The 56,033-nt window shown below is 61.3% G+C and carries 54 protein-coding genes and 1 pseudogene (2 of these 55 cut by a window edge); 32 read left to right on the forward strand and 23 right to left on the reverse strand.

The window, feature by feature from the left end; genetic code table 11:
• The 6 genes from MHY08_RS01580 to MHY08_RS01605 form a co-directional block, all read left to right on the forward strand.
• Positions 1-1,289: the 3' portion of a fructose-specific PTS transporter subunit EIIC gene (locus MHY08_RS01580; RefSeq protein ID WP_239234928.1), read on the forward strand. The gene continues 610 nt to the left of window position 1, outside the view; 1,289 of the gene's 1,899 nt are visible here — the last part of the coding sequence; the start codon falls outside the window, past its left edge; the stop codon is at positions 1,287-1,289.
• Between the two features lie 531 nt (positions 1,290-1,820).
• The gene (locus MHY08_RS01585) at positions 1,821-2,393 is read left to right on the forward strand and encodes a CAP domain-containing protein (RefSeq protein ID WP_204609981.1); all 573 of its coding nucleotides are present in this window, start codon (positions 1,821-1,823) and stop codon (positions 2,391-2,393) included.
• A gap of 212 nt (positions 2,394-2,605) precedes the next feature.
• Positions 2,606-3,367 (forward strand): LamB/YcsF family protein, encoded by a 762-nt coding sequence (locus MHY08_RS01590; RefSeq protein WP_239234953.1) that lies wholly within the window; start codon positions 2,606-2,608, stop codon positions 3,365-3,367.
• Complete coding sequence (locus MHY08_RS01595) at positions 3,367-4,941, forward strand: 5-oxoprolinase/urea amidolyase family protein (RefSeq protein WP_239234956.1); 1,575 nt, start codon at positions 3,367-3,369, stop codon at positions 4,939-4,941. The genes MHY08_RS01590 and MHY08_RS01595 overlap by 1 nt, the downstream gene beginning before the upstream one ends.
• Positions 4,931-6,712 carry a biotin carboxylase N-terminal domain-containing protein gene (locus tag MHY08_RS01600; protein ID WP_239234959.1) on the forward strand — a complete coding sequence of 594 codons (1,782 nt, stop codon included), beginning with the start codon at positions 4,931-4,933 and terminating at the stop codon, positions 6,710-6,712. The genes MHY08_RS01595 and MHY08_RS01600 overlap by 11 nt, the downstream gene beginning before the upstream one ends.
• Before the next feature lie 67 nt (positions 6,713-6,779).
• Positions 6,780-7,400, forward strand: coding sequence for a GntR family transcriptional regulator (locus MHY08_RS01605; protein ID WP_239234962.1), 621 nt, complete (start codon positions 6,780-6,782; stop codon positions 7,398-7,400).
• Here MHY08_RS01605 and MHY08_RS01610 read toward each other — a convergent pair.
• From MHY08_RS01610 to MHY08_RS01620, 3 genes are all read right to left on the reverse strand, one after another.
• Positions 7,397-8,167: a putative hydro-lyase gene (locus MHY08_RS01610; protein ID WP_239234965.1), complete on the reverse strand. Its 771-nt coding sequence runs from the start codon at positions 8,165-8,167 to the stop codon at positions 7,397-7,399. The two genes, MHY08_RS01605 and MHY08_RS01610, sit on opposite strands and share 4 nt — an antisense overlap.
• Positions 8,167-9,330, reverse strand: a complete 1,164-nt coding sequence (locus MHY08_RS01615) for an NRAMP family divalent metal transporter (RefSeq protein WP_204611468.1) — start codon at positions 9,328-9,330, stop codon at positions 8,167-8,169. Before MHY08_RS01615 ends, MHY08_RS01610 begins: the two co-directional genes overlap by 1 nt.
• 187 nt (positions 9,331-9,517) lie before the next feature.
• Entirely contained in the window at positions 9,518-10,282 is a 765-nt protein-coding gene (locus MHY08_RS01620) for an endonuclease domain-containing protein (RefSeq protein ID WP_239234966.1), read from the reverse strand.
• A 390-nt stretch (positions 10,283-10,672) separates the two neighbouring features.
• Here MHY08_RS01620 and MHY08_RS01625 point away from each other — a divergent pair, with 390 nt between their 5' ends.
• Positions 10,673-11,716, forward strand: a complete 1,044-nt coding sequence (locus MHY08_RS01625; protein ID WP_239234968.1) for an RNase H family protein — start codon at positions 10,673-10,675, stop codon at positions 11,714-11,716.
• A 158-nt stretch (positions 11,717-11,874) separates the two neighbouring features.
• On the opposite strand, the gene galK is transcribed toward MHY08_RS01625, so the two are convergent.
• The 6 genes from galK to MHY08_RS01655 form a co-directional block, all read right to left on the reverse strand.
• A complete protein-coding gene (galK, locus tag MHY08_RS01630) occupies positions 11,875-13,074 on the reverse strand; it encodes a galactokinase (protein ID WP_239234970.1) in 1,200 nt (399 codons plus the stop codon).
• A complete protein-coding gene (galT, locus tag MHY08_RS01635) occupies positions 13,067-14,161 on the reverse strand; it encodes a galactose-1-phosphate uridylyltransferase (protein ID WP_239234972.1) in 1,095 nt (364 codons plus the stop codon). Before galT ends, galK begins: the two co-directional genes overlap by 8 nt.
• Positions 14,161-14,403, reverse strand: a complete 243-nt coding sequence (locus MHY08_RS01640; RefSeq protein ID WP_005322508.1) for a hypothetical protein — start codon at positions 14,401-14,403, stop codon at positions 14,161-14,163. Before MHY08_RS01640 ends, galT begins: the two co-directional genes overlap by 1 nt.
• Before the next feature lie 10 nt (positions 14,404-14,413).
• Entirely contained in the window at positions 14,414-16,063 is a 1,650-nt protein-coding gene (locus MHY08_RS01645) for a sodium:solute symporter family protein (RefSeq protein WP_239234974.1), read from the reverse strand.
• A gap of 11 nt (positions 16,064-16,074) precedes the next feature.
• Complete coding sequence (locus MHY08_RS01650; RefSeq protein ID WP_239234977.1) at positions 16,075-16,974, reverse strand: aldose epimerase; 900 nt, start codon at positions 16,972-16,974, stop codon at positions 16,075-16,077.
• Between the two features lie 195 nt (positions 16,975-17,169).
• Positions 17,170-17,613: a YdcF family protein gene (locus MHY08_RS01655; RefSeq protein ID WP_204610001.1), complete on the reverse strand. Its 444-nt coding sequence runs from the start codon at positions 17,611-17,613 to the stop codon at positions 17,170-17,172.
• 129 nt (positions 17,614-17,742) lie between these two features.
• Between MHY08_RS01655 and MHY08_RS01660 the strand changes: the two genes are divergently transcribed.
• The 6 genes from MHY08_RS01660 to rbsD are packed head-to-tail and all read left to right on the forward strand — an operon-like array spanning position 17,743 to position 23,410.
• Positions 17,743-18,732 (forward strand): LacI family DNA-binding transcriptional regulator, encoded by a 990-nt coding sequence (locus tag MHY08_RS01660; RefSeq protein WP_239234980.1) that lies wholly within the window; start codon positions 17,743-17,745, stop codon positions 18,730-18,732.
• Complete coding sequence (locus MHY08_RS01665) at positions 18,729-20,273, forward strand: sugar ABC transporter ATP-binding protein (RefSeq protein WP_239234983.1); 1,545 nt, start codon at positions 18,729-18,731, stop codon at positions 20,271-20,273. Before MHY08_RS01660 ends, MHY08_RS01665 begins: the two co-directional genes overlap by 4 nt.
• The gene (locus MHY08_RS01670) at positions 20,270-21,211 is read left to right on the forward strand and encodes an ABC transporter permease (RefSeq protein WP_239234986.1); all 942 of its coding nucleotides are present in this window, start codon (positions 20,270-20,272) and stop codon (positions 21,209-21,211) included. Before MHY08_RS01665 ends, MHY08_RS01670 begins: the two co-directional genes overlap by 4 nt.
• A 12-nt stretch (positions 21,212-21,223) precedes the next feature.
• Entirely contained in the window at positions 21,224-22,138 is a 915-nt protein-coding gene (locus tag MHY08_RS01675; RefSeq protein WP_239234988.1) for a substrate-binding domain-containing protein, read from the forward strand.
• A complete protein-coding gene (locus MHY08_RS01680; protein ID WP_239234990.1) occupies positions 22,135-23,043 on the forward strand; it encodes a ribokinase in 909 nt (302 codons plus the stop codon). The genes MHY08_RS01675 and MHY08_RS01680 overlap by 4 nt, the downstream gene beginning before the upstream one ends.
• On the forward strand, positions 23,036-23,410 hold the full coding sequence (gene rbsD / locus MHY08_RS01685; RefSeq protein ID WP_239234992.1) for a D-ribose pyranase: 375 nt from the start codon (positions 23,036-23,038) through the stop codon (positions 23,408-23,410). The genes MHY08_RS01680 and rbsD overlap by 8 nt, the downstream gene beginning before the upstream one ends.
• Positions 23,411-23,565: 155 nt before the next feature.
• Here the strand turns inward: rbsD and MHY08_RS01690 are convergent, their stop codons facing one another.
• From MHY08_RS01690 to MHY08_RS01700, 3 genes are all read right to left on the reverse strand, one after another.
• Entirely contained in the window at positions 23,566-24,429 is an 864-nt protein-coding gene (locus MHY08_RS01690) for a DUF559 domain-containing protein (RefSeq protein WP_239234994.1), read from the reverse strand.
• Positions 24,430-24,607: 178 nt separating this feature from the next.
• Entirely contained in the window at positions 24,608-25,108 is a 501-nt protein-coding gene (purE, locus tag MHY08_RS01695; RefSeq protein ID WP_239228989.1) for a 5-(carboxyamino)imidazole ribonucleotide mutase, read from the reverse strand.
• 24 nt (positions 25,109-25,132) lie between these two features.
• Positions 25,133-26,248 (reverse strand): 5-(carboxyamino)imidazole ribonucleotide synthase, encoded by a 1,116-nt coding sequence (locus MHY08_RS01700; protein ID WP_239235178.1) that lies wholly within the window; start codon positions 26,246-26,248, stop codon positions 25,133-25,135.
• 79 nt (positions 26,249-26,327) lie between these two features.
• Between MHY08_RS01700 and budA the strand changes: the two genes are divergently transcribed.
• Positions 26,328-27,059 carry an acetolactate decarboxylase gene (gene budA / locus MHY08_RS01705; RefSeq protein ID WP_239234996.1) on the forward strand — a complete coding sequence of 244 codons (732 nt, stop codon included), beginning with the start codon at positions 26,328-26,330 and terminating at the stop codon, positions 27,057-27,059.
• Here budA and MHY08_RS01710 read toward each other — a convergent pair.
• Together MHY08_RS01710 and MHY08_RS01715 are read right to left on the reverse strand one after the other, a co-directional pair.
• Positions 27,037-27,477, reverse strand: coding sequence for a hypothetical protein (locus MHY08_RS01710; RefSeq protein ID WP_005326709.1), 441 nt, complete (start codon positions 27,475-27,477; stop codon positions 27,037-27,039). The genes budA and MHY08_RS01710 overlap by 23 nt on opposite strands.
• 24 nt (positions 27,478-27,501) lie before the next feature.
• Positions 27,502-28,386, reverse strand: coding sequence for a biotin--[acetyl-CoA-carboxylase] ligase (locus MHY08_RS01715; RefSeq protein WP_239234998.1), 885 nt, complete (start codon positions 28,384-28,386; stop codon positions 27,502-27,504).
• 44 nt (positions 28,387-28,430) lie between these two features.
• Here MHY08_RS01715 and MHY08_RS01720 point away from each other — a divergent pair, with 44 nt between their 5' ends.
• On the forward strand, positions 28,431-29,423 hold the full coding sequence (locus MHY08_RS01720) for an ABC transporter ATP-binding protein (RefSeq protein WP_204610025.1): 993 nt from the start codon (positions 28,431-28,433) through the stop codon (positions 29,421-29,423).
• 5 nt (positions 29,424-29,428) lie between these two features.
• Here MHY08_RS01720 and MHY08_RS01725 read toward each other — a convergent pair.
• The 3 genes and pseudogenes from MHY08_RS01725 to MHY08_RS01735 form a co-directional block, all read right to left on the reverse strand.
• A pseudogene (locus MHY08_RS01725) lies at positions 29,429-29,895 on the reverse strand (integrase core domain-containing protein).
• Entirely contained in the window at positions 29,895-31,139 is a 1,245-nt protein-coding gene (locus tag MHY08_RS01730; protein ID WP_204610026.1) for an MFS transporter, read from the reverse strand. Before MHY08_RS01730 ends, MHY08_RS01725 begins: the two are co-directional and overlap by 1 nt.
• Positions 31,136-32,788: an ABC-F family ATP-binding cassette domain-containing protein gene (locus tag MHY08_RS01735; protein ID WP_204610027.1), complete on the reverse strand. Its 1,653-nt coding sequence runs from the start codon at positions 32,786-32,788 to the stop codon at positions 31,136-31,138. The genes MHY08_RS01730 and MHY08_RS01735 overlap by 4 nt, the downstream gene beginning before the upstream one ends.
• A 400-nt stretch (positions 32,789-33,188) precedes the next feature.
• On the opposite strand from MHY08_RS01735, the gene MHY08_RS01740 reads away from it, so the two are divergent.
• From MHY08_RS01740 to MHY08_RS01760, 5 genes are all read left to right on the forward strand, one after another.
• Positions 33,189-34,439: an ABC transporter substrate-binding protein gene (locus tag MHY08_RS01740; protein ID WP_204610029.1), complete on the forward strand. Its 1,251-nt coding sequence runs from the start codon at positions 33,189-33,191 to the stop codon at positions 34,437-34,439.
• Positions 34,440-34,561: 122 nt separating this feature from the next.
• A complete protein-coding gene (locus MHY08_RS01745) occupies positions 34,562-35,566 on the forward strand; it encodes a carbohydrate ABC transporter permease (RefSeq protein ID WP_370658779.1) in 1,005 nt (334 codons plus the stop codon).
• Complete coding sequence (locus tag MHY08_RS01750) at positions 35,566-36,387, forward strand: carbohydrate ABC transporter permease (RefSeq protein ID WP_086587903.1); 822 nt, start codon at positions 35,566-35,568, stop codon at positions 36,385-36,387. The genes MHY08_RS01745 and MHY08_RS01750 overlap by 1 nt, the downstream gene beginning before the upstream one ends.
• The gene (locus MHY08_RS01755) at positions 36,387-36,572 is read left to right on the forward strand and encodes a hypothetical protein (protein ID WP_198492605.1); all 186 of its coding nucleotides are present in this window, start codon (positions 36,387-36,389) and stop codon (positions 36,570-36,572) included. The genes MHY08_RS01750 and MHY08_RS01755 overlap by 1 nt, the downstream gene beginning before the upstream one ends.
• Positions 36,569-38,059 (forward strand): alpha-amylase family protein, encoded by a 1,491-nt coding sequence (locus MHY08_RS01760; RefSeq protein WP_239235003.1) that lies wholly within the window; start codon positions 36,569-36,571, stop codon positions 38,057-38,059. Before MHY08_RS01755 ends, MHY08_RS01760 begins: the two co-directional genes overlap by 4 nt.
• Before the next feature lie 112 nt (positions 38,060-38,171).
• Here the strand turns inward: MHY08_RS01760 and MHY08_RS01765 are convergent, their stop codons facing one another.
• The 3 genes from MHY08_RS01765 to MHY08_RS01775 are packed head-to-tail and all read right to left on the reverse strand — an operon-like array spanning position 38,172 to position 40,627.
• The gene (locus MHY08_RS01765; RefSeq protein WP_239235006.1) at positions 38,172-38,750 is read right to left on the reverse strand and encodes a hypothetical protein; all 579 of its coding nucleotides are present in this window, start codon (positions 38,748-38,750) and stop codon (positions 38,172-38,174) included.
• Positions 38,751-38,752: 2 nt separating this feature from the next.
• Positions 38,753-39,325 carry a hypothetical protein gene (locus MHY08_RS01770; RefSeq protein ID WP_198492602.1) on the reverse strand — a complete coding sequence of 191 codons (573 nt, stop codon included), beginning with the start codon at positions 39,323-39,325 and terminating at the stop codon, positions 38,753-38,755.
• 33 nt (positions 39,326-39,358) lie between these two features.
• A complete protein-coding gene (locus tag MHY08_RS01775) occupies positions 39,359-40,627 on the reverse strand; it encodes a hypothetical protein (RefSeq protein ID WP_239235009.1) in 1,269 nt (422 codons plus the stop codon).
• 350 nt (positions 40,628-40,977) lie between these two features.
• Here MHY08_RS01775 and MHY08_RS01780 point away from each other — a divergent pair, with 350 nt between their 5' ends.
• From MHY08_RS01780 to MHY08_RS01800, 5 genes are read left to right on the forward strand one after another with little or no spacing between them, the layout of a single operon-like run.
• Positions 40,978-42,438 carry an acyl-CoA carboxylase subunit beta gene (locus MHY08_RS01780; protein WP_204610038.1) on the forward strand — a complete coding sequence of 487 codons (1,461 nt, stop codon included), beginning with the start codon at positions 40,978-40,980 and terminating at the stop codon, positions 42,436-42,438.
• A gap of 8 nt (positions 42,439-42,446) precedes the next feature.
• A complete protein-coding gene (locus MHY08_RS01785) occupies positions 42,447-42,656 on the forward strand; it encodes an acyl-CoA carboxylase subunit epsilon (RefSeq protein ID WP_005322545.1) in 210 nt (69 codons plus the stop codon).
• On the forward strand, positions 42,656-43,243 hold the full coding sequence (locus MHY08_RS01790) for a nucleoside triphosphate pyrophosphatase (protein WP_239193359.1): 588 nt from the start codon (positions 42,656-42,658) through the stop codon (positions 43,241-43,243). The genes MHY08_RS01785 and MHY08_RS01790 overlap by 1 nt, the downstream gene beginning before the upstream one ends.
• 31 nt (positions 43,244-43,274) lie before the next feature.
• Positions 43,275-43,691: a DUF3151 domain-containing protein gene (locus tag MHY08_RS01795; RefSeq protein ID WP_239193357.1), complete on the forward strand. Its 417-nt coding sequence runs from the start codon at positions 43,275-43,277 to the stop codon at positions 43,689-43,691.
• 15 nt (positions 43,692-43,706) lie between these two features.
• Positions 43,707-44,447: a hypothetical protein gene (locus MHY08_RS01800; protein WP_239228937.1), complete on the forward strand. Its 741-nt coding sequence runs from the start codon at positions 43,707-43,709 to the stop codon at positions 44,445-44,447.
• Positions 44,448-44,558: 111 nt separating this feature from the next.
• Here the strand turns inward: MHY08_RS01800 and MHY08_RS01805 are convergent, their stop codons facing one another.
• Both MHY08_RS01805 and MHY08_RS01810 read right to left on the reverse strand, forming a co-directional pair.
• On the reverse strand, positions 44,559-45,452 hold the full coding sequence (locus tag MHY08_RS01805; protein ID WP_239193353.1) for a DUF4282 domain-containing protein: 894 nt from the start codon (positions 45,450-45,452) through the stop codon (positions 44,559-44,561).
• Positions 45,453-45,540: 88 nt separating this feature from the next.
• A complete protein-coding gene (locus MHY08_RS01810) occupies positions 45,541-46,602 on the reverse strand; it encodes a Cj0069 family protein (protein WP_005326737.1) in 1,062 nt (353 codons plus the stop codon).
• A 248-nt stretch (positions 46,603-46,850) separates the two neighbouring features.
• On the opposite strand from MHY08_RS01810, the gene MHY08_RS01815 reads away from it, so the two are divergent.
• From MHY08_RS01815 to MHY08_RS01845, 7 genes are all read left to right on the forward strand, one after another.
• Positions 46,851-47,714 (forward strand): sulfurtransferase, encoded by an 864-nt coding sequence (locus tag MHY08_RS01815; RefSeq protein ID WP_150850515.1) that lies wholly within the window; start codon positions 46,851-46,853, stop codon positions 47,712-47,714.
• A 156-nt stretch (positions 47,715-47,870) separates the two neighbouring features.
• Positions 47,871-49,634 carry an acetyl/propionyl/methylcrotonyl-CoA carboxylase subunit alpha gene (locus tag MHY08_RS01820; protein WP_239228934.1) on the forward strand — a complete coding sequence of 588 codons (1,764 nt, stop codon included), beginning with the start codon at positions 47,871-47,873 and terminating at the stop codon, positions 49,632-49,634.
• A gap of 23 nt (positions 49,635-49,657) precedes the next feature.
• The gene (locus MHY08_RS01825) at positions 49,658-50,101 is read left to right on the forward strand and encodes a hypothetical protein (protein ID WP_239228922.1); all 444 of its coding nucleotides are present in this window, start codon (positions 49,658-49,660) and stop codon (positions 50,099-50,101) included.
• Positions 50,102-50,143: 42 nt separating this feature from the next.
• Positions 50,144-50,725 (forward strand): ATP-binding cassette domain-containing protein, encoded by a 582-nt coding sequence (locus tag MHY08_RS01830; RefSeq protein ID WP_239235012.1) that lies wholly within the window; start codon positions 50,144-50,146, stop codon positions 50,723-50,725.
• A complete protein-coding gene (locus tag MHY08_RS01835; RefSeq protein ID WP_239235014.1) occupies positions 50,722-51,744 on the forward strand; it encodes an ABC transporter permease in 1,023 nt (340 codons plus the stop codon). The genes MHY08_RS01830 and MHY08_RS01835 overlap by 4 nt, the downstream gene beginning before the upstream one ends.
• A 141-nt stretch (positions 51,745-51,885) precedes the next feature.
• Positions 51,886-52,263: a GntR family transcriptional regulator gene (locus tag MHY08_RS01840; RefSeq protein WP_204610055.1), complete on the forward strand. Its 378-nt coding sequence runs from the start codon at positions 51,886-51,888 to the stop codon at positions 52,261-52,263.
• On the forward strand, positions 52,260-53,384 hold the full coding sequence (locus MHY08_RS01845; protein WP_239235016.1) for a DUF1648 domain-containing protein: 1,125 nt from the start codon (positions 52,260-52,262) through the stop codon (positions 53,382-53,384). The genes MHY08_RS01840 and MHY08_RS01845 overlap by 4 nt, the downstream gene beginning before the upstream one ends.
• Before the next feature lie 172 nt (positions 53,385-53,556).
• On the opposite strand, the gene MHY08_RS01850 is transcribed toward MHY08_RS01845, so the two are convergent.
• On the reverse strand, positions 53,557-56,033 hold the 3' portion of the coding sequence (locus MHY08_RS01850; protein WP_239235018.1) for a pyruvate carboxylase. Its footprint extends 955 nt past the window's final position; 2,477 of the gene's 3,432 nt are visible here — the last part of the coding sequence; its start codon lies beyond the right edge, outside the window; the stop codon is at positions 53,557-53,559.

The raw sequence follows: 56,033 nt of genomic DNA on the forward strand, positions 1-56,033 counted from the left end.
GCCCGGGCCTTGCCCCTGGCCTTATTACCGGACTCATCGCCACCACCGGCTCGCTTTACGGTTCTGAGGCAGGTGCCGGATTCTTGGGCGGCATTGTCACCGGTATTTTGTCCGGCTATGTGGCTCTTGCCATTAAGAAGATTCCGGTGCACAAGTTCATCGCACCGATTTGGCCCATCATCGTTATCCCGATTTTCACCACGCTCATCGTGGGGCTCATCTTCATCTTGCTCATTGGTGCGCCGGTCTCGGCCGCGTTCGAGGCAATGACCAACTATCTCGCTGGAATGCAGGGCTCCTCCGTCATCGTGCTGGGCCTTATCCTGGGCGCCATGATCGCCTTCGATATGGGTGGCCCCTTCAATAAAACGGCCTTCCTCTTCGGCGGCGGTATGATCGCGGCCGGCAATGCGGCGCCGATGGGCATGGCGGCATGTGCGATTGCCGTACCTCCCCTCGCCGTGGGCGTAGCTACGCTCCTGCGCCGCCGCTGGTTTACCAAGGCTGAAAAGGATGCGGGTATCGCCGCGTTGTTCATGGGATTCTTCGGCATCACCGAAGGCGCCATCCCGCTTGCGGCTGCACGCCCGCTACAGGTCATCCCCGCCAATGTTGCCGGTGGTGCCGTAGCCGGTGCGCTCGCCGGTCTTTTCGGTGCACAAGACCACGTCATGCACGGCGGCCCGATCGTGGCGGTGCTCGGCGCGGTAGATAACGTCGTTGGCTTCTTTATCGCCATGCTTGCCGGCATCGCTGTCTGTGCTTGCCTTATTCTCCTGCTGGTGGGATTGACGCAGCGCAAGGATAAGCCGCTTGTTGCTGTCGATACGATTAGCCTTGATAAAGATCTGGGTTCATCTAGCGAAGAGGTCATTCGCTCCATGGTGAAGCTTACTTCCTCCCGCATGTCCGATATGGAGGCGGTAGCTGGGGCTGCCTTAAAGCGCGAGTCAACCCGCTCTACCGGGGTAGGCCACGGCGTGGCCATTCCACACGCACGCTCGGCCGGCGTGAAAGTGCCCACCCTTGCCTTTGCCCGCCTACCCGAAGGTATTACATGGGGAGAAGGCGAAGAACCGACTAACCTTGCCTTCCTTATCGCTGTGCCTGATAATGCCGGCAAGCAACACCTCAAGCTACTCTCCAAGCTGGCGCGCAGCATCATGAAAGAAGACTTCCGCAACCAGCTTTATGGCGCACAAACCCGCAAGGAAGCAGCCGAGATCATTTCCTCGGCTCTTTCTCCTGCCCCAGCTTCTCAAGGGACAGAAGCGCCCGCAAAGGCATAATACTTCGTTCAATGTGTCGCTCGGCGATTCATCGCCGAGCGCTTTTCTTATTCCTTTCTAAACCCCGTTCACCGATCGCACAAGGACGCCGAGAGACAACTGCCGGGCAACACCCATAGAAGCAAAGGACAGGTAGAGGTTAAGCAACCTAGTAAATCTCACGATCTTTATAGGTTCTACCAAGAAACGGACGCGTTTGCCTATGCCTGACTTAAAACTCCACCCTCATGACTCAAGCACTTACTGCTTCTCCGAGAATCTAAGACACTGACTAGAAACCACCCCCGTTGGGGAGGAGAAATACGCAACCGACTGAGGGATTTCAGGAGTTTCCTAGCTCAATTCGAGAAATAACTAAGAAGCAATTAGTTATACGGAACATCAACTTCAAATATTCTAATAATTGCTGTTCAAGTCGATTTTATCTGCTGGAATTGATTAACTTTTAAACAAAGGGGAACGGATTTTTCTGTTGATTCTCCCAGTTTCCCGCCTGATTCTCCGCCAGGTTACAGAAGAAAGGTTCCGCTCATGTTCACCCCTACTATTCGCTTCTCCACCAAAAAATTTATAGCCCCTGCCCTTGCAGCAGCCATCGCATTGGGAATGTGCGTTGCACCCGCTGAAGCCTCCAGCTCCCTAAGTTCCTCGGGCAACTTTAATGGCGCGAACCTTCCGGTGCCGACGCTAAACCTTCCCGCCGCGCCGGCTACAGCAGCAAAGCCCGCCGCTCCGGCTTCCAATCGCGTGCAGAGCATCATCAACCACACCAACGAATACCGCCAGGCACACGGCCTGCGCCCGGTTCGCGCTAATGCCGCACTCAATGGGCTGGCTCAAGATTGGGCCGACCAGCTGGTGCGCGCTGATAAGCTCAGCCACCGCCCGCAGCACTGGAACTACTACCCTTCCAATATCCCGGCCGGCGGCGAGAATGTCTTGCAGGCGTGGAGCGACTATTCCGATGCCCTTCTGGTCAAGCTTTGGTACGAATCCCCGGGGCACCGCAAGATTATGCTGGACCCACGCGCCAAGACCATCGGAGTCGGCGTTGCCATTAACTCTGAAGGCAAGCTTTACGCTGTCCAAAACTACGGCCGCTAAAGATTTCACAAGCTAGAACCTTCGGACCCTTGGGCTCTAGCAGGCCATGCCGCCTCCTCCCGGACCTCTTACCCGGGACGGGGCGGTTTTCTCGCGCCTAGGTGGGGGTGCGCACGCGGGTAAACGAAACGTAACCGTCTTCACAAATGACAGTGGCGAGGGTTACACTTAATGACATTCGAATTGTTCAACAATCTTAAGGACGGTGTTGAATGTCCTCGCTCCATATCGATCTCAATGCGGATTTGGGAGAAACCACTGCGGGCAATCCGGTCGCAGATGACGCGGCAATGCTGGAGATGGTGTCCTCCGCAAACGTGGCCACCGGCTTCCATGCGGGCGACCCACACTCGATTGCCGGCACGCTCAAGGCGGCAGCAGAAGCAGGCGTGACCGTAGGCGCACACGTAGGTTATAACGACGCCGCAGGTTTCGGCCGCCGTTTTATCGATTACAACCCGGACGAGCTAGCAGACGAGGTGACCTACCAAATTGGCGCGCTCGACGCTTTGGCCCGCGCCAATGGCACCAAGGTCTCCTATGTGAAGCCGCACGGTGCGATGTATAACGCAATCGTGAAAGATGAGGCACAGGCAGAAGCCGTCATCAAGGGCATTAAGGCCTTTGGAGACTTGCCGGTGATGTTGCTGCCAGGGGGTGTAGCGGTGGACGTCGCCAAGCGCAGCGGGCTTACCGTCATCCGTGAGGCCTTTGCGGACCGCAACTACAACCCCGATGGCACGCTGGTCTCGCGCAAGGAGGCCAATGCGGTGCTGGGCAGCGCCGATGAGGTGGTGCAGCGAGTACTTGAGGTGGCGCAGACCGGCTCGATTACGGCCGTGGATGGCACGAAGCTCGAGGTGGATGCGCAATCCGTATGCACCCACGGCGATTCGCCCGGCGCGGTGAAGCTGCTGCGCGGCGTGGTTGAGCGCCTGCGGGAAGAAGGCATCGAGATTCGGAGCTTTATCTAATGCATATCAATTTTGTGGGCACGCGTGCGTTGCTCATTGACCTGGATGGATTGAACCAGGTCATGGATTGGCACGCGGCGCTTTCTGCCAAGCCTTTGAAGAATCAGGTGGACTGCATCGCGGCCGCCACCACCCTGCTGCTGACGTTTGAAGCGCCGGATTCGGCGCGCGATGCGGCCGAATTCCTGCAGGACTTCTCCCCTGCCACCGCGACGGCTGCGGAGGCCCGCATGGTTGAAATCGATGTGCTCTATGACGGCGAGGATGTGGACGAGGCCGCGGACCTGCTGGGTCTTTCGCGCGAAGCGCTCATTAACTGGCATACCTCTACCGAGTGGACCGCGGCATTCGGTGGCTTTGCCCCGGGCTTTACCTACTGTGCGCCGTCGGACCCCTCCCAGGCGCGTGCGGTGCCACGCCGCTCCAGTCCCCGTACCGCGGTGCCGGCCGGTGCCGTAGGCATTGCGGGCGAATTTTCCGCGGTGTACCCGCGCGTTTCCCCGGGCGGCTGGCAGTTGCTGGGTACCACCAATACGCCGATGTGGGATTCCAATGCTAACCCGCCGGCTTTGGTGCAGCCCGGTGACCGCGTGCGCTATCGCAGCGTGGATAAGCTGCCGGAGCTTGTTGATCACTCTGCCCGCTCGAAGCGCGCCCCTGCCCGCTTGCCGCGCATGGAGGTTATCGATGCCGGCCTGCTCACCCTCTACCAGGACTTGGGCCGCCCGGGTGTGGGCGATCTCGGCGTGACCCCCTCCGGTGCTGCCGACCGCGCCGCCGCCGCGACCGCCAACGTGGCCGTGGGCAACCCGCGCGGGGCAACAGTGCTGGAAAATATCGGCGGCATTAAGCTCCACGCGCTCACCGATACCGTCATTTGCGTCACCGGCGCGACCGCGCGTGTGCGCCTCGGCGAGATGCCGGTTCACCTTGCTCGCCCCGTGCTGGTCACGGCCGGGCAAACCGTCACGGTGGACCCTGCAACGGTAGGCATGCGCAATTACGTGGCCATCCGCGGCGGCATCATCGCCGAATCCGAGCTCGGCTCGGCGGCCACCGACGTCCTTTCTGGCCTGGGCCCGGACCCGGTCACCACCGGCGATGTCATCGGCGTGCTGCCGCGCTCTACCGGCATGACCGACGCCCAGCTGGTTAACCCACTGCGCGTGCGTGAAAGCTCCGACGGCAAAACCCGCGCCACCCTGCGCTGCGTACTTGGACCGCGCGATGACTGGTTTGGCGATAATGTCTCCGCCTTCCTAGATACCGAGTGGACCGTCACCTCGGATTCCAACCGCGTGGGTCTGCGTCTCGATGGCGAAGAACCGATTGAACGCGTCAAGGACGGCGAGCTTCCCTCCGAGGGCATGGTCGCCGGCTCCATCCAAATCCCACCCAATGGCAAGCCCGTGGTCTTCCTCCGCGATCACGCCGTGACCGGCGGTTACCCGGTCATCGCCACCGTATTGGAAGAAGATATCGATATTGCCGCGCAGCTGCCGCCCGGCGCGCGCGTGAAATTTGAACTCGTAGCACCCCAAGCCTTAAACACTGGAGAACAGAATGCAGATTAAGACCGTCCTCATTGCTAACCGCGGCGAGATTGCCGTGCGTATCGCCCGCGTCGCCCGCGACCTGGGCATTAAGTCCATCGCCATTTATTCCGAAGCAGACGCTGGTGCCTTGCATACCCAGGTAGCGGATGAAGCTTATGCGCTGCCGGGCAATACCGCGGCCGATACCTACATGAACGTGCCCGCGCTGCTCGATATCGCGGTGCGTGCCGGTGCCGATGCCATCCACCCGGGCTACGGCTTCTTGTCCGAAAACGCCGACTTTGCCCGCACGGTTACCGAGGCCGGCATGATCTGGATTGGCCCTTCCCCGGAGTCCATCGAGTTGCTCGGTGACAAGATCGCTGCGCGCCGCGTGGCCGAGGAGGTCGGCGCGCCGCTGGCACCGGGTACCTCCGATCCCATCGATGACTGGCAGGAGGCCCGCGCCTTTGCCGAAGAGCACGGCCTGCCCATTGCCATCAAGGCTGCTTATGGCGGCGGCGGACGCGGCTTGAAGGTCGTGGACAATATGGAAGAAATTGAGGGCGCATTCAACTCCGCCGGCCGCGAGGCCATGGAGGCTTTCGGCCGCGCCGAGTGCTACGTGGAGAAGTTCCTCACCCACCCGCGCCACGTCGAGGCCCAGGTGCTGGCCGATGCGCACGGCAATGTGCGCGTGCTCGGCACCCGCGATTGCTCCACCCAGCGCCGCTTCCAGAAGCTCATTGAGGAGGCTCCGGCGCCCGCGCTTTCCGACGCCCAACGCAACGGCATCATCGAAGGCGCGCGCTCCATTTGCTCCAAGGTGGGCTACACCGGTGCCGGCACCGTGGAATACATTGTCTCCGAGGACGGCACCATTTCCTTCCTCGAGGTCAATACCCGTGTGCAGGTCGAACACCCAGTTACCGAGGTAGTCACCGGCACCGATATCATCGCCGAGCAATTCCGCATCGCGGCCGGCGAGCCGCTGTCCTTCGATGAGGATCCGCAGTCCCACGGCCATGCTTTTGAGTTCCGTATCAATGCCGAGGACATCCTCAATGGCTTTGCGCCGTGCCCCGGCACCATCGTCTCCTTCGAGCCACCGACCGGCCCGGGCATCCGCGTGGATTCCGCGGTGCGCTCTGGCTCTATCATCCCGCCGTACTATGACTCCCTGATTGCCAAGCTGGTGGTGTGGGGACCGACCCGCGAGATCGCCCTGGCCCGCGCCCGCTTTGCCCTGCGCGAGTTCACCGTTACCGGCGTGCGCACCGTGCTGCCGTTCCACCGCGACATGATGGATGAGCCGGCACTCATCGGCACTGCCGCGCCGGCCGAGGATACCGCTGCCGCTGGTGCCTCCGAGATTGGCGTGTTTACGGACTGGGTGGATCACAACTACCGCCCGTCTGCCGCCAACCAGGTGGAAAAGGTCGAGGCCATTTACACCCAACGCCGCACTGTGGCCGTAGAAATCGACGGCAAGCTGGTCAACGTCGGCGTGCCCGTGGACTTCCTCGCCGCGCCGGGCGCCGCCTCGGCCGGTGGTTCTGCCTCCACCGCGCCGTCTTCGGCCGGCGCGCAGTCCACCGATGACAATGCGGTCACCTCCCCGTTCGAGGCAAACCTCGTGGCCTGGAACGTTGCGGACGGCGATACCGTGGCCGAGGGCGATGCCATCGCCACCGTCGAGGCCATGAAGATGGAATCGGCCATCAAGGCTCCGCGCGGCGGTACCATCAAGCTCCTGGCTGCAGAAGGTGACCGTCTGGATTCCTCCAAGGTCATCGCGACCATCGATTAGCGCTCGCACCATCGTTATGCACCTCATTTCAATGTGAGGTGCATAACTTTTTAGTACAGTTGTGGTCATGCTTTCCCAGTCTGTCGCCTCCGAGCTGCGCGAGGCCATCTCCGCCGGCGAGTTTCAGCCGGGCGAGCAGCTCAGCGAGGTCAAGGCAGCCGAACGCTTTAACTGCTCGCGCAATACCCTCCGCGAGTCTTTCACTAGGCTTGCCGCAGAGCGCATTGTCGAGCGCATCCCCAATCGCGGCGTCTTCCTCGCGACGCCGGATACTGACTATATCCGTGACCTCTTTGCCGCCCGCGCGGCCATCGAACCGGCGGCGGTGCGGTGGGGCGCTTTTGCCGACGCCCCCTCGCTCGTCACCCTCACCTCCTCCGCCTTCGACTACGCGGCACGCGGCGAGCATCAGGAAGTCTCCGCCATCAACCAGCACTTCCACCGCACGCTGGTCGCCGCGCTGGGCTCGCCTACGCTCAATGAGCAGATGGATAACCTTCTCGCCCGCATGCGGCTTACCTTCCTGCTGGCCATCCCGCGCTACCCGCAGCTGCATGCGGACCACATTCAAGGAAATATCACCTTGGCCACGCTCATCGCGGATGGAAAACGCCGCGAAGCCGCCACGCTTGCGCATGACAGCCTCATGAATACCTGCGAGAAGATCCTCGCCGTGCTGGACGATTAAGGAATGAGGAAATCTTGATCCCGGGCGTTGGTCACGAGCATCTGGCCCGGCGCGTGCGTAATAGCTAAGCGCGGCTTAGATTCCATCACGATGGCCTGCGGGGTCACACCACAGGCCCAAAAGACCGGCAGGCAGCCCTCTGGCACTTCGCCCGGATCGCCAAAGTCGGGGCGGGACAGATCCTCAATGCCAATGGCCGCCGGGTCACCCACGTGGACCGGGGCGCCGTGAACCGATGGGTAACGGGAGGTAATCCGCACGGCATCGGAGACCTGCGCGGCCGGAATCGGACGCATGGAGACCACCATGGGGCCGGAAAAGATACCGGCCGGGGTGGTGGGAATCGTGGTTTTAAACATCGGCACGTTGCGCTGCTGAGCAATGTGCGCGACCTCAATGCCGTTATCCTGCAGCGCAGTCTCGAAGGTAAAAGAGCAACCGATAAGGAAGCTGACCATGTCTGGGGTGTAGTACGAGGTGGCGTCGGCAAGCGTGGCTGTATGCTCGCCGTTTTCAAAGACGCGGTAGGCCGGAATATCGGTGCGGATGTCCCCACCCGGCAGCAGCCCGGAGGTATACTGACCAGCTTCCAGCACGCCCACAATCGGGCACGGTTTGGGATTGCGCTGGGCAAAGAGCAAGAAATCAAACGCGTACTCCTGCGGCACGGCCAGCAGGTTAGCCTGCATGAAACCGCGGGCGTGCCCGGCGGTGGTGGCCATGTCATGCCTGCGCGCATACTCGCGCACCTGCTCCGGGGTCTGCATTATGCCCACAGCTCGGTGATGCCGGAGAAAGCCTTGAAGCCGATGATGATGGTGAGTCCCCACGCCAGGGTGCCGATAATCAGCAACCACTTGGGATACTTGTATCCCTGCAGGAGGTCGCGGCGGCGCCAGGCCACCCACATCACGAGGGCGAAACCGATGGGCAGGATCAGGCCGTTGATGGCGCCGGCAAAGATGAGCAACTTCTGTGGCGCGGAGTTGATGGCCACGAAGACTACCGTGCACACCGCAATGAAGACGATGGTGAGGATATTGCGGGTGCGCGTCGAGGTGTCCTGGGAGGTCACGAAGGATACCGAGGTATAGGCGGCACCGATAACCGAGGACAAACCGGCCGCGAAGAGGACCACGCCGAAGGCACGCAGGCCAAACTCGCCGGCGGCATTGTAGAAGGCATCGGCCGCGGTGTTGTCGTCCGAAAGCGCCACGCCGGTGGCCACCACACCGAGGACCGCCAAGAAGAGGAGCATGCGCATGATGCCAGTGACCACAATGCCGCTTACCGAGGTATAGGTAATGTTCTTGACGTTTTCCACGCCGGTGTGGCCGGAATCGATGAGGCGGTGCGCGCCGGCAAAGGTGATATAACCACCCACGGTGCCACCGATGATGGTGGTGATGACGAAGAAATCGATTTCGCCCGGCGCGACGGCATTCTTGAGCGCCTCGCCCACCGGTGGCTGGCTGACCACAGCAACGTAGAGCATCAGCAGGATCATGACCGCGCCCAAGACCGCGACGAGGCGGTCAAGCGCCATGCCTGCCTTCTTGGAGAGGAAGATAAAGATCGCGATGGCCGCGGCAATGACGCCGCCGATGCGCGAATCGATGCCCAGCATCGCGTTAATGCCTAGGCCAGAACCGGCAATATTGCCGATATTAAAAACCGCGCCACCGATGAACACGAATACGGCAAGCACCCAGCCCAGGCCAGGGAGCACGGTATTGCCCAAGGTATTGGCCCGCATACCGGTCACGCAGAGAACGCGCCACACATTGAGCTGGATAGCGATGTCCACGAGGATGGACAGCATAATCGCAAACGCGAAGGAAGCGCCCATCTGCACGGTAAAGACCGAGGTCTGGGTCAAAAATCCCGGACCGATGGCGGAGGTGGCCATAAGGAACATGGCACCAGCCATGGCGCCGAGGCCTTTGGGCGGGGTCTTGTCCCCCGCCTGCGCCGGAGTGGCGTGTGATGTCTCAGCACTCACTAGATTTCACCTTTCGTGATGCAGGTCGCATTAATTTGTGATGCGCATCATCTTAAAGGTTGCTTTGCCTTTTGTTCAACAACTTTTATGCGTTGTGGGGTGACGCGGGGGTGATCTAGGCTACTTTCCTGCCGCGTTTTCCCAGGTGGCTAGCGATTATCCGCAAAGCCTCGTCCGGCGCTTTCATTTCGCTGGGGCCAAAGCGCAGCACCACGTATCCGCGGTTTTCTAGCGCTCGCTGCCTCTTTATCTGCTGCTTTACCACGTGGGAGGGCGCCTCGCCATAGGTACCGTCATACTTGGCATCGCCATCGACCTCGAGTACCAGCCAGCCATCGAGACAGAGATCTGCCCGATATTTCCCGAGCAGCGGTTTCTGCGGCTCAATTTTCACCTGCGGGAAACGCTCAATAATGAGGGCTCGCAGATAGGACTCATAGGGCGATTCCGATCCGCCATACGCGTGCTCGATAACCTTACGCATGGCTGCTTGTCCCTTCGTGCGCTGCATCTTTGCAAGCTCTTCGCGCAGGTCGTATGTGGTGACGTCGTGTTGGCCGAGGGCAGAATCGGTAGCTACCAGGCCATCTGGGAAGCCGTGTAGCCGAGCGATTTCAAGGCAGGTGCGGGCAGGATTCGTGGCGCGCACACCCGCTATCGACACCATGGATTCTTGAAGGGACTTTACTCGGCGGTACCGGTAGCCTTTCGGGGTGAGCCTGCGTGGGGGCACGCTTCCCGAAGGCACCGCTAACTCCACCTCCTCCCCTGCCGTAGAAATTACCCACATTCCCCACAACCGCGCGGCCGATTTACCGATGAGGACGGCGCGGTGGATGCTCCACCCGGCAGCGACTACTTTGGCGAATTGTTGTTTCATGGCGCACCCATTGCCTCCAGGTGGCTGTGGGAACGGCGATCCAGGGCGCTATCTGGGTGAGCTCACCGCGCTGGAGGGCTAAATGGTGCGGACTTTCGGCTCCGGCGTAACGAAGGTTGATGAAGTGATCTGTAATCATGGTTTCATCTTCTCGGCTGGCGGGACTGGGCGCGCTTCATGAGGCTCAGGAAGGTGATTTTCCGAGGACCTTGAGTAAGGGTCGGAACTTTAGGTCCAAGCTGATCGGGCCGAATTGAGGGCGTTGAGGCTGAATTGAGGGTGGGTTGTGCTCAGATCAGCTCGATCACATTCGACCTAAGGAGAAGTAGTTCACAGCGGCGGTATGGGGGATAATTCAGCAGCGCGGTTAACCGTGCTTTACTAGAGATAATGGAACCCATCGAGCTCTCAGAACTAACCGGTACGCAATCGCGCACCTACGGCACCCGCAAGATCACCTCGGACATGGTCTCGGCACCAATCCATGTTGCGGTCGCGCTCTGGGACGAGCGTTGGGATTCCGCCCCCAACGGCATCATCGAAGGCTGGGTCATCGCGGTCAATACTAAGCAGACGCGTTTTGTGCGCCGCGGCCAGACGAAGAAGGGCGATATCGTCGATATCGCCGTGCGCGAGGTCAAACGCGCGCTCAAGGGACTCGACGGACGAGTGTGGATTGTCACTGGTCGCAGGCAGAATGCGTTGCGAGCGGCACTCACGGCTGACGGTTTCACGGTGACGGGAAGCTTTGCGGGAGAAAATAGGGCGTCGAAAAGCGCGAGCTCTGTGCGCAGAAAACAAGCCGGCCTGACCGCCCGGAAGGCCCGCAAGATGGGTGAGGCGCCGAAAAAGAAGCAAGCGACACAGGTAGAGACGCCGAAAGCACACTGGTGGCCGAACTTCTCGCGCGCCTCCTCGTGGGCCGAGGGCGACGTGGTGCGCATAGCCACCGATGCTTCCTCGGATACCGTATTCAAGGGGTCGATGTGCTTCGTTGCGGGAAACGGCGACTACCGGTTACGGACTCGAGAAACCAAGGCGAGCACCGATGAGCTCGAGCTCGAAGCACTGACGCTTGCGCTGAAGTACCTGCTCAAGGTGGGTGCGCGCAAGGCGGTTATTGAGTCCGATTCCGTAGCTGCTTTGGAGGCGGTCGAGCAGATTGTGCATAAGCGCGGCTCTAAAGCATCGCGGCCGGGGCGCACGTGGCGAGGGGTGTCTTCGGGTGCGCGGTCCCGATTCCAGCAAGCTTGGGGCGATATCCAAGGCCAATGCGAGGTCGACATACGCCGTGTGCTCGGGCATGCGGGCGATCCGCTGAATCGGGCGGCCGACCAGATTGCGTACATGGGGTTGCGCGCGATTGCGCATCCGATGAAACAGTCTCGCGAGACGCTGCGCGAGGGGATTCAGAAAGCTCTCTCGGCGTTGTGAACCAAACGCTAAAGGCTTAGGGCTGATCTGATCAGGCCGAATTGAGGGAGTTAGGGCAGATCTGAGGCGGCCCAGCCTTCAGATCAGCCTGATCAGTATGGACCTAACGACGAGAGGCGCGCTGGGGGTCGCGACCGAGCCGAGCCCGGAGCCGGAGCTTAAGCCAAGCGGCGGGCGCCGTCTCCTGGGCGGGCCACCAAGAAGGTGGGCTCTGGGAAGCCGCGGGATGCTGCAGCGTCGTAAATGGCCTGGGCGGTGGACTCCACGGCGGAGCGCGGGATGAGCGCGATGACGGCGCCGCCGAAGCCGCCGCCAGTCATGCGGGCACCGAGTTCGCCGGCCGCGGTGAAAGCGGAGTCGAGTTCCGGAGTGGTGACTTCGTACAGGTCGCGCAGGGAAAGGTGGCTTTCGCGCATGAGGCGGCGGAACTCTGCCGGGTCGGAAGAGGTAAGCGCGGTGGCGGCGGCTAAGGTGCGGTCGGTTTCGTCCACCACGTGGCGCACGCGTCGGCGGTAGAGTTCAGCCTCCTGGGGGTTGACGGTCGCGGCGAAGGCGACGGCGTCCGGGATGTCGCGGATGGAGCGGCCGGCGGCAGACTGGACGGCGTCGATGATGCCGCGGCGGGAGGCATATTGGCCGTCGGAAAGCGTGTGCGGTGCATTGGTGTCCGCGATGAGCAGCACCATGTCCTGGGCTTCGATATTGAACGGCACGCGCTCGACGGCGCCGGTGGCAAAATCCAGGAATAGCGCCTTTCCACGCTGACCGAAGAGGCTCGCATTTTGATCCAGGCCGCCGGTAGAGGCGCCAACCACCTCGTTTTCGGCGCGGATGCACGCCTGGACCAGCTGCGCGCGGGCGGCGTCATCGGGAGCGTTGCCGTGGCAGAGCTCGTAGGCGGCCACGGCCACGGAGCATTCGAGGGCGGCGGAACTGGACAGGCCAGAGCCGACGGGGACATCGGAGACGATGGCAATATCGAGGCCGGTGCAAGTCAGAACGTCCGCGGCAGTGGCGGCCCAGACGGTGCCGGCAACGTAGCCGGACCAGTTGGAAGGGTGGCCGGGGCGGACATCGGAGAGAGGGAGGCTGGCCTGGGCAACGCTGCCGTCGTATTCGGAGGCTATCCGGAGAAGGCCATCGGTGCGGGGTGCGACGGCGACGGCGGTGTTTTGTTCCAGCGCAAAGGGGATGGAGGCGCCGCCGGCGTAATCGATGTGCTCGCCGATGAGGTTGACGCGGCCGGGAGCAGCCCACACGCCGGCGGGCTCGGACGCGTCCGAGAAGGCAGCGGCGAAGAGGTCGCGGGCTGCGGCGACAAGCTCCGCATCGCTGCGGGTGTCAATCCAGTTAAGCATCCCAGATCTCCTTAAAGCGGGCGGCGATGCGCTCCGGGGTGGTGTCATTGATCCACACGGCCTGCGAGGACTCGGAACCGGCGAGGTACTTCATGCGGCCGGGCGAGCGCATGAGCGAAAAGAGCTGCAGGTGCATGCGGATGCCGGGGCGCAGTGCCTCGTCCACCGGCGCTTGGGTCCAGCCGGCGATATACGGGGTCTTGTCCACGCCATCGAAGAAGCGGTCCACGGCGGAGTACAGCTTCTTGAGGAGGGGCGCGAGGTCGGCGCGTTGGGCGTCGGTAAGCGCGGCGAAATCGGGTACTTCCTCGTTGGGCAGGACCATGGCTTCCAGCGGCCATTTGGCGGCGGCGGGAACGAAGACGGTGAAGTGCTCGGTCTCGGCGATGATGCGGGTGCCGGCGGCGCGCTCGCGATCGAGGAGATCCTGGAAGAGGTCGCCGTCATAGGCGCGGGCGGAATCCACGATGGAACGCAGGCGCGGCGAGAGGAAGGGATAGGAGTAGATCTGGCCGTGCGGATGCTGGAGGGTCACGCCGATTTCCTCGCCGCGGTTTTCAAAGGGGAATACCTGCTGCACGCCGTCGATCTGGGATAGCGCGGCGGTGCGGTGCGCCCAGGCCTCGATGACGGTGCGGATGCGCGATTCCGGCAGGTCCTTGAAGGATAGGGCTGGGTCCTCGGTAAAGCAGACCACCTCGCAGCGGGCGTGGGCCGGAAGGCGCGGCACCATGCCGAGCAGGTTGTCTTCCTCGGGATGCTCGATGTCTGCGGTGGTGGCAAAAGACGGGAAGCGGTTTTCAAAGACCACCACGTCATAGCTGGGGCTGGGGATCTCCGTGGGCAGCTGGCCTTCGCGCGTTGGCGCCAGCGGGTTCTCGTTGGCCGGTGGCAAGAAGGTGCGGTTCATGCGGTGGGCGGCAAAGGCCACCCAATCCCCCGTTAGGGGATCCCGGCGCATTTCGGAAGCGGGGGCGACGGTGGGGATGTCGCGGGCGTCGACAAGCACGCGGTCGGGGTGGGGCTGGTCGTCGAAGTAGAGGATCTCGCGGCCGTCGGCAAGCGTGGCAGAGGTAATCTCAACCATTAGTTTTCTCCTGGGATGGTGATGGGCTTCAGGCGTGCCCACAGCACAAAGGCGGCGGCCACGGCCAGCAAAGCAAGGCTTGCCCATAGGTTATCGCTGGCGTTCTTTGCCTGCCCGGTATCCGGGTTGATGCCTGGGTCAAGGAAGAAATAGCAGCCGAGCAAAATCAGGCCGTAGAGGCCGAGGAGTGCGGCGATGACATTGCGCAGGTCGAATGCACCCGCGCGCTTTTTCTCAGACATGTTGGGCTCCTTAGGCGAAGATGACGTTGAGGGCTACGGCCATCACCAGGCAAATGATGCCCAGCGGGACGGTCTGCTGGTACCACGGCAAGGACTTTTCGGTGTAGTCCTCAAAGTGGTCCTTGGGGGTCACGGAAGAGACGAAGCCAACCAGCTCGCTATCCGGCTTGGGCTGGGTGAACAGGGTGACCACAATGGATACCAGGATATCCACCACGAAGGCCACACCGGCCGCGACGAAAGCGGTGCCTTGGCCGGGCAGGTTGATCATGTCCGTGAAGGATGCGACGTACCAGAAAGCGATGGCGGAACCGGTACCGGCTACGAGTCCGGACCAACCGGCGTGCGGGGTCATGCGCTTCCAGAACATGCCCAGAATGAAGGTGGCAAACAGCGGCGCATTGAAGAAGCCAAACAGGGTCTGCAGGTAGTCCATGATATTGCCAAAGTTTTGCGCGAGCAGCGCGGTAAAGATGGCAATAGCGGTGGCGATAATCGTGGCGATGCGACCGAACTTCAGGTAGTAGTCATCCTCGCGGTCCTTGACCACATAGGTCTGCCAGATGTCATAGGAGATGACGGTATTAAAGGCCGAGATATTCGCGGCCATGCCCGCCATGAAGGAAGCCAGCAGGCCGGCGATCGCCACGCCCAGCAAGCCATTGGGCAAAAGGTCTCGCATGAGCAGCAAGATGGCGTCGTTGGGCTCCGCGCGCTCCTCCATCAAATCGGCCACGGAAACGGAGGCAACCATGCCAGGAATGACCACGAGGAAGGGCACAAACATCTTGGGGAAGGCGCCGATGATCGGGGTCTTGCGGGCAGCCGAAATAGAATCGGAGGCCATGGCGCGCTGCACCTCGACGAAGTTGGTGGTCCAGTAACCAAAGGAAAGCACGAAGCTGAGGCCCAGCACGATGCCGATGACGGACCACACTGGGTTCTCAAAACCGGAGATGTCCGTGCCCGGCCACGTGTGGAAGTGCGAATCCTGGGCCACCGCATCCTTCAGCCCATTCCAACCACCAACGCGGTTCAAACCAATGATGGTCAGCGGGGCGAGGGCGGCGATGATGACGAAGAACTGGAGAACCTCGTTATAGATGGCGGCCGAAAGGCCACCCAGGGTGATATAGGACAGCACGATGAGGCCGGCCACGAGGAGCGATACCCACATCTGCCAGCCCAGCAGGGCCTCCACGATGGTGGCCAGCAAGTACAGGTTCACGCCGGCAATCAGCAGCTGGGCCACGGCGAAGGAAATCGCGTTCACCAGGTGTGCGGCATTGCCAAAACGCTTGCGCATGAACTCCGGTACCGAGCGCACCTTGGAGCCGTAGTAGAACGGCATCATCACAATGCCCAAAAAGACCATTGCCGGGATGGCGCCGATCCAGAAGTAATGCATGGTTTGGAAGCCATACTCCACGCCATTGGCGGACATACCGATGATTTCCACCGCACCCAGGTTGGCCGAGACGAAAGCCAGGCCGGTCACCCAGGCGGGCAGTCCCCGGCCGGAGAGGAAGAAGTCGATGGAGCTAGACACTCGAGCCTTGGCGGCCCAGCCGATGCCCAGCACGAAGAGGAAGTAGATGGCTACCAAGAAGTAGTCCACCCAGGAGGCATCGAGCCTCAATACGGATTCAGCAGTCTCCATGGCTGACCTTTCTAGTTATTGTTCTCTGCTGCAAGGCGCAGCGTGAATCTCTGCGGTTTCTGAGCGCTCAGGCGCACGAGGTCTTCCCCGCTGCGCAGCGCATTCGGCGGCGCGCTCATCGGCTCCACGGCCAATGCCTTGCCGGGGCCGCCCGCCCGCGGGAAATCGGCCGGGGTAAACATCTGCACCCAGTTCAGGCCTTCGCCCATCTCCAGGCGCACACCCTTTCCACCGGCCGAATACACGGCCGTCAGTGGGCCTTCGCCGTGGAAGCAATCGTCCCAGTCCACCTCGGCGATGGGCTGATTAACAATGCGCACCTGCTCCGTCTTTCCCGTAGGCAGGTTGCGGGCGCCTAGCAAGTAGCGCTTGCCGACGTCCACACTGAGCACCGCTTCCTCCGCCCCAGCTCCCTGTGGGGAGAGGTAGAGGTGCAGCCCATAGGCGAAGGGAACCTCGCCGGGCTCCGTGGTGCGTGCGGTCAGTTGGTGGTGCAATCCCTGCTCATCGAGGGTATAGGTGGCCTCGAGTTGAATCGCCCACGGCCAACCCTGGCGCGGTTCAATATCAAAGGTGATGACCACCCGGTTGTCCGTGTGTTCCTTGATGCGCCAGAAATCCACCGCGAATCCATGGATGGCGTTATTGCGCTCCGGCTCCGTGATCTCTAGCTGGTGGGCGGTCCCCTGCCATTCAAACCAGCCATCTTCGGTGCGATTCGGCCACGGCGCCAGCACCACTCCGGCCATCAGCGGCGGCTTGCCTTCGTAGCTTTCTACCAAGGGCGCGCCGCGATAGGTCAGCGTCTTGAGTGCACCGCCGAATAGACCAATCTCGGCCACATAATCGCCGTGGGCAAGTGCGACGCTGGGGTAGTCGGCGTCAGGGCCAGCCGCTCCTCCACTGGTCATAACAAAGACCTTTCTGGCTATAACTTTCGTTGGATTTAGCCTACGAGTACGGCGAAGCGCCGGTCAATCGTTTGCATAACTGCTGGCTCAAACCCACGGTTTCAGCAGCTCACCGCCCTTGAGTTAACCTCCAGTTAACCTCTTTCGGGGCTGGAAGCGCACGTGGGAAACAGGCCGCCACACCGGGCAGGAACACTACCCCTGCATCCGCCGCCACACTATTCGCGCCGCGGAGTGTGGCGTGGCCAAGACTTCGCGCAGGTAGTTGCGCGGCATCAACCGCCACGGGGTGCGCGCGGAATGCAGGTGCACGGCAATGCCGAGGTGCCAGGCCCACAACGCGGTGCGCAGGATATGAAAATCATTGGTCACCACGTGTAATACGGCATCCGGGGCCAAGCGGTGGGCATTCTCTAGATTTTCATTAGTGCTCGTGGCTTCCAGTTCCACCACCACCCGCTCGGCCGGCACGCCACGTTCGATGAGGTATGTAGCCATAGGCCCCGCCTCACCACGGCCGGAGACAATGATGCGCTGACCGCTATAAAGCGCCAACGCCTTATCAAGGCGCGAGCGCAGCATGGCGCCGGGATAGCCATGGGTTACGCGGGAGCCCAAAACAAGGAGCGGGTCAGACATGGATACCAGCATAGACTTGCCGGCTCTTGACATGAAGATGGAAATAGCCGTACCTTTAACTCAAATGTGCAATCGATTGCACCCAGGAGGGCCGGACGTCGGCTCATACGCCTAACCAAGGAGGACAGCATGGCCGGAACCACTCTCAAGGACGTGGCCGCTGCTGCTGGAGTATCCATTTCCACCGCGTCCCGTTCGCTCTCGGGCAACCCAGCCATCTCGGAGTCCACGCGCCAACGCGTCAAGGACACGGCCACCAAGCTCAACTATAGGCCCAATGCCCAAGCACGAGCTTTGCGCAGCTCCCGATCTAACGCCATCGGCTTGGTCATCCCCAGCCTAGACAATGCCTACTTTGCCGCAATGGCCGCAGCCATTGAAGAAGCCGCCGATAAGCAGGGACTCGCCACGATGATTACCAGTTGTGGCGAGGAACCGCAGCGCCTAGTCAAAGCCCTCGATGCCCTGATGGAACGCCAGGTAGACGGCATTATCGCGGTACCTCTCGAAGGCGCCGAAGAAGCGCTCGAGCAGGCGCGCGCTTACCGCCCGCTCGTGCTCATTGACCGCGCCCTGGGTCAGATTCCAGCAGTGCTATCAGACCCCCACACGGGTATGAAACAAGCCGTGGAACAGCTTAAGGAGAAGGGGCACACGCACATCGGCTACCTTTCCGGGCCGCAGGAAACTTCCACCGGCCGCCAGCGCCTCCAAGCATTCAAGGCCGCCACCCGCGGTATGCCTACCCATATCCACCACGGCAGCTACCGCCACCGCGAGGGCTATAAAGGAGCCCTCGCACTCCTACAAGAAGGCGTCACCGCGCTCATTGCCGGCGATTCCATGATGACGGCCGGCGCGCTGGAGGCTTGCCATAATGCGGGCAAGCTCATCGGAGAAGAAATCGCGCTCGTCGGCTTCGATGACTTCATCTACCTGCGCTTCCAACCTTCCCCTATCTCGGTGGTGGACCAAGATGTGGCCAGAATGGGCGAGACCGCCACGGCCAAGCTCATCGCGGCCATCAATGATAAGCACCAACCGGAAGGCGAGGTGCTAGAAACCCGCTATATCCCACGCATGTCCACCGCCCACCAACTCGATGGAGCCACGCCATGAGTGACTGCGTTTTGCGCCTGGATAATGTCACCAAATCCTTTGGCCCGGTAGAGGTCATTAAGGGGGTAGACCTCACCGTCCGCCGCGGCCAAGTGCAGGCCTTGCTGGGTGAAAATGGCGCCGGCAAATCCACTCTCATCAAGATGATTGCCGGTGTACACGAGCCGGATTCCGGCCGCATCCTGGTAGATGGCACAGAGGTAAAAATCCCAGATACCAAGGCCTCTGAGGCACTGGGCATCGCCACCATTCACCAAGAGCTCAACCTTGTGCCCACCATGTCCGTGGCCGAGAACATCATGCTTGGGCGCACCCCACGCCGCTTTGGGTTGGTCAATCGCAAACACCTCAAGGCACAAGCCCAAGCGGCACTGCACCTTATCGGCTTGGACGTGGACCTAGACATGCCGGTGGGTGAGCTGGGCGTGGCCAAACAGCAGCTCGTGGAAATCGCCAAGGCGCTGTCTATGAACGCGCGCATTCTCATCTTGGATGAGCCCACTGCCGCGCTCACCGGCAAGGAGGTTGATGCACTCTTTGCCGTGCTCGAGGAACTCAAGGCCAAGGGCGTGGCCATGGTCTTTATCAGCCACCACCTGGAGGAGCTGGCGCGCATTGCCGAGACTATCAGTGTTCTGCGAGATGGCTCCTTCATCGCCGAGGTCCCGGCCGATACCGACGAAGACGAGCTGGTGCGCCTCATGGTCGGCCGCGAGATTGAAAACCAGTACCCGCGCGAGGTTCCTCCCGAGCACGGTAAGGCCTTGCTGGAAGTCTCCGAGCTGACTGCCGACGGCGCCTTTCACGACGTCACCTTCACCGTCCATGCCGGCGAAGTCGTCGGCCTGGCCGGGCTCGTGGGCGCCGGCCGCACCGAAATCATTCGCGCCATCGCGGGCGCTGACCCCTACGATTCCGGCACCATACGCGTCGGCGCCACGCAGCTGCGCGGCGGCGATATTCGTGCCGCCATCCGCGCCGGCGTGGGCCATATCCCCGAAGACCGCAAATCCCAAGCGCTAGTTCTAGATGCCTCCGTGGGCGATAACCTCGGATTCGCCACCCTCTACCCCACCGCCAAGGCGGGGCTGGCAGACCGCAGCGGCCAACGCCGTCGCGCCGGTGACGTAGCGGAGAAGCTGCGCATTCGCATGGCCGATCTCTCCCAGACCATCCGGAACCTATCCGGCGGCAACCAACAAAAGGCGGTCTTTGGCCGCTGGGTACTGGCCGGCTCCAAGGTCCTCCTCCTCGACGAGCCCACCCGCGGCGTCGACGTCGGCGCCAAAGTGGAGATTTACAACATCATCAATGAGGTCACCGCGGCCGGCGGCGCCGTGCTCATGGCCTCCTCCGATCTGCCCGAGGTGCTCGGCATGTCCGACCGCATCCTCGTCATGTCCGGCGGCCAACTCGCCGGCCAGCTCCCTAAGGACTCCACCCAAGACGAGGTCATGGCCTTTGCCGTATCCAACGTGACCTCCGCTACCTCTGCCTCAGCTGCCGCGCCTGCCGGCACCAACCCCAAGGACGAAGCATGACCAAGAATCGAGTAGTTAACTGGGCGATGAATAATGGCGCGCTCGTCGGCCTCATTGCCCTGTGCATCGCGCTGTTTATCGCTACGCCGTACTTCCTTACCGTGGCGAACCTGCTCAATATCGGCATCCAGGCCGCCACAGTGGCCATCTTGGCCTTCGGCATGACCTTTGTCATCGTCACCGCCGGTATCGACCTCTCGGTGGGCTCGGTCGCCGCGCTCGGCGCCATGGTCTCTGCCTATATGTTCTCCACTGCGGGCCTGCCTGGCTGGCTTACCCTGCTCCTCGGCCTTTTCGTGGGCGCGCTGGCAGGAGCCATCTGCGGCATGGCCACCGCGTGGGGCAAGATCCCGTCTTTCATCGCGACGCTGGCCATGATGTCCATCGCCCGCGGGCTCACCCTGGTCATCTCCCAGGGCTCGCCGATAGAGACCGCCCCGTCCGTCAACGCCTTTGGCGGTGATATCGCAGGCTTCCCAGTGCCGATCATCATGATGGTCATCGCGGGGCTTATCTGCTGGTTCATTCTGGAGCGCACGGTACTCGGCCGCTCCATGTATGCCATCGGCGGCAACCTGGAGGCCGCCCGCCTTTCGGGCCTGCCGGTCAAGCGCATCCAGATCGCCGTCTTCGCACTCTCCGGTTTCTTCGCCGCTTGGGCCGGCATGGTTATGGCCGGCCGCCTCGAATCCGCACAGCCGCAGGCCGGCACCGGCTACGAGCTCGATGCTATTGCGGCCGTCGTCATCGGCGGCGCCTCGCTCTCCGGCGGGCAGGGCAAGGCCACCGGCACGCTCGTCGGCGCGATCTTGCTAGCGGTCATCCGCAATGGTTTGAACCTGCTCAACGTCTCCTCTTTTTGGCAGCAGATCGTCATCGGCCTGGTCATCGCGCTGGCCGTCGGCTTCGACGTCATCCGCAATAAGACGGCCAACTAAGGAGCACCCGCCATGAAAAAACTCATCGCCACCCTCCTTGTCCCCGCCCTCGCGCTGGGCCTTGCCTCCTGCAATCGCTCGGAAGAAGACCGCAACCGCATTACGCTAGCGCTCTCCACGCAGACCAACCCCTTCTTCGTCGAGCTGCGCCACGGCGCACAGGATAAGGCCAAGGAACTCGGCGTTCCGCTAGACATCCAAGACGCTTCCGATGACCCCGCCCAGCAGGTCAATCAGCTGGGCAATGCTACCTCCATGGGCGCCAAGGTCGTCGTGGTCAACCCCACCGATTCCGATGCCGTCGCCCCAGCCGTGCGCGGCATCAAGAATGACGGCGTGCCCGTCATCGGCGTGGACCGCGATGTCAACGGCGTAGAGCTGGATTCCATGGTGGCCTCCGATAACGTCGCCGGTGGCGCGCAGGCTGCGGATAAGCTCGCCGAATCCATTGGGGAAAAGGGCGATATCCTCATCCTGCAGGGCACCGCTGGTACCTCCGCCTCGCGCGAGCGCGGCAAGGGCTTTGAAGAGCAGATTGCGAAGTACGGGGGCATTCGGGTCGTCGGCAAGCAATCGGCGAATTTCGACCGCACGGAAGGCCTCAACGTCGCCACCAACCTGCTGCAGGCCAACCCGGATATCAAGGCCATCTTTGCGGAGAACGATGAAATGGCGCTCGGCGCGGTCGAAGCTTTGGGCTCGCGCGCTGGATCTGAGGTCAAGGTGGTGGCTTTTGATGGCACCTTCGATGGCCTCAAGGCGGTCAAAGATGGCAAGCTAGAAGCAACCATCGCCCAGCAGCCCGCAGAGCTCGGTGCCCGCGCCATCGAACAAGCCGCAGCGCTCCTGCACGGTGGCGCGGCGGAGAAGAACATCCCCGTCGAGGTCATCACCGTCACCCGCGACAATGTGGAGGATTTCCAATGAGCAAGCTAACCGTCGTCGGTTCCATCAATGCCGATCTCATCGTGCACGCCGAGCGCCACCCGCAGCCCGGCGAGACCCTGCTGGGCTCTGGCGGCGACATCTTGGCCGGGGGCAAAGGCGCTAACCAGGCTGTCGCGGCCGCACAGCTGGGCGCCACTGTGGCCTTCGTGGGCGCGGTTGGTTCCGATCCCTATGCCGAGCCTGCGATGCACTACATGCGCACCTCCGGCATCGATCTAGGCGCCGTGAAGCAGGCCGACACCAATACCGGCCTCGCCGTCATTACTGTCTCGGCCGATGGCGAGAACACCATCGTCATCTCCCCGGGAGCCAACGCGCTTGTCGACGCCTCCTTTGTCTCCTCCCGTGCCTCCACCATCGCCGATGCCGACGTGGTCCTTCTGCAAGGCGAAATCCCCGCCTCGGGTTTCCAGGCCGCGGTCGAGGCGGCCCAAGGCCGAGTGGTGGTCAACCTCGCGCCCGTGGTCGAGGTCGACCGCGACTCGCTCCTGAAGGCCGACCCTTTGCTGGCCAATGAGCACGAAGCAGGACTCATCCTGGACCAGCTCGGCCTGTCTGCTGAGGGCGCCCCACGCGAGCTCGCCCACCGCCTGGTAGAGGCCGGTTTCCGCTCCGTCGTTCTCACCCTTGGCGCGCACGGCGCCTACGTGGCCACCCCGGAGGGAGGCACGGACATCCCCACCCCGCGCGTGACCGCCGTGGATACCACCGGCGCCGGCGATGCCTTCGCAGGTGCCTTCTGCGCCCAGCTCCTCACCGGTGCCTCGCTTGTCGATGCCGCCACTTTCGCCGCCCGCGTCGGTGCCTTCGCCGCCACCGGCAACGGCGCGCAACCGTCCTACCCCACCACCGAATCCGCCCTGCCGGAGGTCACCGATGCGTAAATCCGGCCTGCTCAATCCCGCGCTCACCAGCGCCGTCGCGCGCTTGGGCCATACCGATACCTTCGTTATCGCCGATTGCGGCCTGCCCATCCCCCACGATGTGCCCGTCATCGACCTCACGCTAACCTTCGGCATCCCCACTTTTGCCGATACCCTAGCGGCCCTCCTCGATGAGGTCGTGGTCGAAGCCGCCACCATCGCCGATACCACCCCGCCCGAGGTGCGCTCCCTGCTTCCCGCAGTACCGCTTACCGAGGTCTCTCACGACGACCTCAAGCGAGAAGTCGCCCGCGCCTCCTTCGTCGTGCGCACCGGTTCCACCACGCCGTTTGCCAATGTCATCCTGCGCTCCGGCGTGCCTTTCTAGCGCATTCGCAAGGTGACTTTTGGCCACTATATAGCCCTTCGTGCGCCAATTTTGGTCGCTAACGCGGCCACTTATTGGCTCTTTTACTCTAGCCCAAGTTGCAGCCGCGTTGTCCCTGCCGCCTTCCTCTATTCGGTCGCTATCGCGGCCATAAATTAGCCTCGGATCGGCTCATACGGTTCTCCAACAAGCAGTGAATGCCAATCCCACACCGATTGATGCGCGTAGCCAGAAAAGTCTGGAGTCCGCTGACGAGCGTCTACGATTTGTTGCACCACTTCGCGCAAGTGATGCTTAACGCAACTGCCTGAATACCGAAGTACCGTATAGCCCCTAAGCGTTGCGTCATTTGCTTTCCACCGATCCTTGATAAAAGTGGCCAAGTCTTCAGCTTTGTGGAAATCGTAGCCATCGATCTCCACCGCGATTTTCCCCACCACAAGATCCCAAAAGTACGGACCTATCTGTCGGTTGGTCTCAACCTTCATCCCTCTGCGGCGAAGCGCGCGTACCACCAGACGCTCGGCTTCACTATCGCTTCCGTGGACAACCTTGCGCAGCATCTCTTTCGTCCCAGCGGGCACGCGCGAGATGGAAGATAAATCCCGCTCCAGCGCAGCTTTCCCTCGTACACTGCGATAATGAAACTCCAGCATGGTGATTGCTCGTTTTTCATCGACTTCAAGCGCGGCCAAAATTGGGTTCTGAACCGGGATCCCTTTGAACTCATAGAACGTTCGCTGGCGAGTTCTTTGCGCTTTGAACCATTCAGACGAGCTCAGCCTGTTGGTGTACGCGACCTCCAGCGGGAGAGTCATGACAGTCCGTGAGTAAATCTCGACCGCTGATTTTCCTGCAATCATCACTTTCGGCCAGCGCTGCTGCAATAACTGCGCCACCTCCATTGGTTCTGGTTTCCGGCGAACATAGAGGCCCCGTGCAATTTTGAAGATTTCACCTTTAGCCAACCGCCGGCGCAGTTGGTCCTGGCTCAGCCCGGACACCACCCAGCTTTCCATATTTCCCCATTTCCCCCGAAAATCTGGTTCTCTTTCACCTTATTCGCCCTTCTACGCTCGTGCAGCCGGAAAGGAACTCCAAAACCTACAATGCAGCCACGTTATGCATGGCAGGTTGATTCCATGGGGCCATAACGTGGCTGCAAGTTGGCGTGTAGCTTCACGCTCCTGTTAACTGCTACTCCCCTAGCAGCTTGTCGCGCAGGTTCTTATCCTTCTGCTCGACTTCCTCGGCCATCTGCTTTTGGTAGTCCGCCATCTTGTCTTGGATGGCGGGGTCGCCAGCGCCGAGGATGCGGGCGGCGAGCAGGCCGGCGTTCTTCGCACCGCCGATGGAGACGGTGGCTACCGGCACGCCGCTGGGCATCTGCACGATGGACAGGAGGGAGTCGAGGCCATCGAGATCCTTCAGTGCGCGGGGGATACCGATGACCGGCAGCGGCGTAGCCGCGGCGACCATGCCGGGAAGGTGCGCGGCACCGCCGGCGCAAGCGATAATCGCCTTCAACCCGCGGGTATGGGCTTCCTTGGCATAGGCCAGCATCTTTTCCGGGGTGCGGTGGGCGCTGACCACGCCAACCTCGAAGGGGATGCCGAAGTCCGCGAGGACCTGAGCGGCGGGTTCAACGGTGGGCCAATCGGAATCGGAGCCCATGATGATGCCTACATGCGGTTGCATAGTGTCCTTTCTACAGGCAGGAATTTAAGCCCATTCGGCGTGCACGAGGAAGTGCGCGGCCTGGCGGGCGATGGTCAGGGGCTCGTCGGTATCTTCACCGGTGACGTTGACGTGGCCAATCTTGCGGCCAGGGCGGTGGTCCTTGCCGTAAAGGTGAATCTTGGCCTGCGGGTAGCGCTCCATGACTTTACGGACGCGCTCCGGCATGGGCATGGCGGGATCTTCGTAGGCGCCCAAGGCATTGGCCATCACGGTAACGGGTGCAAGCGTGTCGACTGCACCCAACGGGAGGTCGAGCACGGCGCGCAGGTGCTGCTCAAACTGGGAGGTGACGCAGCCATCCTGGGTCCAGTGGCCGGTGTTATGCGGGCGCATGGCCAGTTCGTTGACGGAGATATCCTCGCCCTCGGGACCGTCGAAGGCAAAGAGTTCGACGGCCAGCACGCCGGTCACTCCGAGGGACTCGGCGATGGTGAGACCCAACTCGGAAGCGCGCTGGGCGAGTTCCGGTGCGAGGCCAGGGGCGGGGGCGATAGCCTCGGCACAAATGCCGTTTTCCTGGCGGGACTGGGTAATCGGCCACACCTTAGCCTCGCCGGAAGGACGGCGGGCGACCAAGATGGAAAGCTCGCGGGTAAGTTCCACCTTTTCCTCTGCCATCAGCGGGGTTCCGGCCTCGAGCAGCTCGGAGACCAGCTCAAAGCAATTATCGGCGGTGGGGAACCATACTCCCTTGCCGTCGTATCCACCGCGGCGTGCCTTGAGGCATACGCGGCCATCGACGGCGTCGAAAAAGGCGCGGGCATCGGCCACCGAGTCGATGGCGGCAAAGCGCGGCACGGGAGCGCCCAGCGCGGCCAGCTTTTCTCGCATCTTGAGCTTATCCTGCGCGTAGATAAGAGCGGTGGGCTGGGGCTGGACGTTAAATCCGGCGTCGATAAGCGCGGCGGAGTGTTCGTTGGGCACATGCTCGTGCTCGAAAGTGATAGCGTCCGCGTCCTCCGCCACACCGCGCAGCTCCTCTAGGGAGGTGTAGTCCCCCAGCACCACGTCCGGGGTAACCTGCGCAGCGGAAGAATCCGGCTTGCTGGCTAGAATCCGCAGGTGAATATCGAGTTCCGCGGCGGCCGGCTGCATCATGCGGGCCAGCTGGCCGTCGCCACAAACAGTTACAATAGGCTTTAAGTCACTCACGTCCCCCAATACTAGCCTGGATACTATGTTCACTCGTCATACCATCTTCCAAAATTCGCTCATGACCGCTTTGCTGGACGGCATTTATGACGGCGAAATGACCATTTCGGAACTGCTTGGTAAGGGCAATTTTGGCCTCGGCACCTTTGATGGCCTCGACGGAGAGATGATCATTTTGGATGGCACCTGCTACCAGCTGCGCGGCGATGGCTCCGCGCAGATTGCAGACCTAGACCAGCGCACTCCTTACGCGGTAGCCACGAATTTTGTCCCGCGCATTACTGCCGACGCCCCCGCGGGCCTGCGCCGCGATCAGCTCTCCGCGTTCATTGATAAGCTCGAGCCTTCCGCTAACTACATGTACGCGGTGCGCATCGTGGGCACGTTCAAGGAGGTCACCACCCGCACGGTGGTCAAACAAGAAAAGCCCTACCCGCCAATGTCTGAGGCCGTGGGCGGCGATAAGGAGCTGCATTTTAAGGACGTTGAGGGCGTCATCGGTGGCTTCCGCACCCCCGTCTATGAAAAGGGCATCTCGGTTCCGGGCTGCCACGTGCACTTTATCGACGCCGACCGCACCTCCGGTGGCCACGTGCTGGACTACGTAGTGGATAAGGCAACGGTTGAGCTTTGCCCCGCCTCCGATCTAGAGCTGCGCCTGCCGCTGACGCAAGAATTTAGCCGAGCTAACCTCTCCCCTGAGGATCTGGATAGCCAGCTTCATACCACCGAGGTTAAAACCAAGGGCGATCATTAATGATCTCGGCCACACGCTTGGGCTTGGCCACGTTGGGAAAATACATGGCCCGGTCCCAGCCGTGAATTGCTAGGGAGACCCCGCCTCGGCGCTTGCGGGCGCCGCGGATATCCTGCAGCGGAATCGAATCGATATTGCGGCCCTCCCGCGCGATGACGCGCCTATTAGTCACGATGAAGCGCTTCCGGCGGGCCTTATAAAGCGGAATGACAAAGCGCCAGATTCCCAGCAGCGCCCATACCGCGACGAGACCGTTGCGCAGCATCGGGTCTACTGCTTGGACATCGCACCAGCCGATGGCGATCCACAGCAGGCCGGTGATGAGGATGAGCTCGAGGAAGGGGAAAATCAGCGCGCGAAACGGCGCGGAGACATCCGCGCGCTTGACCTCTCCTTGGCCCATCTTCATTAGTCCCATAGCTAAGGATGCTACCTCGCGTGTCTACTTCTGTGGGCGCAGGTGCGTGACATCGCCCGCGGAGTAGTACTCGCCGGCGACCATGATGCGGCCGTCCTCGCCGATTTCATCGACGTGCCCGGTCACATCGCCGGACGGAGTTTCCAAGCGCACCTCCTGGCCAAGCGAGGAGCAGACCGCACGGTAGTCGCGCAGGAGCTGCGGATCTTGGTTCTCCCACTGCACGATGCGGCGGCGCAAGTTCTTCAACACGGTAATGGCCAGCTCGGTGCGGTCGGTATCGCGGCCTTCGAGCGCGAGCGAGGTGGCCTTTTCAATAGGTAGGTCCTCACGAGTCAGGGTGACATTGATGCCCATGCCCACGACGACGCGCGCAGATGGTGCGGCGCCACCTACTGCCTTATTAACCTCTGCTTTATTGACTTCAGCCTTATTTACTTCGGCCTTATTAACCTCCGCCTTGTTAACTTCAGCCTTGCCTACCTCTACCTTGGTGAGCTCGGTCTTCGGCGCGGCCTTAAAGGCTTGGCCCACGGGACCGGCCTCGGCAAGGATGCCACACAGCTTATTGCCGTCGATATGCACGTCGTTTGGCCACTTCAGCACGGTGCCCTCAATCGAATCGGTCACCGCGAGGCCCGCGGCCAGCGGCAGGGTGCCCAGGTGCTCGAGGGATTCCGGCAGCAAGAGCACGGAGAAGATGACCTGGGAGCCGGCCGGCGCGGTCCAGGTGCGGCCGAGGCGGCCCTTGCCGGAAAGTTGTTCGTCGGCAAGCAGCACGGTGCCATCCGCAACATTGGTGGCCTGCATCAAATCGGTATTGGTGGAGCCGGTCTTTTCCACGAAATCGATGGTGGTGAAATCGTCCGCCAGCGCGGTGCGAATGCGTTCCAAATCAAGTGCTGTCATAAGCTTCAAGGATACCGGCCGCCAATGGTGCTAGTGTGTTGCGCATGGCAAAGGTCACTTTTGAAAAGGTCAACATCACCTACCCCGGCGCGAGCGCGCCCACGGTAAAAGACTTGGACCTCGATATCGCGGACGGCGAATTCCTAGTCCTCGTTGGTCCATCGGGCTGCGGCAAGTCCACAACGCTACGCGCGCTGGCGGGCCTGGAACCTACCTCCAGCGGCCGCATCACCATCGACGGCAAGGACGTGACCAACCTGGAACCAGGCGATCGCGATATCGCCATGGTCTTCCAGAACTATGCCCTCTACCCACACCTGACGGTGGAGGAAAACATGGGCTTTGCCCTGAAGCTGGCGAAGCTTCCCAAATCCGAGATCAAAGCCAAGGTGCACGAGGCGGCGGAAACGCTCGGCCTGACCGAGTATCTCAAGCGCAAGCCCAAGGATCTGTCCGGCGGCCAGCGCCAGCGCGTGGCCATGGGCCGGGCCATTGTCCGCGAGCCGAAGGCCTTTCTTATGGATGAGCCGCTGTCCAACCTGGATGCCAAGTTGCGCGTACAGACCCGCGCGGAGCTGGCCAGCCTCCAGCAGCGCCTGGGCACGACGACGGTGTATGTCACCCACGACCAGGTGGAGGCTATGACCATGGGCGACCGCGTGGCGGTGCTCAAGGACGGCGAGCTGCAGCAGGTAGCCCCGCCGCGCGAGCTTTACGACGCCCCCGCGAACGAATTCGTCGCCGGCTTCATCGGCTCGCCAGCCATGAATATCTTTGACTACAACGGTTCCCGCGTAGGCGTGCGCCCAGAAAAGATGTTTATCAACAAAGGCCCGGTGGGCTTCCAAGGCGTGGTGGACATTGTGGAAGAGCTGGGCGCAGAGTCTTATGTCTATGTCACCGTGGGCGAGAATAGGTTGGTCGCCCGCGCCGAAGGTACCCCACCGCAGCGCGGTGAAGAGGTGGTGCTGACCTTCAACCCACGTGAGGCGCACCGCTTCGACCCGGAAACGGGCCGTCGCATCGCCCAGGACTAGCTGAACTAACCGGAGCCGTAAGTCAAACGTGTAAACGGCGGCTGGTCTCCACACGCAGTGTGGGGACGATGCCGGTTGTAGTAATGCAGCCAGGCGTCGAGCTCACCGCGGCGTTCGGTTTCGGAAGTATACCGGTGGGCGTTGAATCACTCGCCAACCCCACCAGGACCGCGGTGGCGGTGATTGCGGTTTCGCCATCGTGAATCTCGGCGTAGACGAGGCAGAAGTAGTCGTCGATGACGGCGTGGACGTAGACCGTGCCTATCCACGGGTCGTAGGGCTTGCTCCGGGGTGGTCATGCTCGTAGCGCGGCCGACGCGAGTCAGCCGGTTGAAATGGCAGGACGAGAAGATACGGTCGGCCATGAGACTTGGAAGCGGGCAGCGACCTCGCTAATCGGCCATCCGTCGTCGACGAGGAGTTGGGCGACCTCCGAGCGGTGGCGAGGTGTGAGGATGGCGTTGGCATGCATTAATCCTCTCCTGCTTCGACAAGCGTCTTCTGCGGCATCTTGAGTTGTCCCAGGGCTGCGAGGAGTGCTCCCGTGGCCAGTGGCACTAGGCCGGCGGCGATAAACAGAGTTCTGATGTCGATGTGGCGGCTGAGGAGTCCGGTGAGAGCGATTGACAGAGGCATGAAGGCGATGGATATAAAGAAGTCGAGGCTGGCGACCCGGCCGAGCATCTCCAAGGGGACGTGTTCTTGGAGTACTGCTCCCCAGATGACCATTCCGATCCCGATCAGCGCCCCGTAGAACGCGAGGCCTGCGCCGATGGCCCACGAATTGCTGGTGAGCGCCGGGATGGACAGGGGCAGGCATCCGATCACCCAGGCACCGACCATGGCCGGCAGGAAGCGTTCCGGTGTGCGCCACGACCCAGCTAGCAGAGAACCCACCACCCCGCCCGCGCCGAGGGCAGCCAGGACGGCCCCGTAGAGAGCAGGTCCGTTGTCATGCGATGAGCGCATGAGGGCGGGTAGGAGGACTTCGAGTGGTCCAGTCACTACCAGTCCCATGACGGCCGCGAACAGGACACTGGAGCGGACCCAACGTGTGCGGGAAACGTAGCGGAAGCCGTCGAGCAGGTCGGTGATCAGTGAGTCTTCCGCACCGTCGGCCTCGGACTCGGCGCGGGTGGGGGCGGGAAGCTGCAGAGCCGCAAGCAGGGCAAGTCCGAGTGCTGCTGCGATGAGGTATCCGCCAGCGGCGGGCATGCTGGCACCGATGACCGCTCCGACGGCGGCGGGCGCAAGTGCCTGTCCGACCAACGGGCGGGCGGCGCCTTCGAGGCCGTTGACGGCCATTAAGTCGTCGCCGTCCACCAAGACTGGCACCAGCGCCGTGTAGGCGGGGAAGAAGAATGCGGTTGAAGTGCCAATGATGAACGCGGAGACCGCGAGCATCCAGAAGGTGACAATGTCGAGGATTGCTGCCGTGGACGTCGCGGTCGCGATGGTGAGGTTCAGGGTGAGCACGCTCACGATGACGGACTTATTGGGGAACCGGTCTGCGATTACGCCAGCTGGGAGGGATCCTGCAAGCAGGCCAATGCCGCTCCAGACTACGACACCCGACAGGGCGGCTGGCGTGGCGCCCAGGTCGAGGGTCTGCATGGCAAGGTAGAGGGCCCAGGCACCCTGGGCGAAGATGGTCAGCACCATCGCTGCGAACAGCTGACGGTACGTGGGGATGGTCAAGGGGTGAAGCGGGTTCATGGCATGTCCTTCAGGTCAAGGTTCAGGTGGGGCCAGTCGGCCAGGTCGTGGAGCATCTGCCGGTCATGCGTGGCAACGATCACCGCGCAGGAGGTCTGCAGCAGCTCGGTGGTGATGTCATCAACGAGGATCGAGGACAGATGATTGGTGGGCTCGTCCAGGAGCAGCAGGTCTGGATCCTGGGCCAGACACATGGCCAGGTGGAGACGGCGTTGCTGTCCTTGCGACAAGCGCCCCACCGGCGTGCCGGTTGCGGAGGCTTCGAGCAGCCCGAGCGAGCCGAGGGACGGCGCCTGAGCTCGACGGCCTAGCTTCGCCAGGTACGCCTCATAGACCTCGTGTGCAGGGCTGGAGCGGTCCCAGTCGGGGACCTCTTGGGACAGCAGAGCGATGCGCGCTCTCGGATTAACTCGCACATGTCCCGTGGTGGAGGCCAGCCGCCCTGCGAGAAGTACCAACAGGGTGGATTTTCCCGCGCCGTTCGGTCCGGTGACCACCAACCGGTCACCGCCGTTCACGTCGACCGAGACCGGAGCGTCCAACCGGTCCTTCACAGTAACCAGGGTGGCGTTCATGATGCTCTGTCCGGCACGGGTTGCCGAGGCGGGCCATGCAAGACGCAGTGGCGGCGGCGGGACGTCGATTTCATGACTTTTCAAGTCTTCGATACGTCGGTTGAAGGCTTGGACCACTCCAGGAGCGCGCGTGGCGCGTTGGTGCTTGCCTGTGCCCTTGGCAGGTCTCCATCCACCCTGGGATAGGCGGGAGCGCGCCTCGGCTGCAGCGCGTGTCAGTTCCTCGTGTCGGGCGACCTGGGCGGCGTGGTCCTGTTCCCACATGAGGCGTTCTCGTCGGCGGCCTTCAATCCAGCCTTGGTAGCCGCCCGAGTAGGTTCGCGGGACACCATCTCGGGTCGGGTCGAGATCCAGGAAGGTCGTCGCCACATCACGCAGCAGCGCGCGGTCGTGGCTGACCAGAGCCAGGCCCCCAGGGTGGTCACGCAGTCGCTCGGTTAGAAAAGCCAGTCCTGCAGCATCCAGGTGGTTGGTGGGCTCATCCAACAGGAGCAGGTCGGGGGTCGAACCAAGTGCGACGGCGAGCCGGACACGGTAGCGTTGTCCGACCGACAAGGTCGACAGGATGCGAGCGCGGTCGCTGCAGGCGTCGAGGCCTGCCAGTGCGATGTCCACCCGCCTTTCTGCGTCCCAGGCATCCAGTAGCGTGGCGGTCTCGAGCGCTGCGGAATAGGCATCGGCCGCGTCGTCACCCGCGGCGAGTGCAGCGCTCGCCGCGTCAAGGGCCTCGAGCGCAGACCTAGAGGGAGCAGTCGCTTCGGCGATGAGGTCGCCGACGGTGCGGTTGCCCTCGGCAGACATGTCCTGCTTAACCAAGACGCGGGAACCCATCTGGGTCACTACTCCCGAGTCAGGGGTCAGGATCCCGGCCAAAATGTGAAGCAAGGTGGTCTTGCCACGACCGTTGTCGCCGACGATCGCCAGACGTGAGCCGGCGGAGACGGTGACGTCCAGCCCGTTCAGGAGGTGCCTGTCCCCCAAGGTGATGTGGATTGATTCGGCGCGGATGTGTGCGGCGGGCCCTTGGGGCGTTCCATTCCACACACATGACCGCAAGGTTGATGTGTTTGGCATTGCATACTCTCAGCTCGTCATGGAGCCGGGCAGCACAAGATGGCCGCCCGGCAGGTGGCCAGGACGGCAGACGAAAGATCAGAAGGGGTCTCGCCGCCGTCAGCGGGCGGAACGTAGCTTCATGGAAGCGATGCCTGAGTACATGCGGCAGAGTTTACCCAGCGGGGCGGCTCTCAGCAAATCAATTAAAATCTCAGGTCAATACAACTAGCACCCACGAATCCCCACGGAGGCGACTTAGCCGCGAAGGCATCTAGGCCGTCGTGCAGCAGGTACACGGATCAGCCAGCCGCTTCCCCCTTACTACCCCCGTTTAGAGTTAAATAGGCCAAAATTATCCACCTTTTGGTTTCCGTATTTTAGGTTTAAAGAAACGAAAGTTTTCCGAAAGGTGATTTCCATGCAGAAATTCCTGCTTCGCACTACCGTTGCGGCCACCGCAGTTCTGGCACTGGCCGGCTGCTCTTCGTCCTCCTCCGATTCCGCTGCAGACGGTTCCGCTGAAGGCGGCGCGGATGCGCGCGGCCCCATCACCTTTGCCATGGGCAAAAATGACACGGACAAGGTAACCCCCATCATCGAAAAGTGGAACGAGCAGCACCCAGAAGAGAAGGTCACGCTCAAGGAGCTGGCCGGCGAGGCTGACGCTCAACGCGAGACCCTCGTGCAGTCCCTCCAGGCGGGCAGCGATGACTACGATGTCATGGCCCTCGACGTGGTGTGGACTGCGGAGTTCGCCGCCAACCAGTGGCTCCAGCCCCTCAATGGTGACTTTGAAACCAATACGGATGAGCTGCTGCCAGCTACCGTAGAGTCCGCCACCTATAACGACGTACTTTACGCGCTGCCGCAAAACACCAACGGCCAGCTGCTTTTCCGCAATACCGAGCTCGCGGATAAGGCTCCCGAGAAGTTCGCAGATCTTAAATCCGCATGTAAGGCGCTGGAAAAGGGCAAGAGCTGCCTGACCACCCAGTTCAAGCAGTACGAAGGCCTTGCGCTCAATACCGCCGACTTCATGGAAGGCTGGGGCGGCTCCGTCTTGGATAAGGACGGCAACGTCACCGTGGATTCTAAGGAAGCCAAGGACGGCCTTCAGGCCATGGTGGATGCGTACAAGGAGGAGACCATCTCCAAGGACTCCACCGCCGCCACCGAGGAAGAAACCAATATGGCGTTTACCGAAGGCAAGACTGCCTTTGCCATGAACTGGCCGTATATGTATTCCAATGCGGTTGATGCCGGCGTCGACGTCGAGGTCCAGGCCCCGCTGGGCAAGGACGGAGTAGGCGTTTCCACGCTGGGTGGCTATAACAACGGCATCAATATCAACTCCAAGAATAAGGGCACTGCGCTCGAGTTTATGAAGTTCATCATCAACGAGGACAACCAGAAGTCTTTTGCGGAGCAGTCCTTCCCGCCAGTCTTGGCTTCCATCTACGATGACCCGCAGCTGCAGCAGGAATTCCCGTACCTGCCAGCACTCAAGGAATCTCTGGAGAACGCGGCACCGCGCCCGGTTTCCCCGTTCTACTCGGCGATTTCCAAGGCCATCCAAGACAATGCCTATGCTGCATTGACGGATGGCAAGTCAGTGGATGATGCCACCGCCGATATGAAGGCGGCCATCGAATCGGCTTCCCAGGGCTAAACGCCCAATCCGGGTGAGGTAGGCGGACACCCCGCCGCCTCACCCTTTGTGGTTTTCACTCCCCTAAAGGGGATAGAATCTAGCCAATACTTAGCATTTCTTGAACAGAAAGGCGGTCCAGCGTGGCTATAGCTTCGCCGACTGCGTCCAAGGGGGCGCCGAAGGGGGCGTCGGCAAGCGCGCCGAAGCCCCAGCGTAAGAATTATGGGCGCGTGGCCGGGCTGATTGCTCCGGCGCTCATCGTGCTCGCCGTCATTATCGGCTACCCCATCATCCGCGCCATTGTCCTGTCCTTCCAAGGCAATAGGCAGCTCAACCCGCAGACGGGGCTTTTTGAGGAGGGCGGCTTTGCCGGGCTGGAAAATTACCTGTACTGGATTAATAACCGGTGTGTTTCCGGCACTGGTCAGATTTCTACCTGCCCGCCGGGCGTTATCGCCACGGACTTTTGGCCGGCGGTCAAGATCACGCTCTTTTTCACCATCGTTACCGTGCTACTGGAGACCATCCTGGGCATGCTGATGGCGCTCATTATGAATGGTGAGTACCGCGGCCGCGGCCTGGTGCGCGCTGCGGTGCTTATCCCCTGGGCCATTCCTACGGCCGTCACAGCCAAGCTGTGGCAGTTCATGTTCGCCCCGGAGGGCATCATCAACTCGCTGCTTGGTGCGGACATTGCTTGGACCACGGACCCGTTCTACGCTCGCCTGGCTGTCATCATCGCGGACGTATGGAAGACAGCACCATTCATGGCGCTGCTCATCCTAGCCGGCCTGCAGATGATCCCGAAGGACGTTTACGATGCCGCCCGTGTGGACGGCGCCAACCGTATTCAGACCTTCTTCCGCATCACGCTCCCGCTGGTGCGCCCGGCGCTCATGGTGGCCGTGCTCTTCCGCACCCTGGATGCGCTGCGCATGTATGACCTACCGGTCATCATGATTTCTAGCTCCTCCAATTCCCCCACCGCGACCATCTCCCAGCTGGTGGTAGAGGATATGCGCCAGGGCAACTTCAATTCCGCCTCCGCGCTCTCCACTCTTATATTCCTCCTCATCTTCGTCGTCGCCTTTATCCTCATCCGCTTCCTTGGCGCGGATGTCTCCGGCAGGAAGGCAGCTAAATAATGCGTAAATTCGGACACTACGCCGGCATCGTCTTCATCATGTTCTGGGGCTTGGCGCCCTTTTACTGGATGCTGGTAACCGCGCTGCGGGATCAGCGCTTCACCTTCGATACCACTCCGTGGCCCACCCACGTCACGCTGGATAATTTCCGCGATGCCTTGGCTACCGATAAGGGAAACGACTTCCTAGCCGCGCTGGGAAACTCGCTGCTTATTTCCCTGGTTACCACCGCTGTGGCCGTGCTCATCGGCGTCTTTACCGCCTATGCACTCTCCCGTTATGACTTCCCGGGGAAGGGCATCGTGACCGGCATTATCCTGGCCGCCTCCATGTTCCCGGCCATTGCCTTGGTCACCCCGCTCTTCCAGCTCTTTGGCAACCTGGAATGGATTGGTACTTACCGCGCGATGATCATCCCCAATATTTCCTTCGCGCTACCGCTTACGGTCTATACCCTGCTGAGCTTCTTCCGCCAGCTGCCTTGGGAACTAGAAGAAGCAGCCCGGGTGGATGGTGCCTCGCGCTCCCAGGCCTTCCGCCTAGTGCTTCTGCCGCTTGCGGCGCCGGCGCTATTTACCACCGCGATTATCGCCTTTATCACCACGTGGAATGAGTTCATGCTGGCCAAGCAGCTGTCCACCACTGATACCGAACCGGTGACCGTAGCCATCGCACGATTTTCCGGCCCGTCCGCTTTCGAGTACCCCTATGCCGCCACCATGGCTGCTGGCGCGTTGGTGACCATCCCATTGGTCATCATGGTGCTCATCTTCCAGCACCGCATCGTCGCCGGCCTGACCGCTGGCGGTGTCAAGGCCTAATGCGCCGGGCCATGCTGTGGGATACCGCCCTGGGTTTCCTCGGATTCTTTAGCCTCCTCGCGGTTATCCAAGCTGTACTCAATCTCTTCCACGACTCCCCCGCCCTCTGGCCCGGCCTCTTGGCCGGCGCCCTGTGCCTCCTTACCTACCTGACCTGGCGGGCGAAAAGAAAGGACCTTTCATGAGCTGGTACCACGATGCCGTCTTCTACCAGGCCCTCGTCGGCTCCTTCAAAGCCGACGGCGATAAGGAGGTAGGCACGCTGCGCGGGGTCATCGATAAGCTGGATTACCTGCAGTGGCTCGGCGTGGACTGCCTGTGGCTTTCGCCGTTTTATGCCAGCCCCTTGCGCGATGATGGCTACGACATTGCGGACTACTACTCCATCCATCCGGATTACGGCACGATGGAGGACTTTGAAGAGCTCATTGCGCAGCTGCACCGCCGCGGCATGCGCATTATGACGGATTTGGCGCTCAATCACACCAGCTCCGACCACCCGTGGTTCCAGGCCTCCCGCACGGACCCCACCGGCCCCTATGGCGATTTCTATGTTTGGGGCGATGACCCGGAGCGCTATCCCGAAATTCGTGTCATTTTCACCGACGTGGAGACATCCAACTGGACCTGGGATGACCAGCGCGGCCAGTACTACTTCCACCGCTTCTACTCCCACCAGCCGGATTTGAACTACGATAACCCGGCCGTGCAGGAGGAGGTGTTCAAGATCTTGTCCTTCTGGATGGACAAGGGATTGGACGGCCTGCGCCTTGATGCCATTGCTTACCTCTTTGAACGCGACGGTGTAGGCGGCGAGTCCCTGCCGGAGACCATCGAGTTTGTGGAGAAGATTCGCTCCTTCATGGACACCCACTACCCGGATGCGGTGCTCATCGCGGAGGCCAACCAGCCTCCGGCCGAGACCATGCAGTTCTACGGCAAGGGCGAGCGCTTCCACATGGTCTTCAACTTCCCGGTTATGCCGCGGCTGTACCAAGCATTGGCGCTTGCCGACGCCAGCCCAGTCTACTCCATCCTCGACGAACTACCCGCCCTGCCGGATGGCTGCCAATGGGGTACCTTCCTGCGCAACCACGATGAGCTCACCCTGGAGATGGTGGACGATGACGTGCGCGAGCTGATGTATGAAGCTTTCCTCCCCGATGATGAGATGCGCGCCCATGTGGGCATTGCCCGCCGGCTGATGCCGCTGATGAACGGCGATCGCCGCAAGGTGGAGCTCATGTTTTCGCTACTGATGACCCTGCCGGGCGCACCGTTTATCTACTACGGCGATGAGATTGGCATGCTCGATGACACCACGCTCCCGGACCGCTATGCGGTGCGCACCCCGATGCAGTGGGACGATTCCGAGCACTCTGGTTTCAGCACCAAAGCACCTTCCCGCCTTCCGATTGTGGGAGGTACCTCCGTGGCCGCCCAGCTTGATGACGCCACCTCGTTGCTCAACACCGTCCGCGCCATGATTGCCGAGCGCCATGCCCATCCGGATCTCGGCACCGCTCCGTGCGAGCCGGTAGAGACTGGTGAGGAAGCCGTCCTTGGCTATCAACGCGGCGATCTGCTGTGCTTGCACAACTTCAGCGATCGCTCCATCGACTTGGGCCCAGTAGAGCTCGGCCCGTACGGCTACGCCTGGCTGCCGGCCTAAGCCTTAGCGCGCAGCTGCAGCCTCCTCTCCTACCGGCGCACTGCGCAACCCACAGAGAAAAGCGCCCTGTCGGTCCTTATGGGCCGAGAGGGCGCTTAATAGTTGTGGTGGCCTAGTTCCACTCAGGCGCGTCTTCGAGGCGCAGCTCGGAGTAGCGCGCTTCTGGCACAGAAGCCGAGTATGGCTTGCCCTGGGCTTCCCACTGCTGGTCAGAGTTGCAGCGCACATCCTGAACGTCAGTGTCGAGCATGGTAAAGCCCCACACCAGCTTGCCCTGCGAGTTCGCAGGCAAGGTGTACGGGCCAACCACCTGGTTTAGCTTCCAGTGCTGCTCGCTGACGTAGTTGAAGCCATAGGTCTTGGTCAGTACCTTGGCCAGCTCGCCGGTGCCCTCAACGGATCCGGAGACCTCGATGGTCTGGGTGCGAGCCTGGGTGACGGTGTGCTTGACCGGTACTTCCTCGGCGTTGCGGTTAGCCACGCTGGTGGCGTCGGTCTGCTTGAACCAGCGGCGCTTTGCGGTGACGTAGGTGCCGTTTTCACCTGGCGTCGAGCAATGCGTGCCTGGCTTGTAGTCGTCGTTCCAGCGCTGGGGCAGCTCAAAGTCCCCACCGAAATCAGCGGCGTGGGCAACAGGAGCGGCCACCAGGCTTAGCGCCGCGAGGGCGCTAGCGATGGACGTCTTGCTCACGTTTAGCCCCAATCGTTGTTATCGCGGGTGGAGACCTCGATGTGGCGCTCCTTCGGCAGGGTGGCGGTAAAGGTGCCGCCGTTGGCCTGCCACTTGTGGTCGGAGCCGCACACAGTCTTCTGGCCCTCGAAGTCAGAGACAACCCAGCCGGCGCGCAGGACGGCGGTCTTGCCCGGAGCGATGTTGTACGGACCAACCTGCTCGCCTACCTCGTAGGACTGGCTATCGGTGTAGCTGGAGGAGAAGGTGAAGTTGATGAGGTCCATCAGCTTGAAGTCAATGCCTGCGGACACATTCCAGGTCTTGGTCTTGGTCTCGGTGATGGAACGGGTTACCGGCAACGGCTCATCGTTGTAGTTGGACACGGTCCAGGAACCGGCGGAGCCATCGAAGTAGGTGCGCTTGATGTCAACGGTCTGGCCGGTGTCGCCCGGGTTGGAGCAACGCTCACCGATGGTGGTCGGGTTGGCCGGGCCGAGGTCGCGCTGCGGCAGGGCGTTAGCGGCCGGAGCGAAGATGAGGCCGGAAGCAACGGCAAGAGCCGCGGTGGTAGAAGCAATCTTGGACTTGAACATGGAATTTTCTCCTTGCGTAGATGAGGGTGGTGTTTAGTAGATGGTCTGGGTAGGAACCGGCAGGTCGCGGAATTCGTCCGGAGTGACGTCCTCGGTGCGGGTGTTGCCGGCCTTATCGGTGATCTTGGCCTCTGCCCAGAAGCCGCTCGGGGCGGAGGTCTGCTTGTAGTTAGAGGTGAGGTCGTAGTTTCCGCTCTTGCCGCAGTGAATCTCGCGGTAGTTGATGCGGGTCATGGTGGTGCCATACTCCACACGCACGCGCTCGCCCGGCTTGAGGTCGACGTGCTTGAGCTCGGTGCCGACCGGCATGTAGGCACGCTTTACGGCACCAACGGACTCCAGCCAACCCTTCGGAATATCGCCGCGGTTGCCCTGCCAATTGGTGTACGGGGCGTGCTCGGCGCCAACGACGAAGTCAGTTACCGGTGCAAACTCGTAGTCACCCTTGGACCAGTTGAGGAAGTCCGTGGAGTAACCAGCCTTCCGGTAGGTCGGCTTTACCGCGGTGATGTCCAGCGGGTACCAGGAGCTATCGCCGGCTTCACACTTATCGCCTTCCTTAGGCCAGGAGGGATCGCGCTGCAGATCTGCAGAAGGCTGCATGATCTCGTCCTTCTTCGGATCGGCGATCTTCTCTAGGCTCGGGCCGGATACGGAGGTGTAGTTGCCCTCGATCGGCTTGGAGTTTGCACCCGGGGAACGGGATGGAATTTCCATGGCCAGATCGGACACGGAGCCGTCCGCCTTGATGATGTAGGCGAAGGCGTAGCGCTCGGCCGGGCCCTTACCGCGGATGACATTAGAGCCTGGGATATTTTCCAAGCGGTCATCGTTGCAGCCTACGAACATGGAGATGAAGTCCTTTTCAATGACGCCGTATTCGACGCGGAAGGACTCACCTGGCTTCAGCTTCACAGGGCCGAAGGTTTCTTTATCGCGCCAGCCGTTGGTCATCTTCAGACCAATATCGGACTTAGCGGTGGTGTCCCAACCGGAAGGCAGCTTGGCCTTGGAATTGGCTTCAATCTCGTGATTGGTACCAGTTTCTACCTCGGCGGTGTAGGGCACTTCTTGGTTGGTGGTGTTTTTAAACTGCAGGGTGCCGTCGCTCATGTAGCGGCGGCCGGTTTCTGCAAAGCGCCATTCGCGCTCTGCATTATCGCCGGCGGCACTGCAGCTCTTGTAGAGGTTGGAAATGGGATATGCCTGCGGCATCGGGGGAACATCTCCCGCGTGTGCCACTGGCGTGAAGAGAGCCGCTACGGCGAGCGGTGCGAGCAAACGCAGTCCCTTTTTAATCACCAGAAGACCGTCCTTAATAGATCGTTAAAAATCAGGGGAAACATTCATGAAGACTCAGGCAATCATAAGGGCTTAAAGGACGCACATCAATAGTTGAATGAAATTCTTCCTACTACTTTTACCTGCCTTGAGGTGCAATAATGGGCGCTTACCTGCCCGGCACCGTTAAATGTTTACAGGAGACACCACCCCCAGATTAGGGCCTTTCAACCTAATACCACCCAAGAAATTCCCAGGTTCCATGCACTGCCCACACTGTAGTGGCATTTGCCACCCAATCATTTTCCGCACCGCGTCCCCGCAGCGTTCCATTCCGCATTGACCGGGGTGCGCTAGTAATGTGGGGGCCTATGACTGACCTGAAAACCACCGCCGGCAAGATCGAGGACCTGGACGCCAAGCTCGCCGAGTCCCGCGCGCCGCTGGGAGAAGGCGAGCCGGCCGCCCGCACCCGCGTGACGCAGCTGCTCGATGAGGGCTCCTTCGTGGAAACGGACGCGCTAGCCCGCCACCGCTCTACCGACTTCGGTCGCGAGCATGACCGCCCCTATACTGATGGCGTAGTGACCGGCTACGGCACTATCGACGGCCGCCGCGTCTGCGTCTTTAGCCAGGACGGCGAAATCTTCGACGGCACGATGGGTGAGGTTTATGCCGAAAAGCTCACCAAGGTATATGACCTCGCCATCAAGACCGGCGTGCCCATCATCGGCATCTATGAATCCACCGGCCCGCGTGTGCAAGAGGGCATCGTCACCATGGCCGGATACGCCCGCCTCATGGCGCGTGTCTCCCAGGCTTCGGGCCTTATCCCGCAGATTTCCGTTGTCGCGGGCAATACCAGCGGCATTGCGGCGTTCGCGCCGACGTTTGCCGATGTCCTCGTAGTCACCCAGGGCACCGCCCTCCACCAGGCCGCCAGCCACGTGGCCGGCGCTGAGCCAGAGACCTTTGGCGGCGCCGCAGCCCACGCAGAGTCTGGCACTGCTCACCTGGTGGCCAGCGACGACAAGCAGGCTCTGTCCCTCGTGCGCGATGTTTTGGCCTACTTCCCCGCCAATAACCGCGCCGCGGCGCCGCGCGTGGATGCCGGTAGCGTCGCGGACTTTGATCTCAATAGCGTCATCCCGGATACCGCCGCGCAGGCCTATGACATGAGCGAGGTCATCAAGGCTGTCGTCGATGAAGGCTCCTTCTTCGAGCTTTCCGCCGAGGCCGCACAAAACATCCTTACCGGTTTTGCCTACATCGATGGCCGCGCCGTCGGCATCGTTGCCAACCAGCCGCTGGCGCTGGCCGGCGCCTTGGACTCCGCCGCGGCAGAAAAGGCCGCACGCTTCGTGCGTACCTGTGATGCCTTCAATACTCCCATCGTGGAATTCGTGGACTCCCCAGGCTTTGTGCCTACCCCGGAAGAGGAAAAGGCCGGCCTGCTGCGCAGAGCGTCGAAGTTTGCCTATGCGCAGGCTGAAGCGAGCGTCGGCAAGCTCACTGTGATCACCCGCAAGGCCATTGGCCCGGCCTACGCATTTATGGGCGCCAAGGACCTCGGCGCGGACCTGGTCTACGCATGGCCCACCGCGGAAATTGCCGTCACCCAGGCCTCCCAAGCTTCCCTGGCCATTTATGGCTCGGAGGACAAGGAAGAGGAGATGGACGAGCTCTTCTTGCACCCGTATGCCGCAGCAGAGCGCGGGCTGGCCGATAATGTTATCGAGCCAACTGCAACCCGCCACTACCTGGTAGAAGGCCTGCGCCTGCTAGAGCGCAAGGCCGTGGCCCAGGTACCGAAGAAGCACGGAACCGTTTAGGAGGGGAAATGTCTACGCCGGAAATCAAGGTAGTCAAGGGCAATCCCACCGAGGATGAGCTCGCGGCCCTGCGCGCCGTATTGGCGCAGATGAGCGCCAAGCACTCGGGCGCTACCGGAGAACGCAATGAATGGGGTAACCCAGCCGAGCGCTTCGAGCGCTTTGGCGCGCAGCGCGTCTACAACCCCTCCGCCTTCCATACCGTCCGGTACTTCTAATGCGACTTATCCTCGCCTCCCAATCACCCTCGCGCGCGTCTATTCTGCGCGGCGCGGGCGTGGAGCCCGTATTGGAGCCGGCCGATATTGACGAGCGCTCCCTCGAAGCCTCGCTCGCGGGCCACCCGCCGGCCGATATCGTGGCGGCCCTCGCCACCGCCAAGGCTGAAAAGGTGGCCGGGCGCTACCCCACCGAGCCCGTTATCGGCGGCGATTCCATGCTGCTGCTCGACGGCGAGCTACAAGGCAAGCCCCATACCGAGGAAGCCACCATTGAGCGCTGGCACCAGCAAGCCGGCCGCACAGCCGAGCTGCTGACCGGCCACTGCCTCATCTTTGGCGATAAGCGCCATGTGGAAACGTCCACCACCACGGTGCACTTTGCCCAGGCCAGCGATGCCGATATCGCAGCCTATGCCCACTCCGGCGAGCCTCTGCACTGCGCCGGTGCCTTCACCTTGGAGGCCATGGGCGGCTGGTTCATTGACCGCATCGAAGGCGATCCTTCCTCCGTTATCGGGCTCTCTCTGCCGGTGGTGCGCCGCGCGCTCTATGCCTTTGATCTGAACGTCTCTGATTTCTGGTAGCAGCGCGCGGGCGTCGCTACAGTGGGGTGACATGGAAATGAAAGACATGCTTGCCCCGAAACCCATTGAGCTGCCGGCCGATCCCGGCGCAGAGTCCACCTCGGATCTCGCCGCCGGCATTGTTGCCCACCCCGATTCCCCGCTGCTGTGGGCGCTCCTGGCGGAGCAGGAGCTCAAGGAGCAGGAAGGCTCTGAACCGTCCGCTTTCATCACCGCCTACGCCTACGCGCGCACGGGCTACCACCGCAGCCTCGACCGCCTGCGTGGCAATGGTTGGAAGGGTTGGGGCCCTGTCCCCTTCTCCCATGAACCGAACCAGGGAGTCCTACGCGCCATCGCCGCGCTCGGCCACGCCGCCAAGGCCATCGGCGAGGACGACGAATACGACCGCATTCGCCAGATGCTTTCCGACGCCGACCCAGACTCCGTCGCCACCCTCCTCGACTAATCCTGGAGTTCCCGCATGCCTGCCGTGACACCGCGCTGCCTACGCCGTTTCTCCGCTGCCGCACTGCTCACCGCTTCCGCGCCGTTCGCGCTGAGCGCCTGCGCTGCTCAGGAGGATTCTTCTTCCTCCCCAGCGCCGGTCTTTTCCAGCCAAGCACCTGCCGAGGACGAGTCCTCCAGCGGGGAGAATGCGGATTCCGCAGCAGCACCCTCCCCATCTGAGTCCACCGACGGGGACGAGGAGGAAACCACGCAGCAGCAGGAGAAGGGCAAGGACAGCGAGTGCACGGAGCTGCCCAACGACCCACGCAAGGTCTACGCCTCTGGCACGGCCCCCGGGCGCATGCCCGCCGATGACGGCAGCGATTTCAATTACTGGATCGCCGATATCGACAACTCCTATGACCCGTGCGCCACGATCAGCTGGATCATCTTCCGCGGCTCAATGGGTGACTTGAACGGTCCGGCGGGCACCGGCGCTTCGATTGCTGATGGCATAGCCTTTTACGTCAATGGCGCTCCGGCCAAGGACATGTCCATCTTCCACAAGGTAGAGAGCATCACCCCGGTCTCAGACAACGAGGTCGATTTCACGTGGGGAGAGCGCAGCCGCACCACCGCAGAGGGCATTACCGCCCACCACACTGTGCGCTTGCGGGCACAGGGCGATTCCCTCGAACCGGTATCCGGTGAAGTCGCGGAATTCAACAAGATGTGGGTTGACCTTCCCAGCTACCAGCTTGGCACCTACGACTAACTTTTAGGCCGGCACTTAAACGTCTCTGCCTGTAACAAAGCGCGCCCCAGCGGAATCCCGCCGGGGCGCTCGCCTTTGCTCGCTTAATTGCGCAAGCAGCTCATTACAGCGCTAGTCCATCTTGTCCAGGATATCGCCGGTGTTTTGGGCGATGCGCACGTTAGCCACCATGGCTTCCAGGAATAGCCTGATGGCGACCATGATTGCGTAGTAAATGACAGTGCTCAGTACCGCCAGGAAGATGAACGCAAAGATGCTTCCGAAGATGGCGGACGCGGAATCTTCCTGAATGCCATAAATGCCCATGCCGGTGGCGAACAAGAAGGCACCGAGGAGGTGAAGGATCCACATGATGCCACCAAGGATCATGGCAACCTTGTAGATTTCCTTCACGTGGGTAAGTGTCAGGAAGTGCTTGAACTCGAACTCAAAGAGTCCGCCCAATAGGCCGTCTTTCTTGCCCAAGCCCTTGAGGGCGTCACTCATCTGGTTCTTCTTATTACCGAGAGTCTGGCCGGAATCGGCAGTGGCATCGCCTGCTTGCGGGAACTGTCCGAATCCCTGGCTCGTGCCCTGCTGCTGGGTATAGCCGCCGAAAACCGGCCGATCGTTAGCGGACTGGGCGGAGCCGAATTGATCGCCGTTCGCAGCAGCGTCCGACGATGCCGAATCCGTAAATGGATTATGCGCACGGGAGGCAGCGCCCCCGCTTGGGGTGGAGGACTTCGAGGAGGCCCAGAAGTCAGAGGAGTTGCCCTCCGCGCTCGGCTTCGGGGAGGAAAGGTCACTCGAATTTCCAGGCTCACCAGGCTTATCGGTGTGGCCGAAAGACTTCGTCTCCTTGGCATCGGTAGAGCCGAATTCCTTAGTCTCATTCACCTCGGAGGCACCGGCGCCTTCGGCGCTTTTCGCAGCGTCCTCGGCGCGGTGACGCGGGGTTTCAGAAAAATCGCGCGGAGAAAAATCCTTCGGAAACCCGTCGGAGTTGAAATCATTATCAGCCATAATCTGGTCCTTAGAAAATGCTTTAGGGGGATGGTAGGAAAATGCCCCACGGTCACCCGTGGGGCCACTTGGCAGAATACAGCGTGCGCTAGGCGTTCGCGTCCTGAACGCGACGAATTGCCTCGGCGGCAACCTTTTCTTGGATGCCCATGTCTAGCTCGGAAGTGAAGCCAACACAGGAGCAGTTGATCTCGCCGAGGACATAGGTGTCGGTGCCATCGGGGGCATCGTCAAGCATGAAGTCCGCGGTCCAAATTAGCGGAACGTCCTTGGTATCGCCGAGCTTCTCTGCGATAACGGGGCGAGCCTTCTCGAACATCTCGAGCAACTCCGGCCAAGATTCCGGCTTATCGTAGGTGTACTTTGCGCCGGAGAAGAGCGTGGCAGAGAAGTTGTCGCCGCCTTCCGCTGGCTTTTTGTGCACGATGAATACCGGCTCATCTCCCACGAGGAGAATACGGATTTCACCTTCCACAATGCGCGGCATAAAGCGCATGTCCACCAGCATGCCGTTATCGCCCTCAATGTACTGGTCGCAGAAGTCCATGAAGGCGCCCAGCTTATAATCGTGGGTCTGGTTATCTACTGCCTCGGTGCACTTCAGGGCGGTGTCGAGCGGGAGCGCGGTGCCCGGTTCTACGGACTGGGCAAGCTCCTGGTCCGCAAGGCGCACGCGCCAGATGCCCTCACCGGTGGAACCGCGGTTCTGCTTGAGTACGCGCTCGCCATAAGACAGCGAGGTGGGGAAAGTATTGTGCAGCTCTTCTACCTCGTAGTACGCGGCGGTATCGTCCGGCACCAGAGGGGTGTCATTGAGCTTGACCAGTGCATCTTTGGCGCCGTAGGCCATCATGTCCGCCGGAGTGGACATGCCTACCAGGCCGGCGTCTGCCAGCTTGGTGAGCAATTCGAAATAGCCCTTTTCGCCACCGGGGATATTGCCTGGGTTCACACGAGAGATATAAGCATCAAAGTTTTCAGAAACCTGGGCGTAGATCTCCTCTGCCTTGTCTGGGTGGAAGTAGATGACCTCCGCATCCCAGCCTTGTTCCTTGATCGCATTGACGATCGGCATGGTGTCCTTACGGTGACCATCTGCGCCTTTATCGGAGCCGCCCTCTACCTCAAATACAACGATTGCCTTGTGCACTAGCAGTTCCCTTCTTAGGTGGTGTTCATAGCACGTTGTCGCACCATATCCGTAGTTTATCCCAGTTTTTCCTCCCCCGCGCGGCCAACTGCCCCCTCTGACTAACCCCGCCGGCCGGCGCCCCTATTTCCCTGGCGGAGCCCTGTATCACACACCACAGGAATAATCCCCGAGTGATCACCACGGGAAAATTCGGGTTAAAGTGGTGGGAGCAAATTACTAACCCTTATAGGAAAGGCAGGCGGACAGTGGCTGACGTTGATCCCTATCCCCCATTTCAGGAATACGCACACCCCGAGCGCCTCGTGTCTGCACCGTGGCTGTCCGCACGCCTAGGCATCAAGGGCCTGCGCGTCATCGAGGTCGATGAAGACTCGCTCCTCTATGACATTGGCCATATCCCCACCGCCACCCGCATCAACTTCCGCACGGAGCTATTGAGCCCACTTACTCGCGATTTCATCGATGGCAAAGAGTTCACTGCCTTGATGCGAGACAAGGGCATTAATGCCGACGATACGATCGTCCTTTATGGCGATAAGTCCAACTGGTGGGCCGCCTACGCCCTGTGGGTATTTACCCTCTTTGGCCACAAGGATGTTCGCCTGCTCGATGGCGGCCGCAATGCCTGGATGGCCGAGGAACGCGATACTTCCTTCATGGTGCCGGACTTCCCCGAATCCGAATACCCCGAGGTAAGCCGCGATGATTCCGTCCTGCGTGCCTTCGTAGACCAGGTGCGCGAGTCCGAAGGAGCGCTCGTGGATACCCGCTCCCCAGAGGAGTTTGCGGGCGAGGCCACCGAGCACGATCCCAATGGCGATTCCGCCTACGGCACCACCATGCGCCACGGCCACATCCCGGGCGCCATTAACCTCGAGTGGGACCGTTCCAACTATCCCAACTCCTGCTTCCGCTCGGCCGAGGAGCTCAAGGTCAACTACGGAATGTTGGAGCCTGAATCTGCAACGATCCTCTACTCCCACGTAGGTGCGCAGGCCGCGCACACCTGGTTTGTGTTGACGCATCTTTTGGGATTCACAAAGACGCAGGTCTACGATGGTTCGTGGTCTGAGTGGGGCAATATGGTGAAAATGCCGATTGAGCGTTAACTTTTTCGGTTTCGCCACATAAACCCATATCCGGCAGGGATGTGGGTTTATTTTTGTTCAAAAACATCCCCACTCGCGTGCGTGAAAATTAACTCATGCTTTTGTGTGCAAGAATAGATTGCGTATTCAACCTAATGTGTTCAGGAGGTTGCTGCCGTGGCAGTAGAAACCAAAAAGATCTCTAAGGTTCTCGTGGCGAACCGCGGTGAGATCGCCGTTCGCGTGATCCGCGCGGCCCGCGACGCTGGCATTGCCTCCGTCGCCGTCTACGCCGAGCCAGACGCCCAGGCACCTTTTGCCTCGCTTGCCGACGAAGCCTTTGCCCTCGGCGGCACCACTTCTGCCGAGTCTTACCTCGTCTTTGACAAGATTCTGGACGCCGCAGAAAAGTCCGGCGCCGATGCCATCCACCCCGGCTATGGCTTCTTGTCTGAAAACGCCGACTTTGCCCAGGCCGTCATCGACGCCGGCCTGACCTGGATCGGCCCCTCCCCCGAGTCCATCCGTGACTTGGGCGATAAGGTTACCGCGCGGCACATCGCCGAGCGTGCCGAAGCCCCCATGGCCCCAGGCACCAAGGATCCGGTAGCCGGCGCTGATGAGGTGCAGTCCTTCGCCATGGAATACGGCCTGCCCGTAGCCATTAAAGCTGCCTTTGGCGGCGGCGGCCGCGGCATGAAGGTCGCCTACTCCGCAGAGGAAATCCCGGAGCTTTTTGAATCCGCCACCCGTGAGGCGACTTCCGCCTTCGGTCGCGGCGAGTGCTTCGTAGAGCGTTACCTGGACCGAGCCCGCCACGTCGAGGCCCAGGTACTGGCGGATAAGCACGGCAACGTAGTCGTCGTCGGCACGCGCGATTGCTCCCTGCAGCGCCGCTTCCAAAAGCTGGTCGAAGAAGCCCCGGCTCCTTTCCTCACTGATGAGCAGCGCGCCTCCATCCACGAGTCCGCCAAGCGCATCTGCCGCGAGGCCGGCTACTACGGCGCAGGCACCGTGGAATACCTAGTAGGCGCCGATGGCCTCATCTCCTTCCTTGAGGTCAATACCCGCCTGCAGGTGGAGCACCCAGTGTCCGAGGAAACTACCGGTCTCGATCTCGTGCGCGAGCAGTTCCGCATCGCTGAGGGCCACGAGCTCTCGCTCAAGGAAGACCCCACCCCGCGTGGCCACGCCTTCGAGTTCCGCATCAACGGCGAGGATGCCGCGGCGAACTTCATGCCAGCTCCTGGCACCATCGTGAAGTACTCCGAGCCAGCGGGTCCGGGTGTGCGCGTTGATTCCGGCGTCGTCCAGGGCTCCGTTATTGGCGGCCAATTCGATTCCATGCTGGCCAAGCTCATCGTCTGGGGCCCAGACCGCGAGACCGCGCTGCGTCGCTCCGCCCGCGCCCTGTCCGAGTACACGGTGGAGGGCCTGCCCACCGTTATCCCGTTTGACCAGGCTGTCGTTGCTGACCCCGCCTTCGCTGCAGAAGACGGCAACTTCGGCGTCTACACCAAGTGGATCGAAGAGGAATGGGATAACCAACTGCCCGCCCACGATGAGTCCACCGATGCCGAAGCCGCCGACGCAGAGCCTCCCCAGGTGCACACCGTGGAAATCGATGGCCGCCGCATCGAGGTTGCCCTCCCTGCCTCCTTCGGCGCCAATGGAACCCCACGCAAAAAGAAGAAGCGCAAGGGCTCCAGCGCCAAGGCCGCTGTATCCGGCGATGCCGTTACCTCCCCGATGCAGGGCACGGTCATCAAGGTCAACGTCGAAGAAGGCCAAGAGGTCACCGAGGGCGAGGTCCTCCTCGTGCTCGAGGCCATGAAGATGGAAAACCCCGTCAAGGCACATAAGGCCGGCACCGTTACCGGCTTGGCCGTGGAAACAGGCGCTTCTACCACCAAGGGCAGCGTACTGCTGGAAATCAAGTAGCCTGCCCCGCTAGCCTTGGAAGAATGACTGATTCTTCTCTCGGCGTGCGCTTGGCCAAGGAAGAGGACCGCGACTATCTTGCGGGCCTCTTCCCTTCTTCTATTGCGGACTGGTCCCCGATTGTGGACGGCGGGGTCATCGCCCTGCCCATGGCCGCCAACGAGGACCCGACCGTTGCTCCCCGCGGCGCCGCGCTCCTGCGCTACTATCCCGCCGCCGACAAAGGCCCAGCTTTCTTAGGCGATCCCTCGGCCCACCCGCTTGACGACGCCACCTGGCTTACCCCCTTCGACCCCGAAGACATTCCCGAGCTCATCGTCTCCAGCGATGACCCCGCCGCCCGCGAGTTGCTTATTGCCAACGCCATCGACCTCGCGGCCGAGCAGACTGCCCCCGGCATCTCTTCCGCTGAGCCCTTGCCCGGATTTGAAGAGCTCGACCCCGGTAAGTTCTTCCGCCGCTTCTAGCTCGCCCCTAGGTCCGGCCGCCCTCCTGCTAACCTAGCTACGATGCTGAAAATAGATGCAACTTATGGACATTCCACCGCTTTAGGGCGCCTGAATCGCACCTTCGACGCCGGTCGCGTATACGGCTTGAAGGGCCCCAATGGTGCGGGTAAATCTACGCTGCTGCAGACGTTGAGCGGCGAGATTGCCCCACTCGAGGGCACCGTTACCATCGACGGCACCGGGCCCGGCAGCGCAGAGGCCGCCGGCTCCGTCATCGCAGTCGCGGACCCGGTCTTCTTGCCCGACCTCACCGTCGGCGAACACTTCACCCTGCTTTCGCGCCGCTCCGGCGTAGACTTTGCCGAGGTCCATGAGCTCTGGGCTATCGACGACGCCATCCTAAACTCCGTGGTCAGCGACCTTTCTTCTGGCCAGCGCCAGCGCGTTTACCTCGCCGCCCAGCTCTATCAGCCGGCCAAGGCTCTGCTTATCGACGAACCCGAGCGCCACCTTGACCACACCTGGACCGCCTTCTTGGCCGAGGAGCTGCGCCACCTCGCCGCCGAGGGTCGCTGTGTAGTGCTGGCCTCCCACTCTCCGGCCATCTTCGATGCCTGTGATGAAGTGGTGGAAATTTCATGAAGCTTCTATCCCACGCCTCTTCGACCATCTATTACGCCTTTATCGCGGCGCTAATCGCGAGCGTCAGTGTCTACGCTTGGCAGAATGCCGCCGAGGTTTTGCCCTCGCTCGCGCAGCGCACAGCCGCGTCTCTTCCCGCCACCGCGACCATTGGCGCTGCGTTCGGCTCCCTCGCCCTCATCGTTCTTCTTGAAGCGCTCTATCCGCTGCGCAGCCTTTCGCTCAGCCGGTGGGTCTATGTGGACAGGCCGCGGGGGCGTATGCGGGGCGTCGATAAGCTGTCCATTGCCCAGCTCGCCGGCGTGAGCCTCCTCGGCCTAGCCCTGTGCACGTCGCTGCGCCTTCCGCTCTATGCGGCGATGGCCCTCCCCTTGCTGCGCATAGCGCTCGGCTGGCGTTCCTTCGACCTCGCCTCGCTTCTTCGTGCGGGCCGCACCCGTGCCGTCGGCTCGTCTTCCTTTGGGCTTTTGGATTCTGAGGTTTCTGCCGATGCCATTGCCTCCCAGTCGGCGCGCCTGCGCCCCAGCTCGCGCGCCACGGCGTCGCCCAGCTGCCTCTTTTTCCGGCGCCTATACCGCCGCTGGTACATCCCGCTCGGCGCGGTAGCTGTCATCGGCCTCACTCTAGGCCTTGTCCCACAACTCGGCAGCCTGGGGCTCATGGGATTCGCTGCCGCATGGACCATCGTCAGCGCCGCCACCGGCCGCGCCGCATCCTTTGGCCGCATCATCGACGGAACCTGGCCCGACTGGGGACTTCCCTTGACCGCGACAGCCGGTGCCACCGTTCTCGGTACCGCCTTCATCGCCGCCGTGTGGAAGCTGCCTGTACTCGTACTCGCCGCGTGCTGTTTAGGACTTACCTATGCCTCTTTCAAGCGCTCCCGCCCAGCGCGAGTGACCACTATGAACATCATCGACACCGGCGGATTCGGTGCTTCATTCTCCCCCGAAGTCTTCGGTTACTTCCTGCGCGGTGGCTACGGCATTGCGGCCATAGCTGTGGTCCTCTTTTTCTAGTCGCCCTGCACTTTCCCCAGGTACGTCACTTCAATAAGTTGCACATACCTGGGGATTTCTTTTGAGCTTTATTCTGTATTACCTCACATAACACAGTGTGTGTTACCATAAGTAATACAGACTAAAGATTGGAGGTGACAGATGTTCATTAACCTCAACCCCGATTCAGATGTCCCCGTCTTCCAACAAATCCACGATGAATTAGTACTGGCCATAGCTCGCGGCCAGCTCTCTGATGGCGACAAGTTAGATCCTGTCCGCCGCGTCGCCAAAGACATAGGCATCAACCCAGCCACCGTAAAAAAGGCGTACGACCTCTTGGTCTCTGACGGCCTCATTGAAACCGCCGGCCGCTCCGGCTCCATCGTCAGACCCGGCGCTCACACCGAGGCTCAAGAAAGACAACTAGCTGAGCAATTAGGCCGAGTAGTTGCGCTCGCCCGTGCCCAAGGCTTTAGCCCAGATGAGCTCCACACCCACCTCAGCTCCACTCTTAAACACTTGGAAGTATCGTCATGATTTTCGCCCTCTTAATGGCCGCCACAACTCTCGCAATTACTTGGATTATGGCCAAAGCCCCCTCCCTTGCCTCACCCGGCACACCGCTCGGTGTGCGCGTGCCAAAGGACTACCTTTCCGATAGTGCAGTTACCTCTGCTCTTGCTGGATACAAGGTCCATACTTGGGGCTGCGGCATCGCGGCAACAATTCTGTCCCTCTTTGCCTGGAAATTGCCACTCCTCGCCGCCGTACCGTCCCTCTTGGTGACGCTCGGCGGCTTGTGGGCCTACATCTCTCAACGCCGCCGCATCATCGCGGCGAAAAAGACCGGCGGTTGGTTCGACGAGGTCGAAACCACCATCGCTGCTCGTGTTTCCACCAACGCCATTGGCACACCCGAATTCGAAGGCATCCCCACGCCGACTTTTCCGTGGATAACAATGCTCGCCTCGCTGTTGTGCATCGCGGCCGGTGCCATCATCACCTCTTCCCACTGGTCCGATATTCCTGACCCCGTTCCAGTGCACTGGAATTCTTCCATGGAGGCGGATAATTGGAGCGAAAAGAATATCGGCAGCGTATTTTCTATCTCCTTCATCGCCTTAGGAATGCTCTTGCTTTTCGCCATCATCTGCTCTTTTATCGCACATAGTGAGGTATCCCCACGTTCAGAACGCAGCATTAAAGCTCGGCTGCGCAACGAGGCCAACCTCGCCTTCACGAATACCGGAATGGGAGTTCTCACCCTGCTCATGTGTGCCGGCATGGCCTTCATGCAAGTAACCGGCCCTGTACCGCAATTTCAGCGATTCAACGGCGCCGCCGTTATCACGATGTTGGTGCTTACCATCGGTGGCAGCATCGGACTGGTTGCATTTCTTCTCTACAAACAATCTCAATTATCTGAGCAACTGCGTGGAATCCGCTTTCCCGATGAAGACAAAGAATCACCGGACAATGACCACCTCTATAAATGGGGCGTTATGTACTACAACCCGGAGGATCCGGCGGTACTAGGGGATAAGCGCTTCGGCACAGGCGTGTCGTTCAACTTCGCCCGCTGGCAGGCCAAGGCATTCCTTATCATCACGCTTCTGGTTCTGGTCGGCTCAATAGCGCTACCTTTCCTACTAGGCTGAAAATTTTAGCCCTCCCCGCTGAATCAAGATTTTCGTCCATATAAACCACCGATTTCGTCGACGGTTTTGGTGGTTTATATGGACGAAAATCGCGAAAAGCCGCCTACAGACAGCACAGCGCCCCGCTTCCTAGAGGTTTGCTCGAAGGAAGCGGGGCGCTGGCGTCAGTCAGTTAGTTGATAACGGCGATGAGGTCGCCGCCTTCCACCTTGGTGGCCTGGCCGATGGCTACACGCTCGACCACACCATCCTTGGTGGCGGAAATGGATGCTTCCATCTTCATCGCCTCGATGACGGCGATTTGATCGCCGGCCTTAACCTCGTCGCCAGGCTTGGCGGTGGGGTTGACCACGCCGGCGAATGGTGCGGCGACGTGTCCCTCGTTGGAGGGGTCGGCCTTTTCTACGGTAGCGACCGTGGATTCGGCGTTCTCATCGCGGACCTTCATCGGGCGAATCTGGCCGTTGACGTTGAGAACCACGTTACGCATGCCCTTTTCGTCCGGCTCGCCCACGGCGTCGAGGCGCACCACGACCTGTTTGAGGTCGGCGCGATCGGTGGAGTCCTCCGGGAAGAAGTGGACGACCTTTTCTTCGCCTTCGGTAAGACCATAGAAGAAGGTGGTATCCGTCAATGCTTCCGTGTTGCCGTACTTGCGGCGGAACTCGTTGAATTCCTCGAACTGCTTCGGGAACAGGAGGCGGTTCAGGCTGGCGCGGCGCTCATCCGAGTTATCGGATTCCAGATGCGGTTGCTCTTCCGCAGGAACCTCGCTCACCTGGGCGCCGGTTTCCTCGCGGCCATCGAGCACCTTATCGCGCAGCTCCGGCCAACCGCCCGGAGGGGTACCGAGCTGGCCGCGGAGGAACTGGTTGACCGAGTCCGGAATATCGAACTTGGTGGGGTTGGCAGCGAAGTCCGCAGGGTCGACGCCTGCACCGACAAGGTGCAGGGCGAGGTCGCCCACAACCTTGGAGGACGGGGTGACCTTGGTAGGACGGCCCAGCATCTCATTGACTGCTGCATAGGTGTCCTCGATGACCTCGAAGCGGTCCGCCAAGCCAAGGGCAGCGGCCTGGGCACGCAGGTTGGACAGCTGGCCGCCTGGAATCTCATGCTTGTACACGCGACCGGTCGGGCCAGGGATACCGTTCTCAAATGGGGCGTAGAGCTGGCGCACGGCCTCCCAGTAGGGCTCGAGATCCGATACGGCCTGCAGGTCGATGCCGGTATCGCGCTTGGACTGAGAGAACGCGGCAATAAGGGCGGACAGCGACGGCTGCGAGGTGGTACCGGCCAGCGGCGCGGAGGCGCCGTCGACAATGTCTGCGCCAGACAGGGCGGCCGAGTAATAAGTAGCCATCTGGCCACCCGCGGTATCGTGCGTGTGCACGTGCACCGGCAGATCGAATTCCTTGCGTAGCGCCATGACCAGCTTGGAAGCAGCCTCAGGGCGAAGCAGACCCGCCATATCCTTGATGGCGAGGATATGGGCGCCAGATTCCACAATCTGTTCGGCCAGCTTGAGGTAGTAATCCAGCGTGTACAAGTTCTCCTTCGGCGAGGCAAGGTCACCGGAGTACGCCATGGCCACCTCAGCAACGGTGGTACTGGTCTCGAGTACGGCATCGATGGCGGGGCGCATCTGAGAGACGTCGTTAAGTGCGTCGAAGATGCGGAAGACGTCCACGCCGGACTTGGCTGCTTCCTGGACAAAGCCACGGCAGACCGAATCTGGGTACGGGGTATAGCCCACGGTATTGCGGCCGCGCAGGAGCATCTGGATGTTCTGGTTCGGCATGGCCTCACGCAGCAAGTCCAAGCGGACCCACGGATCCTCGTGGAGGAAGCGCATGGCGACGTCATAAGTCGCACCGCCCCAAGCCTCAACGGAGAAGAGGTTCGGAGTCATGCGCGCTACGGCCTCGGCCGCAGAAACCAAAGCAGTGCCACGAACGCGGGTGGCCAACAGGGACTGGTGGGCGTCACGGAAGGTGGTATCCGTAACCATCAGCGCATCCTGCTGGCGAATCTTTTCTGCCCACTTCTGTGGTCCAAACTCGAGCAAATCATCGCGGGAACCGCGCGGTAGCGGCTCGGAAAGGTCTAGCTCGGGGAGCTTATCAAATGGGCGCAGAGCCGTCGGGCGCTTACCGTTGGGCTTATTAACTGTGGTCTCCGCGATGTATTCGAGGATTCGACCAGACTCATCGACTGCGGGCGGTGCCTTGAGCAAGTGCGGGTGCGCGTTGATGAATCCGGTGTCCACGCGGGTCTGGGTGAAGTCCGGCTCGCGCAGCAGGGCGCGCAGGAAGCCAATATTGGTGGCCACACCGGAGACATAGAACTCGTTGAGCGCACGCTGGGCGCGCTGCACGGCCTGCTCGAAATTGACGCCACGGCAGGTCATCTTCACCAGCAGAGAGTCGAAGTTGGGCGAAACCTCTGCGCCCACGGAAGTTGCACCGTCTAGGCGCACGCCGGCGCCGCCCGGCGAACGATACGCGGTCAGCGTGCCGGTATCGGGACGGAAGCCGTTATTCGGGTCCTCGGTGGTGATGCGGCACTGCAGGGCAGAACCGGTGATGGAAATCTTGTCTTGGGCGAGGTGAATATCTTCCAGCGATGCGCCGGCCGCGATATTCATCT

Source organism: Corynebacterium sp. ACRPJ (genome assembly GCF_022347345.1).
GTDB classification, from domain to species: domain Bacteria; phylum Actinomycetota; class Actinomycetes; order Mycobacteriales; family Mycobacteriaceae; genus Corynebacterium; species Corynebacterium tuberculostearicum_D.

Excerpts from the sequence above, each read along its gene's own strand:
- MHY08_RS01655 (WP_204610001.1), bottom strand. The coding sequence starts at position 17,613 with ATGTCTGACCCGCTCCTTGTTTTGGGCTCCCGCGTAACCCATGGCTAT.
- MHY08_RS01830 (WP_239235012.1), top strand. The coding sequence starts at position 50,144 with ATGCTGAAAATAGATGCAACTTATGGACATTCCACCGCTTTAGGGCGC.
- MHY08_RS01730 (WP_204610026.1), bottom strand. The coding sequence starts at position 31,139 with ATGAACCCGCTTCACCCCTTGACCATCCCCACGTACCGTCAGCTGTTC.
- MHY08_RS01845 (WP_239235016.1), top strand. The coding sequence starts at position 52,260 with ATGATTTTCGCCCTCTTAATGGCCGCCACAACTCTCGCAATTACTTGG.
- MHY08_RS01785 (WP_005322545.1), top strand. The coding sequence starts at position 42,447 with ATGTCTACGCCGGAAATCAAGGTAGTCAAGGGCAATCCCACCGAGGAT.
- MHY08_RS01835 (WP_239235014.1), top strand. The coding sequence starts at position 50,722 with ATGAAGCTTCTATCCCACGCCTCTTCGACCATCTATTACGCCTTTATC.
- MHY08_RS01640 (WP_005322508.1), bottom strand. The coding sequence starts at position 14,403 with ATGTCTGAGAAAAAGCGCGCGGGTGCATTCGACCTGCGCAATGTCATC.
- MHY08_RS01715 (WP_239234998.1), bottom strand. The coding sequence starts at position 28,386 with ATGACAGCACTTGATTTGGAACGCATTCGCACCGCGCTGGCGGACGAT.
- MHY08_RS01825 (WP_239228922.1), top strand. The coding sequence starts at position 49,658 with ATGACTGATTCTTCTCTCGGCGTGCGCTTGGCCAAGGAAGAGGACCGC.
- MHY08_RS01795 (WP_239193357.1), top strand. The coding sequence starts at position 43,275 with ATGGAAATGAAAGACATGCTTGCCCCGAAACCCATTGAGCTGCCGGCC.
- MHY08_RS01770 (WP_198492602.1), bottom strand. The coding sequence starts at position 39,325 with ATGTTCAAGTCCAAGATTGCTTCTACCACCGCGGCTCTTGCCGTTGCT.
- MHY08_RS01755 (WP_198492605.1), top strand. The coding sequence starts at position 36,387 with ATGCGCCGGGCCATGCTGTGGGATACCGCCCTGGGTTTCCTCGGATTC.
- MHY08_RS01625 (WP_239234968.1), top strand. The coding sequence starts at position 10,673 with ATGGAACCCATCGAGCTCTCAGAACTAACCGGTACGCAATCGCGCACC.
- MHY08_RS01790 (WP_239193359.1), top strand. The coding sequence starts at position 42,656 with ATGCGACTTATCCTCGCCTCCCAATCACCCTCGCGCGCGTCTATTCTG.
- MHY08_RS01690 (WP_239234994.1), bottom strand. The coding sequence starts at position 24,429 with ATGGAAAGCTGGGTGGTGTCCGGGCTGAGCCAGGACCAACTGCGCCGG.
- MHY08_RS01740 (WP_204610029.1), top strand. The coding sequence starts at position 33,189 with ATGCAGAAATTCCTGCTTCGCACTACCGTTGCGGCCACCGCAGTTCTG.
- MHY08_RS01680 (WP_239234990.1), top strand. The coding sequence starts at position 22,135 with ATGAGCAAGCTAACCGTCGTCGGTTCCATCAATGCCGATCTCATCGTG.
- MHY08_RS01750 (WP_086587903.1), top strand. The coding sequence starts at position 35,566 with ATGCGTAAATTCGGACACTACGCCGGCATCGTCTTCATCATGTTCTGG.
- galK (WP_239234970.1), bottom strand. The coding sequence starts at position 13,074 with ATGCTTAACTGGATTGACACCCGCAGCGATGCGGAGCTTGTCGCCGCA.
- MHY08_RS01670 (WP_239234986.1), top strand. The coding sequence starts at position 20,270 with ATGACCAAGAATCGAGTAGTTAACTGGGCGATGAATAATGGCGCGCTC.
- MHY08_RS01720 (WP_204610025.1), top strand. The coding sequence starts at position 28,431 with ATGGCAAAGGTCACTTTTGAAAAGGTCAACATCACCTACCCCGGCGCG.
- MHY08_RS01780 (WP_204610038.1), top strand. The coding sequence starts at position 40,978 with ATGACTGACCTGAAAACCACCGCCGGCAAGATCGAGGACCTGGACGCC.
- MHY08_RS01805 (WP_239193353.1), bottom strand. The coding sequence starts at position 45,452 with ATGGCTGATAATGATTTCAACTCCGACGGGTTTCCGAAGGATTTTTCT.
- MHY08_RS01660 (WP_239234980.1), top strand. The coding sequence starts at position 17,743 with ATGGCCGGAACCACTCTCAAGGACGTGGCCGCTGCTGCTGGAGTATCC.
- MHY08_RS01605 (WP_239234962.1), top strand. The coding sequence starts at position 6,780 with ATGCTTTCCCAGTCTGTCGCCTCCGAGCTGCGCGAGGCCATCTCCGCC.
- purE (WP_239228989.1), bottom strand. The coding sequence starts at position 25,108 with ATGCAACCGCATGTAGGCATCATCATGGGCTCCGATTCCGATTGGCCC.
- MHY08_RS01595 (WP_239234956.1), top strand. The coding sequence starts at position 3,367 with ATGCATATCAATTTTGTGGGCACGCGTGCGTTGCTCATTGACCTGGAT.
- MHY08_RS01645 (WP_239234974.1), bottom strand. The coding sequence starts at position 16,063 with ATGGAGACTGCTGAATCCGTATTGAGGCTCGATGCCTCCTGGGTGGAC.
- MHY08_RS01735 (WP_204610027.1), bottom strand. The coding sequence starts at position 32,788 with ATGCCAAACACATCAACCTTGCGGTCATGTGTGTGGAATGGAACGCCC.
- rbsD (WP_239234992.1), top strand. The coding sequence starts at position 23,036 with ATGCGTAAATCCGGCCTGCTCAATCCCGCGCTCACCAGCGCCGTCGCG.
- MHY08_RS01585 (WP_204609981.1), top strand. The coding sequence starts at position 1,821 with ATGTTCACCCCTACTATTCGCTTCTCCACCAAAAAATTTATAGCCCCT.
- MHY08_RS01590 (WP_239234953.1), top strand. The coding sequence starts at position 2,606 with ATGTCCTCGCTCCATATCGATCTCAATGCGGATTTGGGAGAAACCACT.
- MHY08_RS01615 (WP_204611468.1), bottom strand. The coding sequence starts at position 9,330 with ATGGCTGGTGCCATGTTCCTTATGGCCACCTCCGCCATCGGTCCGGGA.
- MHY08_RS01665 (WP_239234983.1), top strand. The coding sequence starts at position 18,729 with ATGAGTGACTGCGTTTTGCGCCTGGATAATGTCACCAAATCCTTTGGC.
- budA (WP_239234996.1), top strand. The coding sequence starts at position 26,328 with ATGTTCACTCGTCATACCATCTTCCAAAATTCGCTCATGACCGCTTTG.
- MHY08_RS01840 (WP_204610055.1), top strand. The coding sequence starts at position 51,886 with ATGTTCATTAACCTCAACCCCGATTCAGATGTCCCCGTCTTCCAACAA.
- MHY08_RS01710 (WP_005326709.1), bottom strand. The coding sequence starts at position 27,477 with ATGGGACTAATGAAGATGGGCCAAGGAGAGGTCAAGCGCGCGGATGTC.
- MHY08_RS01760 (WP_239235003.1), top strand. The coding sequence starts at position 36,569 with ATGAGCTGGTACCACGATGCCGTCTTCTACCAGGCCCTCGTCGGCTCC.
- MHY08_RS01600 (WP_239234959.1), top strand. The coding sequence starts at position 4,931 with ATGCAGATTAAGACCGTCCTCATTGCTAACCGCGGCGAGATTGCCGTG.
- MHY08_RS01610 (WP_239234965.1), bottom strand. The coding sequence starts at position 8,167 with ATGCAGACCCCGGAGCAGGTGCGCGAGTATGCGCGCAGGCATGACATG.
- galT (WP_239234972.1), bottom strand. The coding sequence starts at position 14,161 with ATGGTTGAGATTACCTCTGCCACGCTTGCCGACGGCCGCGAGATCCTC.
- MHY08_RS01700 (WP_239235178.1), bottom strand. The coding sequence starts at position 26,248 with ATGATGCAGCCGGCCGCCGCGGAACTCGATATTCACCTGCGGATTCTA.
- MHY08_RS01800 (WP_239228937.1), top strand. The coding sequence starts at position 43,707 with ATGCCTGCCGTGACACCGCGCTGCCTACGCCGTTTCTCCGCTGCCGCA.
- MHY08_RS01620 (WP_239234966.1), bottom strand. The coding sequence starts at position 10,282 with ATGAAACAACAATTCGCCAAAGTAGTCGCTGCCGGGTGGAGCATCCAC.
- MHY08_RS01675 (WP_239234988.1), top strand. The coding sequence starts at position 21,224 with ATGAAAAAACTCATCGCCACCCTCCTTGTCCCCGCCCTCGCGCTGGGC.
- MHY08_RS01650 (WP_239234977.1), bottom strand. The coding sequence starts at position 16,974 with ATGACCAGTGGAGGAGCGGCTGGCCCTGACGCCGACTACCCCAGCGTC.